Here is a 57,671-nt window from a genome sequence, read left to right on the forward strand (position 1 = left end):
CGTCGTTGTTCGGGTTCAGCGACTCCTCCAGGAGGCCCGTGGCCTTGGCCACCTCCCGGACCTTGTCGTGGCCGACGTCGAAGACGAGCTGGGCGAACGGGACGTTGATGGACTTCTCCATCGCCTCGTTGAGGGTCACGTACCCGAAGGCGGTGGGGCTCTCGTTCTTCTGCTTGAACGGGTTGCCGGAGGCGTCGCGCAGCGGCTTGCCCTCACGGTTGTTGATCACGGTGAGGTCGTTGGCCTGGTACTTGCTGTCGGCCGAGATGCCCCGGCCCTTGGAGTTCTGCGTGCCGTACTCCATGGCCGCCGCGAGCACGTACGGCTTCCAGGTCGAGCCGACCGGGACACCGCTGGTGTTGGCGTTGTTGCTGAAGTACTTCTGGTCCCAGCCCGGACCGCCGTACAGGGCCACGAGCGCCCCGGTCTTCACGTCCACGGAGGCCGCGCCGAACTGTACGAAGGTGTCGGTGTCGGGGCGCTTCTTCTCGTCGATGAACCCGTTGCGGGTGTCCTCGACCGCCTTGGCCAGGGCGTCCACCTTCGGCTTCTGGAAGGTGGTCTTGATCCGGTAGCCGCCTCGGGCCATCTGCTCCGCGGTGATGCCCTTGGTCTTCATCACGTACGCCTTGGCCGTGTCGACCAGGTAACCGATCTGGCCGGTCATGCCGCGGGCCTGCTCCGACTCCACGCGCGGGGGGAAGTCCGCGTCCTTGTACTTGGCCCGCTCGGCCTTGTCCATCCGGCCGACCTCGACCTCGCGGTCCAGCACCCAGGCCCAGCGCTTCCTCGCCCGGTCCTCGTTGAGGGCGGGGGTGGCCGCGGGGCCGATCCCGCCGTCCGGGTTGTACAGGTTGGGGCCCTTGAGCACGGAGGCCAGGAAGGCGCACTCGGCGGGGTTCAGCTCCTGGCTGTCCTTGCCGAAGTAGGCGCGGGCCGCGGCCTGGATCCCGTAGGCGTCCCGGCCGTAGTAGGCGGTGTTGAGGTAGCCCGCGAGGACCGTGTCCTTCTCCTCGGAGACACCCAGCTTGATCGCGATGAAGAGCTCGGTGACCTTGCGCTTGAGCGTCTGGTCGGAGTCCAGGTAGGTGTTCTTCACGTACTGCTGGGTGATGGTCGAGCCGCCCTGGGTGGAACCGCCCGAGGCCATGTTGTACACGGCGCGGGCGATGCCCATCGGGTCCACGCCCTTGTCCGTGTCGAAGGACTCGTTCTCCGCCGCGATCACGGCGTCCCTCATGGACCGGGGAATGCTGGAGATGGGCACGATCTGCCGGTTCATCGAGCCGCCGGTCGCCACCATCTGGCTGCCGTCCGCCCAGTAGAAGACGTTGTTCTGCGCCTGGGCCGCCTTGTTCGGGTCGGGGGTGTTGACCATGGCGATGCCGAGGCCGGTGCCGGCGACGATGACGGCGAAGAAGCCCAGGGCCGTTCCGCAGACGAACTTCCAGGAGGGCACGAAGCGCTTCCAGCCGTCCCGGTCGGACCGCGGGTAGTTGATCAGCCGCTTGTCCGGACGGCCACTGCCGCGAGCCGCGTTCCCGGTACCCCGGCCCGCGGTCCCTCTGCGGGCAGCACGCCGCGCCGCCGCACGGCTGGCCTGTGCGGGCGGTTCCGCATGCGGGCCGCTGGGCGACGCGGTGGGGACGTCGCGGCCGGCCGTGGCGCCCCGGCCGGGGCGCTGCTGGGCGGCCCGGCGGGCCGCGGCGCGCCCACCATTTTGGGGCTGCGACGGTTTGCGGCGGTGCTCGCTCATCGAACGACTACTCCTCGGGCAGGCGAGTGGCCTGGAAGCGGCAGGTGAATTCCGGTTCCCCCGGTGTCCTGGCGCACAGACTACGCACGCTCAAAACCCGACCAGTGCCGAAGTTCACCCCAAATCAGGCAACCTGCCTGGTACGAATTGGTGATGTGACACCGGTCACCCCCGCCCCCCTTGTCGATGTTGGTGGGTCGTTCTATCGTCTGGATGTATCGAGTCGATACATCAGCTCGGTATAAAGACTCAGAGTCGGAGGAGAGGCAGGCGGATGAGCAGACGCTCAGGCATCCTCGAATTCGCCGTCCTCGGCCTGCTTCGCGAGTCCCCCATGCACGGTTACGAGCTGCGCAAGCGGCTCAACACCTCACTGGGGGTGTTCAGAGCCTTCAGCTACGGGACGCTCTACCCCTGCCTCAAGACGCTGGTCGCCAACGGCTGGTTGATCGAAGAGCCGGGCAATGCCCCGGAAGACGCTCTCGCCGCTTCACTCGCAGGGCGCCGCGCCAAGATCGTCTACCGGTTGACGGCCGCGGGTAAGGGGCACTTCGAAGAGCTCCTGTCCCACACGGGTCCCGATACCTGGGAGGACGAGTCCTTCGCCGCCCGCTTCGCCTTCTTCGGTCAGACCGAACGAGAAGTGCGCATGCGGGTGCTGGAGGGCCGGCGCAGCCGGCTGGAGGAGCGTCTGGAGAAGATGCGCGCCTCCCTCGCCCGAACGCGGGAGCGCCTCGACGACTACACCCTTGAGCTGCAGCGTCACGGCATGGAGTCCGTAGAGCGTGAAGTGCGCTGGCTGAACGAGCTCATCGAGAGCGAGCGGGCGGGACGGGATCAGAGACGACCCGGTCCGTCCGACGAAACTGCAAAGTGAGGCCTGCATCTTGCAGACCTCGTCCGAGAACAAACAGGGAGCAACCGGAATGGGTTCGGTTCGCGTAGCCATCGTCGGCGTAGGCAACTGCGCCGCCTCGCTGGTGCAGGGCGTCGAGTATTACAAGGACGCCGACCCGGCGGCCAAGGTCCCCGGTCTGATGCACGTCCAGTTCGGCGACTACCACGTGCGTGACATCGAGTTCGTCGCCGCGTTCGACGTCGACGCGAAGAAGGTCGGCCTCGACCTTTCGGACGCCATCGGCGCCAGCGAGAACAACACGATCAAGATCTGCGACGTCCCGAACGCCGGGGTGACCGTTCAGCGCGGCCACACCCTGGACGGCCTGGGCAAGTACTACCGCATGACGATCGAGGAGTCCGCCGAGACTCCCGTCGACGTGGTCCAGATCCTCAAGGACCGTCAGGTCGACGTCCTGATCTGCTACCTGCCGGTCGGCTCCGAGGAAGCGGCGAAGTTCTACGCCCAGTGCGCCATCGACGCCAAGGTCGCCTTCGTCAACGCCCTCCCGGTCTTCATCGCCGGCACCAAGGAGTGGGCTGACAAGTTCACCGAGGCCGGTGTCCCGATCGTCGGCGACGACATCAAGTCGCAGGTCGGCGCCACCATCACGCACCGCGTGATGGCGAAGCTGTTCGAGGACCGCGGTGTCCGTCTTGAGCGCACCATGCAGCTCAACGTCGGCGGCAACATGGACTTCAAGAACATGCTCGAGCGGGACCGCCTCGAGTCGAAGAAGATCTCCAAGACGCAGGCCGTCACCTCGCAGATCCCCGACCGTGAGCTCGGCGAGAAGAACGTGCACATCGGCCCGTCCGACTACGTCGCGTGGCTCGACGACCGCAAGTGGGCCTACGTCCGCCTTGAGGGTCGTGCCTTCGGCGATGTCCCGCTGAACCTCGAGTACAAGCTCGAGGTGTGGGACTCCCCGAACTCCGCCGGTGTCATCATCGACGCCCTGCGCGCCGCGAAGATCGCCAAGGACCGCGGTATCGGCGGCCCGATCCTGTCGGCGTCCAGCTACTTCATGAAGTCCCCGCCGGTGCAGTACTTCGACGACGAGGCCTACGCCAACGTCGAGAAGTTCATCAAGGGCGAGGTCGAGCGCTAGTCGAACCGCACGGGTGCCGACGGCGCCCTGGCTTCGGCTGTTCTTCCGCCGAGGGTCCCCGGGCAATGCGCCCGGGGACCCTCGGCGTATGTGACCCTTGCCCTCATGCCTGTCGTACGTGATCTGCGCGTACTCCTGCGTCTGAGGGACTTCCGCAACCTCCTCGCCGTACGGCTGCTCTCCCAGGCGGCGGACGGTGTCTACCAGGTCGCGCTCGCCACCCATGTCGTCTTCTCCCCCGAGAAGCAGACCTCGCCGGCCGCCATCGCCTCGGCCATGGCCGTACTGCTGCTGCCGTACTCGGCGATCGGCCCCTTCGCCGGGGTCCTGCTCGACCGCTGGCGCCGCCGCCAGGTCTTCCTCTACGGCAACCTGCTGCGGGCCTTCCTCGCCTGCGTCACCGGGATGCTGATCGCCACGCCCGTCCCCGACTGGCTGTTCTACGCTTCGGCGCTGTCCGTGACCGCCGTCAACCGCTTCGTACTGGCCGGGCTCTCCGCCTCACTGCCCCACGTCGTCGGACCCGACCAGCTGGTCACCGCGAACGCGCTCTCCCCCACCGCCGGAACCCTCGCCGCGGTCGCCGGCGGAGGACTGGCCTTCCTCGTCCGCGTGCTCGCCTCCGACTCCGACGCCCTCGTCGTCCTGCTCGGGGCCGCGCTCTACCTGTGTGCGGCCCTGGTCTCGCTGCGCTTGGCCATCGGCCTCCTCGGGCCCGACCACCCCCCGGGCCGGATCCACCCCTCGATCGCCGAAGGGATCGCCCTGGCCACGCGCGGGATGATCGAAGGACTCAGGCACCTCGCCGCCCGCCGTCCGGCGGCGCGGGCGCTGGCCGCGATGACGATGATGCGGTTCTGTTACGGGGCCCTGTTCGTCATGCTGCTGATGCTCTGCCGCTACTCCTGGTCGGACAACGAGTCCGACGGGCTGGCCCTGCTGGGCGTCGCGGTCGGCGCCTCGGGGGCCGGCTTCTTCGCGGCCGCCGTGGTGACCCCCTGGCTGGTGGGCCGGCTGGGCACCCTCGGCTGGATCACCGCCTGCTCCGCGGGCGCCGCGGTCCTGGTGCCCGCCCTCGGCCTGTCCTTCACACCGGGCCCCATGCTGGCCGCCGCGTTCGTCCTCGGCCTCGCCACCCAGGGAGCCAAGATCTCCACGGACACGGAGGTGCAGTCCCGCGTCGACGACGACTACCGCGGCCGGGTCTTCTCCGTGTACGACGTGCTCTTCAACATCGCCTTCGTCGGCGCCGCCGCGGTGGCCTCCCTCATACTCCCGGCCAACGGACGGTCGGTGCTCCTGCTTCTGTGCGTGGCGGCCCTCTACGCCCTGACCGCGGCGCTGCTGACCCGGCAGCGGCGATGTTTCACGTGAAACATGGCCTCGGAAACGGCGTCGGTGAGGGTGTTTCACGTGAAACACCCTCACCGACGGTCCTGTCTCAGGCCTGAGCGGCCCACCACTCCTTGAGCGCGGCGATGGCCGCCTCACGGCCCATCGGGCCGTTCTCCAGCCGCAGCTCCAGCAGGAAGGCGTAGGCCTTGCCGATCACCGGACCAGGGCCGACGTCGAGCACCTGCATGATCTCGTTGCCGTCCAGGTCGGGCCGGATCGCGTCCAGCTCCTCCTGCTCCTGCAACTGGGCGATCCGCTCCTCCAGCCCGTCGTACGTGCGCGACAGGGCGTTGGCCTTGCGCTTGTTGCGCGTGGTGCAGTCGGAGCGGGTCAGCTTGTGCAGGCGCTCCAGCAGCGGACCGGCGTCGCGGACGTAGCGCCGCACCGCGGAGTCGGTCCACTCGCCGTCCCCGTAGCCGTGGAAGCGCAGGTGCAGCTCCACCAGCCGGGACACGTCCTTGACCATGTCGTTGGAGTACTTCAGAGCGGTCAGCCGCTTCTTGGTCATCTTCGCGCCCACCACCTCGTGGTGGTGGAAGGAGACCCGGCCGTCGCTCTCGAAGCGGCGGGTACGGGGCTTGCCGATGTCGTGCAGCAGGGCGGCGAGCCTCAGCACCAGGTCCGGACCGTCCTCCTCCAGGGCGATCGCCTGCTCCAAGACGATCAGCGAGTGGTCGTAGACGTCCTTGTGCCGGTGGTGCTCATCGCTCTCCAGCCGCAGGGCGGGCAGCTCGGGCAGCACCCGGTCGGCCAGACCCGAGTCCACGAGCAGGCCCAGGCCCTTGCGCGGGTGGGCGGACAGGATCAGCTTGTTCAGCTCGCCCTGGACCCGCTCCGCCGAGACGATCTCGATCCGGTCGGACATCGCCTTCATGGCCGCCACGACCTCCGGGGCGACCTCGAAGTCCAGCTGCGCGGCGAACCGCGCGGCCCGCAGCATGCGCAGCGGGTCGTCGGAGAAGGAGTCCTCCGGGGTTCCGGGCGTGCGCAGCACTCCGGCGGCAAGGTCCTCCAGGCCGCCGTGCGGGTCGATGAACTCCTGCTCCGGCAGGGCCAGGGCCATGGCGTTGACGGTGAAGTCGCGGCGGACCAGGTCCTCGTCGATCGCGTGCCCGTAGGAGACCTCGGGCTTGCGCGACGTGCGGTCGTAGGCCTCCGAGCGGTACGTCGTCACCTCGATCTGGAAATTCCGTACGGCGTCCCCGACGCGGGCGTTCTTCTGCGCCCCGACGGTGCCGAAGGCGATGCCGACGTCCCACACAGAGTCGGCCCACGGCCGGACGATCTTCAGCACGTCCTCGGGACGGGCGTCCGTGGTGAAGTCGAGATCGTTGCCGAGACGCCCGAGCAGCGCGTCGCGGACGGACCCACCGACCAGGGCGAGGCGGAAGCCCGCCTCCTGGAATCGGCGGCCGAGCTCGTCGGCGACAGGGGCGACCCGCAGCAGTTCACTGACCGCGCGGCGCTGCACCTGACTCAGGGCACTGGGGTTGTCTTCGTTGGCGTTCGGCACAACAGAAAAGGGTACGTGCCCGGCCCGCCCTGGGCTTCACCGTTTTGTGGCGACCCCGGTCCACGGCCGCTCCGGGGCTGAGCCGATCATGTGGAGCAAGGCGCGGCACTCACACACAGCGGGCCTCGTTACCATGCGTGGACGCACAAAAGACGACCACTGACACTTCGAGGGACGGGCTAGCGCGTGGCCGAGGCGGCAGACATCCAGGGGGCGTCCCCCGCTCCTGTCCGGCGCCGATGGCTGCGGCGCACGATCGTCCTGCTCGCCGGGACGCCCGTGCTGGCCGCCCTGGTCTACTCTCCCGCCCCGAAGGCAGAGGCGGCCCAGGCTTCCCCGGTCGACGTCCAGCTGACCTCCCTGGCCCCCGCGGCGCCGGTCAAGAGCGACACGCTGACCATCCAGGGCACCGTGGTCAACAACGGCTCCGAAACGATCAACGACGCCCACGTGGGCCTGCGGGTGGGGCCGCTCCTCGCGGACCGGTCCTCGATCGACGAGGCGGCCGACCGCACCGGTTTCCGGGCCGGCATCGACCCGGGCGAGATCGACCCGGCCCACGCGGTCAAGATCGCCTCACTGCCGTCGAAGGTGCGCCAGGAGTTCACCCTCACCGTCCCGGTGAACAAACTGGAGCTGGACAAGGACGGCGTCTACCAGCTCGGCGTCTCCCTGTCCGGGGTGACTGAGAGCCGCCCCTCCGAGCAGGTGCTGGGCATCAAGCGGACCTTCCTGCCCTGGCAGCCCGAGGCCGCCGCCAAGCGCTCCCAGATCGCCTACGCGTGGCCACTGATCTCCACCACCCGCGTGACGGCCGAGACCGGCTCCGACGAGCTCCAGACCCCCGTCTTCCTCGACGACTCCCTCGCCGACGAACTCAAGGCGGGCGGCCGCCTGGAACAGATGGTCACCCTCGGCAAGGAACTGCCGATCACCTGGGTCATCGACCCCGACCTGCTCTACACGGTCGACGCGATGACCAAGGGCTACCGGGTCCGCACGCCGGGCGGCAAGCCGGTCCAGGGCAAGAACAAGGCCGTCGCCGAGCAGTGGCTGAGCGCCCTGGAAGCCGCCGTGCAGGGCAAGAAGGTCGTCGCCCTGCCCTACGCCGACCCGGACCTCGCCTCCCTCGCCCACCACGGCAAGGACGTCTCCGGCAGCCTGGGCCAGCTGCGCCCGGCCACCGACAAGGCGAAGCAGGCCGTGGAGACCGTCCTGCACGTCACCGCCTCCACCGACTTCTCCTGGCCCGTCGACGGCGCCATCGACCCCTCGATCGTCAACGTCGCCACCTCGGCCGGCGCCCACAACGTCCTCACCCGCAGCGACAGCCTCGTGGAGAGCGGAGCCCTCGGCTACACGCCTTCCGCGGCCCGGCCCATCGGCGCCGGAACCACCGCCGTCGTCGCGGACGCCGAGCTGTCCACCGCCTTCGAGGGCGACATGCTGAACGCCGGGAACGCCACGCTCGCCGTGCAGCGGTTCCTCGCCCACAGCCTCGCCCTCAACCTGCAGAAGACCGACGAGCAGCGCAGCTTCGTCGTCGCCCCGCAGCGCACGCCCACCGTCAGCCAGGTGCAGACGATGGCCCAGGCCGTACGCGGCCTCCAGGCGGGCCGCTGGACCCACACCGGGGACCTCGAAGCGGTGGCTGCGGCCAAGCCTGATCCGCGGGCCACCACCCAGGTGCCGGGCGCCGGACAGTACCCCGAGGCCCTGCGCCAGCAGGAGCTGCCGGTATCGGCGTTCGAGAAGATCCGCACGACCCAGAGCACCCTCGACCACTTCAAGGTGATCCTCGCCGCACCGGACCGCGTCGAGATCCCCTTCGGCAACACCACCAACCGGGAGATGTCCACCTCCTGGCGCGGCCGGCCGGAGGAGGCCCAGGTCTACCGGGACCAGGTGCAGGCCTATCTGATCGGCCTCACCGAGAAGGTCAAGGTCATCCCCAAGTCCGACGCCACCCTGTCCGGACACAGCGCCACCATCCCGGTCAGCGTCCAGAACAGCCTCGTCCAGGACGTGCACGACCTCGTCCTGCGGGTGAAGTCCGCCAACCCGACCCGTCTGATGTTCGGCAACAGCGGCGAGGCCGAGCAGCAGGTCACCGTCCAGGGCGACCACACCCAGACCGTCAAGTTCACCGCCAACGCCACGGCGAGCGGCCCAGTCGAGGTCACCGCGCAGCTCTACACCAAGGACGGCGTCCCCTACGGCAAGGAACGCAGGTTCACCGTCGAGGCCACCGAGATCACCCCCACCGTCATGCTCGTGATCGCCGGCGGCGTGCTCCTCCTGGTCCTGGCAGGCATCAAGATGTACGCCAGCCGCAAGCGCGTCGCAGCACGCGCGGCCGCCGAGGAGAGCACGCAGGCGAGTGACGAGTCCCCGGACACCGGACCGCAAAGCACCGACGGGTCCGGCACGAGTGAGACAGTGGACCGTTGAGCGATGCCGTGGCCGGCCGGCCTGGGGACGATGAGGTGGGGTTTCGATGAACGCGCCGTACGACGGTGACCGCGCGCAGGGCACTGGTGGGCCCGCGCCCTCCCAGGGCACTGCTCCGGGCACTCCGGTGCCGGGGCAGGTTCCCGCGCCCACGCCCGCGCCTGACCACGACCCCTATGTCCAGGGCGCCTACGACTACGACCCGTACCGGTCCCAGGACCTGTCCGCCCAGGACCCCGTCGCCGAGGTCCTCTACGACCGGGCCTCCCACCCCCCGCCGCCGCCCGGCACCTACCAGGAGCCCGGCCCGCTCTACGCGGCGCCGGCCGCTCCCTCGTACTCCCCCGACCCGCGCGTCTGGGCCCAGACCCCGCCGCCCGAGCCGGACGGCCCCTCCCGCCACCTGCCGTACGGCGACCACGCCACGACCACGCAGTTCGTGGGCGTGGACTCCCTCGTCTCCAAGGCCTCGGACGAGCAGCCCGAACCCGACGCCTTCGCGCACCTCTACCGGGACCAGGAGGCGGCGCCCCCCACCCCCGCCGAGGACGCCCCCGTCGCCGCCCCGGCCCCCAGCAAGCCCGCCGGACGTGCCTCCAGCCTCCTCAAGTCCAGCGCGCTCATGGCCGCCGGGACGATCGTCTCCCGCATCACCGGCTTCCTGCGGACCCTGGTCATCGCCGGCGCCATCGGCGTGGGCACGTTCAACGACACCTACCAGATCGCCAACACCCTGCCCACGATGATCTACGTGCTGGTCGGCGGCGGCGCGCTGAACGCCGTCTTCATCCCGCAGCTGGTCCGGGCCATGAAGAACGACGACGACGGGGGAGAGGCGTACGCCAACCGTCTGCTGACCCTCGTCGTGGTCCTGCTGGCCGCCATCACCACCATCTGCGTCCTGGCCGCACCGGTGTTCATCACGATGATGTCGCCGAAGATCGCCTCCGACCCCCAGCAGATGGACGTAGCGGTCGCCTTCGCCCGGTACTGCCTGCCCACCATGTTCTTCATGGGCGTGCACGTGGTCCTCGGTCAGATCCTCAACGCCCGCGGCCGCTTCGGCGCGATGATGTGGACCCCCGTCCTCAACAACATCGTCGTCATCGCCACCTTCGGCGCCTTCATCTGGGCCTTCGGCGGCTTCACCACCTCCGGCGTCAGCGCCACCACCGTCACCTCCGACGGCGTGCGCCTGCTGGGCCTGGGCACCCTGCTCGGCCTCACCGTCCAGGCCCTGGCGATGCTGCCGTACCTGCGCGACGCGGGCTTCGCTCCGCGCCTGCGCTTCGACTGGAAGGGCCACGGCCTCGGCAAGGCCGCGCGCCTCGCCAAGTGGACGTTCTTCTTCGTCCTGGCCAACCAGATCGGCCTCGTCGTCGTCACCCAGCTCGCCACCTGGGCCGGCTCCGTCGCCGAGAAGCAGGGCCACTCCGGAACCGGCATCACCGCCTACAACTACGCGTTGCTGCTCTGGCAGATGCCGCAGGCCATCATCACCGTCTCCGTCATGACGGCCGTACTGCCCCGCATCTCCCGCTCCGCCCACGACGGGGACGCCGCCGCCGTCCGCGACGACATCTCCTACGGACTGCGCACCTCCGCCGTCGCGATCGTCCCCTGCGCCTTCGCGTTCCTGGCCCTCGGCGTCCCCATGGCCACCCTGCTCTACGCCGGTTCCGGCGCGGGCGCCCAGAACATCGGCTACGTCCTGATGGCCTTCGGCCTCGGGCTGATCCCCTACTCCGTCCAGTACGTCGTCCTGCGCGGCTTCTACGCCTACGAGGACACCCGGACGCCCTTCTACAACACCGTCATCGTCGCCGCCGTCAACGCAGCGGGCTCCGCCGCCTCCTTCTTCGTACTCCCCGCCCGGTGGGCGGTCGTCGGCATGGCCGCCGCATACGGCCTCGGCTACACCGTCGGCGTCGGCGTCGCCTGGCGCCGCCTGAAGACCCGCCTCGGCGGCGACCTCGACGGCGCACACGTGATGCGCACCTACGCCCGCCTCACGGGCGCCTGCGTCCCCGCCGCCGCCGCGGCGGGCGCCGCCGCCTACGGGGTCACCCGGGCGCTGGGCAGCGGAGTCGGCGGCTCCGCCGCGGCCCTCGTCGCCGGCGGCCTGGCCCTGGCTGCCGTGTTCCTCATCGCCGCCAAGCGCATGCGGATCGAAGAGCTCAACGCGATGGTCGGAATGGTCCGCGGGCGTTTGGGGCGCTGATGCGCACAACCGTCGCCCCCTTTCGTGTGTCGTGCATAGCGTCGGACTGTGGGCACAATTGGCATGGCTTCGCAGGCTGGCCTACAGCGCGCAACGGATGGGGAGGCAGGAACGACGGTGGCGGAACGTAGCACGGCTGCCGTCGACGTGGCCGACAACAGTGGCGATGAGCCGCTGGCCGCACAGGCGGCACAGGCCACGTCCGACGGGGTGGACACCCAGAACGGACGAGCCGCGGACGGACCCATGCCCGACAAGGACGGCGAACGCACCCACGCGGCCCCGGCGGCCGCACCCGAACTCCACAGCGGCCACAAGCTCGCCAGACGCTACCGGCTGGAAGAGTGCGTCACCCGTGTGGACGGATTCAGCAGCTGGCGCGCGATGGACGAGAAGCTGCGCCGCGCCGTGGGCGTCCACCTGATGCCCGCCGACCACCCGCGAGCACGCTCCGTCCTGGCCGCCGCCCGCTCCTCCGCCCTCCTCGGCGACCCCCGGTTCGTCCAAGTCCTGGACGCCGTGGAGGAGAACGACCTCGTCTACGTCGTCCACGAGTGGCTGCCCGATGCCACCGAACTCACCGCGCTCCTCGCTGCGGGCCCCCTGGAGGCCCACGAGGCCTACCAGCTCGTCAGCCAGGTCTCCCAGGCGATGGCCGCCGCGCACCGCGAGGGCCTCGCCCATCTGCGGCTGACGCCCAGCGCGATACTGCGCACCTCCACCGGCCAGTACCGCATCCGCGGCCTCGCCGTGAACGCCGCCCTGCGCGGCATCACCAGCGACACCCCGCAGCGCGCCGACACCGAGGCGATCGGCGCCCTTCTGTACGCCGCCCTCACCCAGCGCTGGCCCTACGAGAACGACGCGTACGGCCTCACCGGCCTGCCCAAGGGCGTGGGCCTGATCGCCCCCGACCAGGTCCGCGCCGGAGTCCACCGGGGCCTGGGCGAACTGGCCATGCGCGCCCTGGCCAACGACGGGGCCACCGCCTCCCGCCAGGAGCCCGCCTGCACCACCCCCGAGGAGCTGGCCAAGGCCGTAGCCGCGATGCCCCGCATCCGGCCCCCGGAGCCCGCCTTCACGGCCCCGCCGGAATACCAGCACACCACCTACCAGCAGGGCAGCTACGGCCGTCCCACGCCGCCCGGCGTGAGCACCGTCCAGAACGTGTCCGTCGCCCCGCCGCCGCCACCCCTGCAGAGCCGCACCGGCAGGGCCCTCAAGTGGGGCGTCGCCGCCCTCCTCATCGCCGCCCTCGGCCTGGGCAGCTGGCAACTGGCCGACACCCTCCTGGACCGCGGCAACCAGAAGGGCAACAACGGCAACAACCACACCACTCCGGGCGCCGACGACACTGGGGCGAAGCCCGAGCCGGGCAAGCCGCTGCGGATCGAGCACGCTTCCGAGTTCACGCCGTACGGGGAAGCGACGAAGCCGAAGGACATCCCCAAAGCCGTCGACGGCAAGCTCGCCACCGCCTGGGTCACTCCCCAGTACCTGGGTTACGCCAACTTCGGCAATCTGGACGAGCGCAAGGACGGCAGCGGCATCATCGTCGACCTGGGCAAGGCGCAGGACGTCACCGGAATCGACATAGAGCTGAACGTGGCCGGGCAGATGATCGAGGTCCGCGCCGCGGCCCCCGAAGCGTCCTCGCCCAGCTCCTTGTCCGACTTCACCCAGCCGATCACCAAGCTGGAGAGCACGCAGAAGAAGCTGGAGAGCACGCTCGAAGCCCCGGTCCGCACCCGGTACGTGCTGATCCACATCACCGAACTGCCGGCCGACGGCGCAGGCGGCTACCGGGGCGGGGTCAACGAGATCAAGGTGCTCGGCCCGCAGTCCTGAAACGGCTCCGACCCCACAGGGTCCGCTGCGCCACCGGCACGGCGGTCCCTCGTGTTTCCCGAGCCCAAGCCGTAATCTCCCTCCGGGAGGCGAGGTGTGATGCACGACGCGACGGCCGAGGACGCCAGTGACGCGGACCTGCTGGCCCAGCACGTAGCAGGAGACCCCGACGCCTTCGGGGAGCTCGTGCGGCGGCACCGGGACCGGCTGTGGGCCGTGGCCCTGCGGACGCTCGGTGACCGGGAGGAAGCCGCCGACGCCGTCCAGGACGCCCTCGTGTCGGCCTACCGCGCCGCCCACACCTTCCGCGGGGACTCCGCCGTCACCACCTGGCTGCACCGCATCACCGTCAACGCGTGCCTCGACCGCGCCCGCAAGGCCGTCTCCCGCAGGACCACTCCCCTCGACGACACCGACCGCCTGGAGCGCCTCCTGGAGCCCCACGAGTCTGCCGAGGCCCCCGCGGAGCGCCAGGACCTCCACCGCCAGCTCCTGGCCGCCCTCAGCACCCTGCCGGCCGAGCAACGGGCCGCGCTCGTCCTCGTCGACATGCAGGGATACCCCGTCGCCGAAGCCGCCCGCCTCCTCGACGTCCCCACCGGCACCGTGAAGAGCCGGTGCGCCCGCGGCCGGGCGAAACTCGTCCCACTCCTCACTCATCTGCGCACGAATGCCGGGGATAACACCGCCACCGGGCGGGGAAGGAACCGGACGCCGGGGACAGCCGTCCCATCAGCGGCAGAACCCAGGCATCCAGACCCAGACGCTGTGAAGGGCGGAGGTGGACGACCGTGACCCGCTCGACCAGCACGACCGGCACGCCGGACACGATCCGGCACCCGGACGTCTCGGAGATCTCCGACCTCACCGAAGGCCTGCTCTCCCCCTCCCGCACGGCCGAAGTCCGCCGGCACCTGGACGCGTGCGCCCTGTGCGCCGACGTCCGCGACTCCCTGGAAGAGATCCGCGGGCTCCTCGGCACCCTTCCGGGACCCGCCCGGATGCCCGCCGACATCGCAGGCCGCATCGACGCCGCTCTCGCCGCCGAGGCACTCCTCGACGCCACCCAGCCCCGGGACCAGGCCCCCGCCGCCCCGGGGCCCCGTACGAGCGGCCGCGATGTTTCACGTGAAACATCGCCCGCCGGCCACCCGACCGGCCCCACCGGTCCCGGACGGCGTCGCGCGCGCCGCCGGATCGCCGTCCTCACCGGCCTGGCCGGAGCCGCCGCCTGCGCCCTCGGCCTGTTCCTGTTCGGCGACTTCTCCGGCGACCCCGCCCGCGACACCGCCGCCAGTACCAAGGCCTCCGACTCCACCACCCGGTCCCCCGGCACCACCGCGACCAGCGGCGACTACACCGCACAAGGCCTCCGGGACAACGTCCGGCAGCTCCTCGCCCTGAACCCGGCCCCCAAGTCCGTCCCGGGAGAGCAGAACAACACCTACGGGATGGAGAACACCGCCCCCGGTGACAAGCGAGCGGTCCCGCCCGTCCCCCCGTGCGTGCAAGAGGCCACCGCACGCCCCGACGCCCCGCTCGCCTCCGAACGCGGCAGCTACCAGGGCACCGCCGTCTACCTCCTCGTCCTGCCGCACCCGGACGACTCCGCCCGCGTGGACGCCTACCTCGTCGACACCGACTGCGAGAACACCCCCTCCACCACGCCCGGGAAGGTCCTCCTGAAGAGCACCTATCCCCGCCGCTGACCCGTTCCGGTCAGCACGGGGCGGTTGGGGAATGCATGCGCCGTAGGATCCGTTGGGTGGGGTGAGAGTCCGCACCGGCCCCGGTAGGCAGCACGCAGTCCGCAGAAACGAGGAAGACACCCGTGAGCGACGTTCGAAACGTGATCATCATCGGCTCCGGGCCGGCCGGTTACACGGCCGCCCTGTACACGGCACGCGCTTCGCTCAAGCCTCTGGTCTTCGAAGGCGCCGTCACCGCGGGTGGCGCCCTGATGAACACCACCGAGGTGGAGAACTTCCCCGGATTCCAGGACGGCATCATGGGCCCGGACCTCATGGACAACATGCGCGGCCAGGCCGAGCGCTTCGGCGCCGAGCTGGTCCCGGACGACGTCGTGTCCGTGGACCTGAGCGGTGAGATCAAGACCGTCACCGACACCGCCGGCACCGTGCACCGCGCCAAGGCCGTCATCGTCACCACGGGCTCCCAGCACCGCAAGCTCGGCCTGCCCAACGAGGACGCCCTCTCCGGCCGCGGCGTCTCCTGGTGCGCCACCTGCGACGGGTTCTTCTTCAAGGACCACGACATCGCCGTCGTCGGCGGCGGCGACACCGCGATCGAGGAAGCCACCTTCCTCTCCCGGTTCGCCAAGTCCGTCACGATCGTCCACCGCCGCGACAGCCTGCGCGCCTCGAAGGCCATGCAGGACCGCGCCTTCGCCGACCCGAAGATCACGTTCGCCTGGGACAGCGAGGTCGCCGAGATCCACGGTGAGCAGAAGCTCTCCGGCCTCACCCTGCGCAACACCAAGACCGGTGAGACCTCCGAGCTGCCCGTGACCGGCCTGTTCATCGCCGTCGGCCACGACCCGCGCACCGAACTGTTCAAGGACCAGCTGGAACTCGACGACGAGGGTTACCTCAAGGTCGACGCCCCCTCCACCCGGACCAGCGTCACCGGCGTGTTCGGCGCCGGCGACGTCGTGGACCACACCTACCGTCAGGCCATCACGGCCGCGGGCACCGGCTGCTCGGCCGCCCTCGATGCCGAGCGCTTCCTCGCCGCCCTCGCGGACGCCGAGAAGGCCCACGCGACCGCCTGACCCTCGCACCGCCCCACCCACACCCCGCAGGAATGAAGAAGGAGGCCGCTGTGGCCGGCACCCTCAAGAATGTGACCGACGCTGACTTCGACGCCGAGGTCCTCAGGAGCGACAAGCCCGTCCTGGTGGACTTCTGGGCCGCCTGGTGCGGACCGTGCCGCCAGATCGCGCCGTCCCTGGAGGCCATCGCCGCCGAGTACGGCGACCAGATCGAGATCGTCAAGCTCAACATCGACGAGAACCCGGCCACGGCCGCCAAGTACGGCGTCATGTCCATCCCGACGTTGAACGTCTACCAGGGCGGCGAGGTCGCCAAGACGATCGTCGGCGCGAAGCCGAAGGCCGCCATCCTGCGCGACCTCTCCGACTTCGTCGAGGTCAAGACCGCCTGACGGCACCGACGTTTCACGTGAAACGGGGCCGCCCCTTGGAAGGGGCGGCCCCGTTTTTCGCGCGGTGGCTCACAGCGGACGCAACGCCGGCTCCTTGCGCGCCGCCCCCAGAAGCCGGTCCAACGCCAGCTCCACGTCCTCTTTCCAGGACAACGTCGACCTCAGCTCCAAACGCAGGCGCGGATGCGCCGGATGGGGCCGTACGGTCTTGAAGCCCACCGCCAGGAGATGATCCGCGGGCAGCAGACACGCCGGCCCGTCCCACCGCGCGTCCCCGAAGGCCTCGATCGCCCGGAACCCCCGCCGCAGCAGATCCTTCGCCACCGTCTGCACCATGACCCGCCCCAGACCCTGCCCCTGATACCCCGGCATGATCCACGCGGTGATCAGCTGCACCGCATCCGGCGAGACCGGACTGGTCGGAAACGCAGTGGCCCGCGGAACGTAAGCCGGCGGCGCGTACAGCACGAACCCCACCGGAACGTCGTCCACATAGACCACCCGGCCACAGGATCCCCACTCCAGCAGGACAGCGGAGATCCACGCCTCCTTCTCCAGCGCCGGCGTACCCGCCTTCACAGCGGCCTCGCCACTCACCGGATCCAGCTCCCAGAACACACAGGACCGGCAACGACGCGGCAAGTCCTGGAGGTTGTCCAGCGTGAGCGGTACCAGCCGACGACCCATGACCGCATCGTATCCACTGGCCCCTCGTTCTTCGACAGCAAAGCGAAGGGGCGGACCGCACCGGTTGACACCGGCACGATCCGCCCCTCGGCGGCCCGGGATCACTCCCCGGCGAGACCCTGCTCCAGCACCCGGCCCTCGCCCGGCGCCAGCGTCCCCAGAATCCGCTCCAGATCCTCCATCGACGCGAACTCGACGGTGATCTTGCCCTTCTTCTGGCCCAGATCCACCTTCACCCGCGTCTCGAACCGGTCCGACAGCCGCGTCGCCAGCTCACTGAGCGCCGGAGCCACCCGAGCGCCCGCCCGCGGACCCTTCGGCTTCACCGTGCTCGAAGGCTCCGACGCCATCAGCGTCACGATCTCCTCGACCGCACGCACCGACAATCCCTCGGCCACGATCCGGTGCGCCAGCCGGTCCTGCTCCTCGGAGTCCTCCACCGAAAGCAGGGCCCGCGCATGCCCCGCCGACAGCACACCCGCGGCCACCCGCCGCTGCACCGGCGGCGACAGCTTCAACAGCCGCAGCGTGTTCGACACCTGCGGACGCGAACGCCCGATCCGGTCCGCCAGCTGGTCATGCGTGCAACTGAAGTCCCGCAGCAGCTGGTCGTACGCCGCAGCCTCCTCCAGCGGATTCAGCTGAGCCCGGTGCAGATTCTCCAGCAGCGCGTCCAGCAGCAGCTTCTCGTCGTCCGTCGCCCGGATGATCGCCGGAATGGCCTCCAGCCCGGCCTCCCGGCACGCACGCCAACGCCGCTCACCCATGATCAGCTCATAGCGACCGGGAGCCGACTGCCGCACCACCACCGGCTGGAGCAGACCCACCTCCTGGATGGAGGTCACCAGCTCGGCCAGAGCGTCTTCGTCGAACACCTCGCGCGGCTGCCGCGGGTTCGGCGTGATCGCGTCCATCGGAAGCTCCGCGAACGTAGCCCCCGCCACCGTATTGGCCTCGGCCACCGGCTCCGGCTCACTCACCGGTACCACCACGAGCGATGTTTCACGTGAAACATCCGCCTGCGCCAACGCGGCGAGCTTGGCAGCCGCGATCCCGCGCTCCGACGTCATGACGGGCACCGCCGACGGAGACGCCGACCCGGCACCGATCACCGGCGGGGTCTTCTCCTGCGGAGCCGCGGGGATCAGCGCACCGAGCCCCCGTCCCAGACCTCTACGTCGCTCACTCACTGGATCCCCTCCGCCACACTCTGCGTGCTGTTCATGCCCGCGCCCAGATGGGCCTGCTGGGCGTCGTACTGCATTCCGACCCCGCGGAACGCGATCTCTCGCGCCGCCTCCAGATAGGAGAGGGAACCACTGGAACCCGGGTCGTAGGTCAGCACCGTCTGCCCGTAGCTCGGCGCCTCGGAAATACGCACCGACCGCGGGATGCTCGTGCGCAGCACCTCCTTGCCGAAGTGGGTGCGCACCTCCTCCGCCACCTGGGAGGCCAGCCGGGTCCTGCCGTCGTACATCGTCAGCAGGATGGTCGACACGTGGAGCGTCGGATTGAGGTGGGCCCGCACCAGATCGACATTGCGCAGCAGCTGACCCAGCCCCTCCAGCGCGTAGTACTCGCACTGGATCGGGATCAGCACCTCCGCGCCGGCCACCAGCGCGTTCACCGTCAGCAGTCCCAGCGAGGGCGGGCAGTCGATCAGAATGTAGTCCAGAGGCTGCTCGTACGCCTGGATCGCCCGCTGCAAGCGGCTTTCCCGCGCCACGAGCGACACCAGCTCGATCTCCGCACCCGCCAGATCGATCGTGGCCGGAGCACAGAAGAGCCCCTCCACGTCCACCACCGGCTGGACGACCTCCATCAGGGGCCGACTGTCGACGAGCACGTCATAGATCGACGGCACATCCGCGTGGTGGTCGATGCCCAACGCCGTGGACGCGTTGCCCTGCGGGTCGAGGTCGACCACCAGGACCCGCGCTCCGTGCAGGGCCAGGGAGGCCGCCAGATTCACGGTCGTCGTGGTCTTGCCCACGCCGCCCTTCTGGTTGGCCACCACGATGACCCGGGTCTGCTCCGGCCGGGGCAGGCCCTCACCGGCGCGCCCCAGCGCCTCAACGGCCAGCTGGGCGGCTCGGCCGATGGGGGTGTCGTTGTCTACAAGGGGCGGAGGCGATGTTTCACGTGAAACATCGCCACCCGCCGATTCAGAGCGGGGACCGGGGACCGGATCGGCCATCGGCCCCGCGAGGTTGGCGTCGGACCGCACGGTGTCACTCTCCTCGACATCAGGCTCGCGATGAGCAGAGCCTGCCATGCCACCCGGGTCGCGAACCAGCGGGGCCCGTACTCCTGTGGATGAATCCATCATTGTGGACAACTCCGTCCCCCTTCCGTCCTTGCGGGGGCGGGGGGACGCAGCCGCACGACCGCGGCTGATGATTCCGTGCAGCAGAGAGCGACGTTTCACGTGAAACACGATGCCCGGACGGAGTCTTCAGCCCGCTACGACACTCCGAAATCCATACCTATAGAGCCCAACACGGACGAAATCTCCGCCCGGCCCCTCAGATCAGGCACTCAGCGGCGCCGACGCGTACGCCCCACCCGGGCCGCCTTAGCCCGCTTGGCCGCGAACCTCACCCCCCCGGGGCTCTCCCCGACCTCGACCCGCACCACCGTCGACAGCGGATCCACCAGACCCTCGCCCACATGCAGCACCGAGGTCTTCACCACACCCAGCTTGGCCAGCGCCGTCTTCGCCGACACCAGCTCCTCGTCGGCCGTGTCACCCTTCAGCGCCAGCATCTCGCCGTACGGACGCAGCAGGGGAACACCCCAGCCGGCCAGCCGGTCCAGCGGAGCCACCGCACGCGCCGTCACCACATGCACCGGCTGCAGCTTGCCCAGGACCTCCTCGGCCCGCCCACGCATCACCGTCACGTGGTCCAGGCCCAGCAGCTCCACGGCCTCCTGAAGGAAGGTCGTCCGCCGCAGCAGCGGCTCAAGCAGCGTGATCTTGAGATCACGGCGCACCAACGCCAACGGGATTCCGGGCAGACCCGCACCCGAACCCACATCGCACACGGTGACGCCCTGGGGCACCACCTCCGACAGCACAGCGCAGTTCAGCAGGTGCCGCTCCCACAGTCGCGGGACCTCACGCGGCCCGATCAGGCCCCGCTTGACACCCGCGTCCGCCAGCAGCTCCGCATACCGCACAGCTTCCGGGAAAAACTCACCGAACACCGCGCGCGCCTCTTCAGGCGCCGGGGGAAGCTCAGCTGCCTCCGTCACGGGGACCGTCCTTCCGTACCGCATGGTTCTGAAAAACCACGTCTTCACGATGCCGCGTCATGCCGCGTCGTTCACATGCCAGGCTGACAAACATCGGCCCCGCCTGCGACACAGACGGGGCCGAACACTCTCGCTACCGATCAGGCCGGGAGCACAACGACGAAGCGCTGCGGCTCCTCGCCCTCCGACTCGCTGCGCAGACCGGCGGCCGCCACGGCGTCGTGGACGACCTTCCGCTCGAACGGCGTCATCGGAGCCAGCTTCAGCGGCTCCCCGGACGCCTTCACGTCCGCCGCCGCCTTGGCGCCCAGCGCCGCCAGCTCCTCGCGCTTCTTCGCGCGGAACCCGGCGATGTCCAGCATCAGGCGGCTGCGGTCCCCGGTCTCCCGGTGCACGGCGAGGCGCGTCAGCTCCTGCAGAGCCTCCAGGACCTCACCATCACGGCCCACGAGCTTGTTCAGGTCACGACTGGCGGAGTCACTGACGATCGACACCGCGGCCCGGTCGGCCTCGACGTCCATGTCGATGTCGCCGTCCAGGTCGGCGATGTCCAGCAGACCCTCGAGGTAGTCGGCCGCGATCTCACCCTCCTGCTCCAGGCGGGTCAGGGTGTCGCCACTCTCAGCGGCGGCGGTGGTGGTGCCTTCCGTCACGGGAGGGACTCCTTCTTACTTCTTGGGAGAGGGCTTGCTGGGCGTCTGACGCTGCGACTTCGACTGCCGCTTCGGCTGCTGCCGCTTCACGGCGCCACCGCCGCTCGCCGCATCCGAGTCTGCCGTGGCCTCGGAACTCTTCGTCACGGAACCGTCCGGCTGGGCGGCCAGGCCCTGCTTCGTCAGCGCCGTGATGAACTTGCGCTCGTTGTCGTTGCGGTCCGGGCCCTTGGCCACGATCGCCGCGACGGTCTTCTTCTTGCTCCGGCCCTTCACGTCGCCGTGCGAGCTGATGTGCTTCAGCAGGCGGGTGAGGTACTGGTCCTGAGCCTTGCTGCCCGGCGTCGGGTTCTGGTTGATCACGTACATCTGCTGGCCCATGGTCCACACGTTGGTGGTCAGCCAGTAGACGAGAACACCGACGGGGAAGTTGATGCCCATGCCCGCGAAGATCAGCGGGAAGACGTACATCAGCATCTTCTGCTGCTGCATGAACGGCGTCTTGACCGACAGGTCCACGTTCTTCTGCATCAGCTGACGCTGGGTGTAGAACTGCGACAGCGACATCAAGACGATCATGACGGCGGTGACGATCCGCACGTCGGTGATCGAAGCGCCCAGAGCGGCGACCTTGTCGGAGCCGTCCATGAACTTGGCGGCCAGCGGGGCACCGAAGATGTGGGCCTTACGGGCACTGTCCAGGAGCGGACCGTCGATGTAGCCGATCTTGTCGCCGTTGGCGATGCTCGCGAGCACGCGGTAGAGCGCGAAGAAGAACGGGGACTGCGCCAGGATGGGAAGGCACGAGGCGAGCGGGTTGGTACCCGTCTCCTTGTACAGCTTCATCATCTCTTCGGACTGACGCTGCTTGTCGTTCTTGTAGCGCTCCTGGATCGCCTTCATCTTCGGCTGGAGCGCCTGCATGCCCCGCGTCGCCTTGATCTGCTTCACGAAGAGCGGGATCAGACAGATACGGATCAAGATCACCAGGGACACGATGGACAGGCCCCAGGCCCACCCACTGTCCGCACCGAAGATCGCGCCGTACAGCTTGTGGAACTGGACGATGATCCACGAAACGGGTGTGGTGATAAAGCTGAAAATACTGGCGATCGTGTCCACTAATCAGGCTCCTTGAGCATTGCGAGATCTACGCAACGCACTGCGCAGCTGCTCGTGCCAACGCGGGCGTTTACGAGGTGGGACATGGTCCACACCACCCGGCGACCACGGATTGCACCGCAGGATCCGCCAGGCGGTCAGAGCCGTCCCCTTCACCGCACCATGCCGGTCGATGGCCGTGTACCCGTAGTGCGAACACGACGGGTAGTACCGGCACACCGGGCCGAGCAGCGGACTGATCGTCCACTGGTACAGCTTGATCAAAGCGAGCAGCGGGTACTTCATCGAGCCACGCCTCCCAGAAGCCGCGCCAGAGCGGCATCCAGGTCCCGGGCGAGTTCGTCAGGGCCGGCATCACCCGCTCCGGGCAACGCACGTACCACCACCAGGCTACCGGCGGGCAGCTGGGACAGCCGCTCCCGGACTAGATGGCGCAGACGGCGCTTCACCCGGTTACGTATGACGGCATTGCCGACAGCCTTGCTGACGACGAAACCCGCACGCGACGAGGGATCGATCTCCCCCGACTCGTGCGGGTCCGTTGCACCGCTTGTACGTAGGTGGACGACGAGGAGCGGGCGACCAGCCCGACGCCCTCGACGTACCGCGCTCGCGAAGTCCTCGCGCCGCCTCAGCCGATTCTCGGGAGACAGCACGACGTCACGACCTGCGTGTGGTTACGCGGAAAGGGCGGCGCGGCCCTTGCCACGACGGTTCGCGAGAATCGCGCGACCGGCACGGGTACGCATCCGCAGGCGGAAGCCGTGGGTCTTGGCACGACGGCGGTTGTTCGGCTGGAAGGTGCGCTTGCTCACTCGGGGGCTCCAGAGAATGAATCGTTGTGGCGGGACATCGCCTGGCTGTCACCGTGCGCCCACGAGGAAACTCGCGTGTTCGCCCGAGTGGCACCGCTAACGGATCACTAACAGTGACCTTCGCCCATCGGTAGGCAGGCGGCAGCAGCCATCGACAACTCGACCTCGTTACGGTACGCGCGGCTACGCCATCCGGTCAAACCGAGCCGACGAGGCCCCACACTGTGCACAGGCTGTGGACAACGACTTGAACCGTACCCGCTGGCCTGACTACCGTTGCCTGACCCCGGATTTTTTGTCCCGACCGTCCCAAAGAACCACACATTCGTGGGACCCCCTGTGAGAGAGCGTGCTCTGTGGCTGACGTACCTGCCGATCTTGCCGCAGTGTGGCCAAGGGTGCTCGAAAAGCTCCTCGGGGAAGGACAGCCGGGCATCGAGCCCAAGGACAAGCAGTGGGTCGAGCGGTGCCAGCCCCTGGCCCTCGTCGCCGACACCGCCTTGCTCGCCGTCCCCAATGAATGGGGAAAGCGCGTCCTCGAAGGCCGCCTCGCCCCCCTCATCAGCGACGCCCTCAGCCGGGAATGCGGCCGCCCCATCCGGATCGCCATCACCGTGGACGACTCCGCCGGCGAACCCGCGCCCTCCTCCCCGCAGGCCGGCCAGCCCGGCGGGTACGAGTCGTACGGCGGCCAGCGCTCCGGCGCCGGCTCCTCCGACGACCAGCTCCCCACCGCCCGCCCCGCCTACCCGGACTACCAGCAGCCGCGCCCCGAGCCCGGCGCCTGGCCCCGCGGCGGCCAGCAGGACGACTACGGGTGGCAGCAGCCCCGCCTCGGCGGCTTCCCCGAGCGCGACCCGTACGCCTCCCCGCAGCCGGGCTACCTCCAGCAGTCCGAGCCGTCGGGCTACGACCAGGGCTCCTACGAGCAGCAGAAGTACGAGCAGTCCCCGTACGAGTCCCAGCAGCAGCACCAGTCACATCAGTACGAGCAGCAGAAGTACGAGCAGCAAAAGTACGACCAGCAGCAGTACGAGCAGCCGGCCTCCCGCCAGGCCCCCGGCCGGCCCACGGCGGCGCCGGCCCCCTCCGGCGGCTCCTCCTCGGGCCCGCTGGAGCCCACCGCCCGGCTGAACCCCAAGTACCTCTTCGACACCTTCGTCATCGGCGCCTCCAACCGCTTCGCGCACGCCGCCGCGGTGGCCGTCGCCGAAGCGCCCGCGAAGGCCTACAACCCCCTCTTCATCTATGGGGAGTCGGGCCTCGGCAAGACGCACCTGCTGCACGCCATCGGGCACTACGCGCGGAGCCTCTACCCGGGCACCCGCGTGCGGTACGTGAGCTCGGAGGAGTTCACCAACGAGTTCATCAACTCGATCCGCGACGGCAAGGGCGACGCCTTCCGCAAGCGCTACCGCGAGATGGACATCCTGCTCGTCGACGACATCCAGTTCCTCGCGAGCAAGGAGTCGACGCAGGAGGAGTTCTTCCACACCTTCAACACGCTCCACAACGCCAACAAGCAGATCGTCCTGTCCTCCGACCGGCCGCCCAAGCAGCTCGTCACCCTGGAGGACCGGCTCCGCAACCGCTTCGAGTGGGGTCTGATCACCGACGTCCAGCCGCCCGAGCTGGAGACCCGTATCGCGATCCTGCGCAAGAAGGCCGTCCAGGAGCAGCTCAACGCCCCGCCGGAGGTACTGGAGTTCATCGCCTCCCGCATCTCGCGCAACATCCGCGAGCTGGAGGGGGCGCTGATCCGGGTCACGGCCTTCGCGAGCCTCAACCGGCAGCCGGTCGACCTGGGCCTCACCGAGGACGTCCTGAAGAACCTGATCCCCGGCGGCGAGGACAGCGCGCCCGAGATCACCGCCACCGACATCATGGCGGCCACCGCCGACTACTTCGGCCTGACCGTGGACGACCTGTGCGGCTCCTCGCGCAGCCGGGTCCTGGTCACCGCCCGGCAGATCGCCATGTACCTGTGCCGGGAGCTCACCGACCTGTCGCTGCCCAAGATCGGGGCGCAGTTCGGCGGCCGCGACCACACCACCGTGATGCACGCCGACCGCAAGATCCGGGCCCTCATGGCCGAACGGCGCTCCATCTACAACCAGGTCACGGAGCTCACCAACCGCATCAAGAACGGCTGAGGACACCTTCGGACAGACGGCTCTGAAGGGCCGTCCGACGCCTGCCCGACGGCTGGCCGACAGCTGCCCGGCGGCTGCTCGAAGGCCGTCCGACGGCTGCCCGCCGACTGCCCGCCGACTGTCAATCCGCCCCCTGACGGCCTCATTTGAGGCCGCGCCAGGGCACCTGCAAACGCATCGAGAGGGCGCTCCCGGGTCACTACGGGGGCGCCCTTCTTCGTGCGCGCGCCCCTGATCTGTTCGAATACGCCCCCTCAGGAGCAACTTCTCCACAGATTCCCGGACTTTCTTTCCTCCACAGCCTGGGGACGGGATCCGTTGCCCACAATCTGTCCACAGACCCGCCTGGTGAGGCACCATCAGGGCAGGTCAACCGCCTGTGGATTTGTGCGCAAGTGTTATCCACAGCCTGTGGACAGTTTTTTCATCCACAGCACTGTCCACGCCGTTGTCCACCGCTACCCCACAGGTTCCCGCATCCTGTGCACAGGATCCGATGACTTCTCCACACCGTTGTCCACTGTTCGGCAACGCGCCACCCCCTCTCACCGTCCGGAGTGAAAGCGGTCACACGGATGTAGACGTTTGGGTTGTGGAGTACTGGGGGAAAGCTGGGGACACACCTGTGGAGTAATCGGGCTCCCCTGGGGACAGCCTGTGCAGAACTTTTCGTTCTCCACAGGGACACCGTGTTGTCCACCGGTGTCACCCACAGGGTCGGTGGATAAAAAACCGGGGTTGACCTGCGAGAACGGGGTTATCCACCGTTTCCACAGGCCCTACTACTACCCCCATAGAGAGTGAGCCCGGTTTCGGTTTTCAAGCAGGGCCTGTGCACAACTCGTCGATCGGCCGCCCCGTCTCCTCGCTCCCGACTTGACCGCCAGCCGCACCGACTGTCGGCGCCGTACGTCAGACTGGTCCCCGGCATCGGTCGAGGCATCGACGAGCCGACGACGAAGGCCGGCAGACGAGCGAGCAACAGCAGGAGGCGGTTCCGGTGAAGATCCGGGTGGAGCGCGACGTACTCGCGGAGGCGGTGGCCTGGGCTGCCCGTAGCCTCCCGGCCCGGCCGCCGGTGCCCGTTCTCGCGGGCCTGCTGCTCAAGGCCGAGGACGGCACGCTGAGCCTCTCCGGCTTCGACTACGAGGTCTCGGCCCGCGTCTCCGTCGAGGCGGACGTCGAGGAGGACGGCATCGTCCTGGTCTCCGGCCGGCTGCTCGCCGACATCTGCCGCGCCCTGCCCAACCGCCCGGTGGAGATTTCCACAGACGGTGTACGGGCGACCGTGGTCTGCGGCTCCTCCCGCTTCACCCTCCACACCCTGCCTGTGGAGGAGTACCCGGCGCTGCCGCAGATGCCGACCGCCACCGGCACCGTGCCCGGCGAGGTCTTCGCCTCCGCCGCCAAGCAGGTGGCCACCGCCGCCGGCCGCGACGACACGCTGCCCGTGCTGACCGGTGTCCGCATCGAGATCGAGGGCGACCGCGTCACCCTGGCCTCCACCGACCGCTACCGCTTCGCCGTCCGCGAGTTCCTGTGGAAGCCGGAGAACCCGGACGCGTCGGCCGTGGCCCTGGTGCCCGCCAAGACGCTCCAGGAGATCGCCAACTCTCTGACCAGCGGTGACACCGTGACCCTGGCGCTGTCCGGCTCCGGAGCGGGCGAAGGCCTGATCGGTTTCGAGGGCGCCGGCCGCCGCACCACCACCCGGCTGCTGGAGGGCGACCTGCCCAAGTACCGGACGCTGTTCCCGACCGAGTTCAACTCCGTCGCCGTGATCGAGACCGCGCCGTTCGTCGAGGCCGTCAAGCGCGTGGCCCTGGTGGCCGAGCGCAACACCCCGGTCCGGCTGAGCTTCGAGCAGGGCGTGCTGATCCTCGAGGCCGGCTCGTCCGACGACGCACAGGCTGTGGAGAGGGTCGACGCCCAGCTCGACGGCGACGACATCTCGATCGCCTTCAACCCGACCTTCCTGCTGGACGGCCTGAGCGCGATCGCCTCCCCGGTGGCCCAGCTGAGCTTCACCACGTCCACCAAGCCCGCGCTGCTGAGCGGCCGCCCGGCCCTCGACGCGGAGGCGGACGAGAGCTACAAGTACCTGATCATGCCGGTGCGCCTCTCCGGCTGACGCGCGCGCTCCTCGACGTCGGGCCCGGTCTCGCACGCTGCGGGGCCGGGCCCGACGTCGTCCACAGTCCGTCCACAGCCGTCCACAGCCTCCACCGCCGTCCACAACGCCATGGAGCGCCCGTGAGGCTCGGCCCCACGGCCCGGCGTAGGCTCGGATCCGGTGGGCGACGCCCGGTGCGTCCTGGAGGACAGGGCCCGGGGAGCCCCGGCAAAGACGGCCACAACGCTTAAGGAACCATCTGATGGAGCTTGGTCTCGTCGGTCTCGGCAAGATGGGCGGCAACATGCGCGAGCGCATTCGCCGCGCAGGCCACACCGTCATCGGATACGACCGCAACCCGGACCTCGCGGACGTCCACAGCCTGCAGGAACTTGTGGACGGCCTGCAGGCCCCCCGCGTGGTGTGGGTCATGGTCCCGGCCGGTGCGGCCACCCAGTCCACCGTCGACGAGCTCGGTGAGCTGCTGTCGCCCGGTGACATCGTCGTCGACGGCGGGAACTCGCGCTGGACCGACGACGAGAAGCACGCCGAGGAGCTGGCGGCCAAGGGCATCGGCTTCGTCGACTGCGGTGTCTCCGGTGGCGTGTGGGGCCTGGAGAACGGTTACGCGCTCATGTACGGCGGCGCCGCGGAGGACGTGGCCCGTGTCCAGCCGGTCTTCGACGCGCTCAAGCCGGAGGGCGATTTCGGCGCCGTGCACGCCGGCAAGGTCGGCGCGGGCCACTTCGCGAAGATGGTCCACAACGGCATCGAGTACGCCATGATGCAGGCCTACGCCGAGGGCTGGGAGCTCCTGGAGAAGGTGGACTCGGTCACCGACGTCCGCGAGGTGTTCCGCTCCTGGCAGGAGGGGACGGTCATCCGTTCCTGGCTGCTGGACCTGGCGGTGAACGCCCTCGACGAGGACGAGCACCTGGAGCAGCTGCGCGGCTTCGCGCAGGACTCGGGCGAGGGCCGCTGGACGGTGGAGGCGGCGATCGACAACGCCGTGCCGCTGCCCGCGATCACCGCGTCGCTGTTCGCGCGGTTCGCCTCGCGCCAGGACGACTCCCCGCAGATGAAGATGATCGCCGCGCTGCGCAATCAGTTCGGCGGCCACGCGGTCGAGAAGAAGTAGTCGACGCAGTCGAGCAGTAACAGCACCACAGCGATCAGTTGGAAGCCGGGGGAGGTCGGCGCCGTATGCATGTTTCGCATCTCTCATTGGCCGACTTCCGCTCGTACGCCCGGGCCGAGGTTCCCCTCGACCCGGGCGTCACGGCTTTCGTGGGGCCCAACGGCCAGGGGAAGACCAACCTCGTCGAGGCGATCGGCTACCTGGCGACCCTGGGCAGCCACCGGGTCTCCTCGGACGCCCCGCTCGTGCGGATGGGTGCGGAGCGGGCGGTCATCCGCGCGGCCGTGACCCAGGGCGAGCGGCAGCAACTGGTGGAGCTGGAGCTGAATCCTGGGCGGGCGAACCGGGCCCGTATCAACCGGTCCTCGCAGGTCAGACCGCGGGACGTGCTGGGGATCGTACGGACGGTGCTGTTCGCGCCGGAGGATCTGGCCCTGGTGAAGGGGGATCCGGGCGAGCGGCGCCGCTTCCTGGACGAGCTGGTGACGGCGCGCTCCCCGCGGATGGCGGCGGTCCGCTCCGATTACGAGCGGGTGCTGAAGCAGCGCAACACCCTGCTGAAGTCGGCGGCGATGGCGCGCCGGCACGGCGGTCGCTCGATGGACCTGTCCACCCTCGACGTGTGGGACCAGCACCTCGCGCGCGCGGGTGCGGAGCTGCTGGCTCAGCGGCTGGACCTGATCGCGACGCTGCTGCCGCTGGCGGACAAGGCGTACGAGCAGCTCGCGCCGGGCGGTGGCCCGCTGGGGCTCGCGTACAAGTCCTCCGCGGGTGAGGCGGTGGACCGGGGTGCGGCGCGGACGCGTGAGGCGCTCTACGAGGTGCTGCTGGCGGCGCTGGCCGAGGTGCGCAAGCAGGAGATCGAGCGCGGGGTGACCCTGGTGGGGCCGCACCGCGACGACGTGGTGCTGCGGCTGGGGGAGCTGCCGGCGAAGGGGTACGCCAGTCACGGGGAGTCGTGGTCGTACGCGCTGGCGCTGCGGCTGGCGTCGTACGAGCTGCTGCGCTCGGAGGGCAGTGAGCCGGTGCTGATCCTGGACGACGTGTTCGCGGAGCTGGACGCGCGGCGCAGGGAGCGGCTGGCGGAGCTGGTGGCCCCGGGTGAGCAGGTGCTGGTGACGGCGGCGGTGGACGACGACGTCCCGGGGGTGCTGGTGGGTACGCGGTACGCGGTGTCCGGTGGTGAGGTGACGCGGTGGTGAGCGAGCAGGGCGAGGGCCCGCAGGAGGGTCGGAAGGTCCCGGAGGTCTCCGGGGTGGATCTCGCGCGTCAGGCGCTGGCCGCGGCGCGGGAGCAGGCGCGGGCGCGGGGCAACGCGGCGGGTGGCAAGAAGCGTCAGCAGGGTCCGGGGCTGCGGTCGGGGGCGCGGGCGGACGGGCGCGATCCGATGCCGTTGATGGCGGCGCTGGACCGGTTGCGCACCGAGCGCGGCTGGGAGATGCCGATGGCGGTGGCGGGTGTGATGGAGCGCTGGCCGCAGATCGTGGGGCCGGAGATCGCGGCGCACTGTGAACCGGAGCGGTACGAGGACCGTGAACTGGTCGTGCGGTGTGATTCCTCGGCGTGGGCGGCGCAGCTGAAGCTGCTGGCCCCGCAGCTGGTGGCCCGGCTGAACGCGGATCTGGGGCAGGGCACGGTGCGGATGATCCAGGTGCGGGGGCCGGGGGGCGGGCGGCCGAAGGGGTACGGGCCGTGGCGCGCGCCGGGCAGTACGGGCCCGGGGGACACGTACGGCTAGCCGTACGCAGGCGGGCCCGGGCCGAGGCCTCGGGGCGCCGGGCGGGCTCGCGGCCGGGAGCCGGGCGGGCGCCGGGCCCTTGGAGCGCGGGCTTCGCACGCCTGCCCGGCCCAGGGCGTCGCGGGGCCGCGGGACCGGGGCTCCGGTGCTGAGCCGTGCCTGCGAACGTCGCCGGGGGGACGGGTGTGGTGCCCGGTTCGGGTGGTGTCCCTCACGGTAGTGGGAGGTTGACAGGCCGAAGCGCTGGATGCCCGTGTGAGCCTCTTTGAGCCCCTTCCCGGATGTGGGGAGTCGGAGAGAGGAGGTTCAGGGCGGCACATGAGGACGCAGGTACCGGCAAACCCCCATTCATGTCCGTGGTACCGGTAGACTGAAGCAAATCCCGCCCGTTGCGGGATTACGCAGACAACGCAGATCGACGCGGCCGCTCCTCCGGCGCACTGGCTGGTCCGGAGTACGGGCTGCGCTGTGCCAGAGAGGGCGCTTCGTGGCCGATTCCGGCGACTCCAACGAGAAGAATTACGACGCCAGTGCGATCCAGGTCCTTGAGGGCCTGGACGCGGTCCGCAAGCGGCCAGGCATGTACATCGGCTCGACCGGCGAGCGCGGCCTGCACCACCTGGTCCAGGAAGTCGTCGACAACTCCGTCGACGAGGCGATGGCCGGTCACGCGGACAGGATCGACGTCACGATCCTGGCCGACGGTGGCGTGCGCGTCGTCGACAACGGCCGTGGCATCCCGGTCGGCATCGTGCCGTCCGAGGGCAAGCCGGCCGTCGAGGTCGTGCTGACCGTCCTGCACGCGGGCGGCAAGTTCGGCGGCGGCGGCTACGCGGTCTCCGGCGGTCTGCACGGCGTGGGCGTGTCCGTCGTGAACGCCCTGTCGACCAAGGTCGCGGTCGAGGTCAAGACGGACGGCTACCGCTGGACCCAGGACTACAAGCTGGGCGTGCCGACGGCCCCGCTGGCCAGGAACGAGGAGACCGACGAGCACGGCACCTCGGTGACGTTCTGGGCCGACCCGGACGTCTTCGAGACGACCGACTACTCCTTCGAGACGCTGTCGCGGCGCTTCCAGGAGATGGCCTTCCTCAACAAGGGCCTGACCCTGACGCTGACCGACGAGCGCGAGTCGGCGAAGGCCACCGTGGGTGCGGACGACCCGGAGGCGGACGCGGTCGAGCCCACGGCGCGCACGGTGGAGTACCACTACGAGGGCGGCATCGTCGACTTCGTGAAGTACCTCAACTCGCGCAAGGGCGAGATGATCCACCCGACCGTCATCGACGTCGAGGCCGAGGACAAGGAGCGGATGCTCTCGGTCGAGATCGCGATGCAGTGGAATTCGCAGTACACGGAGGGCGTCTACTCCTTCGCGAACACGATCCACACGCATGAGGGCGGTACGCACGAGGAGGGCTTCCGTGCGGCTCTGACGGGTCTGGTCAACCGGTACGCGCGCGAGAAGAAGCTGCTGCGCGAGAAGGACGACAACCTCGCCGGCGAGGACATCCGCGAGGGTCTGACGGCGATCATCTCGATCAAGCTGGGCGAGCCGCAGTTCGAGGGCCAGACGAAGACCAAGCTGGGCAACACGGAGGCGAAGACCTTCGTGCAGAAGGTCGTGCACGAGCACCTGAACGACTGGTTCGACCGCAACCCGGTCGAGGCCGCGGACATCATCCGCAAGTCGATCCAGGCGGCCACGGCGCGCGTCGCGGCCCGCAAGGCCCGTGACCTGACCCGTCGCAAGGGTCTGCTGGAGTCGGCCTCGCTGCCGGGCAAGCTGTCGGACTGCCAGTCGAACGACCCGACGAAGTGCGAGATCTTCATCGTCGAGGGTGACTCGGCCGGTGGGTCCGCGAAGTCCGGCCGCAACCCGATGTACCAGGCCATCCTGCCGATCCGCGGCAAGATCCTGAACGTCGAGAAGGCCCGTATCGACAAGATCCTCCAGAACACCGAGGTCCAGGCGCTGATCAGTGCCTTCGGTACCGGGGTGCACGAGGACTTCGACATCGAGAAGCTCCGCTATCACAAGATCATCTTGATGGCGGACGCCGACGTCGACGGCCAGCACATCAACACCCTGCTGCTGACGTTCCTCTTCCGCTTCATGCGCCCGCTGGTCGAGGCCGGTCACGTGTACCTGTCCCGCCCGCCGCTCTACAAGATCAAGTGGGGCCGGGACGACTTCGAGTACGCGTACTCGGACCGCGAGCGCGACGCGCTGGTGGAGCTGGGCAAGCAGAACGGCAAGCGGATCAGGGAAGACTCGATCCAGCGCTTCAAGGGTCTGGGCGAGATGAACGCCGAGGAGCTGCGCGTCACCACCATGGACGTGGACCACCGTGTCCTCGGCCAGGTCACGCTCGACGACGCGGCGCAGGCCGACGACCTGTTCTCGGTGCTGATGGGTGAGGACGTCGAGGCGCGGCGCTCCTTCATCCAGCGCAACGCCAAGGACGTCCGCTTCCTCGACATCTGAGTCGGCTCCGCTGACCGCCGCCTGAAAGGACTCTTGACCAGCAATGGCCGACGAAACCACCCCCACCGCTGAGAACGCCGAGAACGCCGCGGAGGAGCAGCCCGTGCTGCGCATCGAGCCCGTCGGGCTCGAGACGGAGATGCAGCGCTCCTACCTCGACTACGCGATGTCCGTCATCGTCTCGCGCGCCCTGCCGGACGTGCGCGACGGCCTCAAGCCGGTGCACCGCCGCGTGCTGTACGCGATGTACGACGGTGGCTACCGGCCCGAGAAGGGCTTCTACAAGTGCGCCCGCGTCGTCGGTGACGTCATGGGCACCTACCACCCGCACGGTGACAGCTCGATCTACGACGCCCTGGTCCGCCTGGCGCAGCCGTGGTCGATGCGCATGCCGCTGGTGGACAGCAACGGCAACTTCGGTTCTCCGGGCAACGACCCGGCGGCCGCGATGCGCTACACCGAGTGCAAGCTGATGCCGCAGGCCATGGAGATGCTCCGGGACATCGACGAGGAGACCGTCGACTTCCAGGACAACTACGACGGCCGCAACCAGGAGCCGACGGTCCTGCCGGCGCGCTTCCCGAACCTGCTGGTCAACGGCAGCGCCGGTATCGCGGTCGGTATGGCGACGAACATCCCGCCGCACAACCTGCGCGAGGTCGCGGCCGGTGCGCAGTGGGCGCTGGAGCACCCGGAGGCCTCGCACGAGGAGCTCCAGGACGCGCTCATCGAGCGGATCAAGGGTCCTGACTTCCCGTCGGGCGCCCTGGTCGTGGGCCGCAAGGGCATCGAGGAGGCGTACCGGACCGGTCGCGGCTCCATCACGATGCGCGCGGTGGTGGAGGTCGAGGAGATCCAGAACCGCCAGTGCCTGGTGGTCACGGAGCTTCCGTACCAGACCAACCCCGACAACCTGGCGCAGAAGATCGCCGACCTGGTGAAGGACGGCAAGGTCGGCGGCATCGCCGACGTCCGTGACGAGACCTCGTCGCGGACCGGCCAGCGCTTGGTGATCGTCCTGAAGCGGGACGCGGTCGCGAAGGTCGTGCTGAACAACCTCTACAAGCACACCGATCTGCAGACGAACTTCGGCGCGAACATGCTGGCGCTGGTGGACGGCGTGCCGCGCACCCTGTCGATCGACGCGTTCATCCGCCACTGGGTGACGCACCAGATCGAGGTCATCGTCCGGCGCACCCGATTCCGTCTGCGCAAGGCGGAGGAGCGCGCGCACATCCTGCGTGGTCTGCTCAAGGCGCTGGACGCGATCGACGAGGTCATCGCGCTGATCCGGCGCAGCAACACGGTCGAGATCGCGCGCGAGGGCCTGATGGGCCTGCTGGAGATCGACGAGATCCAGGCGAACGCCATCCTGGAGATGCAGCTGCGGCGCCTGGCGGCGCTGGAGCGGCAGAAGATCGTCGCCGAGCACGACGAGCTCCAGGCCAAGATCAACGAGTACAACGCGATCCTGGCCTCGCCGGAGCGTCAGCGTCAGATCGTCAGCGAGGAACTGGCGGCGATCGTCGAGAAGTTCGGCGACGACCGGCGTTCCAAGCTGGTGCCCTTCGACGGCGACATGTCCATGGAGGACCTGATCGCCGAAGAGGACATCGTCGTCACGATCACGCACGGCGGTTACGTCAAGCGGACCAAGACCGAGGACTACCGCTCGCAGAAGCGCGGCGGCAAGGGCGTGCGCGGTACGAAGCTGAAGCAGGACGACCTGGTCGACCACTTCTTCGTCTCCACCACGCACCACTGGCTGCTGTTCTTCACGAACAAGGGCCGGGTCTACCGGTCCAAGGCGTACGAGCTCCCGGACGCCGGACGGGACGCGCGCGGGCAGCACGTGGCGAACCTGCTGGCCTTCCAGCCGGACGAGAAGATCGCGCAGATCCTCGCCATCCGCGACTACGAGGCGGCGCCGTACCTGATCCTGGCCACCAAGGGCGGCCTGGTGAAGAAGACGGCGCTCAAGGACTACGACTCGCCCCGATCGGGTGGTGTCATCGCGATCAACCTCCGCGAGACGGAGGACGGCAGCGACGACGAGCTGATCGGCGCCGAGCTGGTGTCCGCCGAGGACGATCTGCTGTTGATCAGCAAGAAGGCGCAGTCGATCCGCTTCACGGCGACCGACGACGCGCTGCGTCCGATGGGGCGTGCGACCTCGGGTGTGAAGGGCATGAGTTTCCGCGAAGGAGACGAACTGCTCTCCATGAGCGTGGTCCGGCCCGGTACGTTCGTCTTCACCGCGACCGACGGCGGCTACGCCAAGCGGACGCCGGTCGACGAGTACCGCGTCCAGGGTCGTGGTGGTCTGGGTATCAAGGCCGCGAAGATCGTGGAGGACCGCGGGTCGCTCGTAGGGGCGCTCGTGGTGGACGAAACGGACGAGATTCTCGCCATCACGCTGGGCGGTGGTGTGATTCGTACGCGCGTCAATGAAGTCAGGGAGACCGGCCGTGACACCATGGGCGTCCAGCTGATCAACCTGGGCAAGCGTGATGCCGTGGTGGGTATCGCCCGTAACGCCGAGGCCGGTCAGGAAGCTGATGAGGTCGAGGTCGACGAGAACGAGACCGAGGCGGGCGAGGGACAGGCCGCCGAGGCAGCCGCCGGGGGCACTGAGCCTTCGGCCGGGGAGCACGAGGAGTAAGTCGTGAGTGGAGCCACGGGCGCCGGACCGGCCAAGACTGGAGAGGACGGTGCCCGTGGCCCTGCCGCGGACTCCCAAGGGGGCATCGTGACGGACACCCGAGGACCGCAGCCGCAGGCCGGTGCGGGACCCGCAGAGCAGCCGTACCAGCCGCCGCACGCCTACGCGGCGCCCGCGGGCCCGGGTGCGCCGCGGGGTGGCGGGGGCGGCGCCGGGCAGCGCGTGCCCCGTACGGGGGTCCGTACGGCCCCCAGGACGCGCAAGGCGCGGCTGCGGGTGGCCAAGGCCGACCCGTGGTCGGTGATGAAGGTCAGCTTCCTGCTGTCGATCGCGCTGGGCATCTGCACGATCGTGGCGGCGGTGGTGCTGTGGATGGTCATGGACGCGATGGGCGTCTTCTCGACCGTCGGCGGCACGATCAGCGAGGCGACCGGCTCGAACGAGAGCAACGGCTTCGACCTCCAGTCGTTCCTGTCGCTGCCGCGGGTCCTGATCTTCACGTCGGTGATCGCGGTGATCGACGTGGTGCTGGCCACCGCGCTGGCGACGCTGGGCGCGTTCATCTACAACCTCTCGGCGGGCTTCGTCGGCGGTGTGGAGCTGACGCTCGCCGAGGACGAATGACCGCTGACTGACCTGCGGGGACACCCGCGGGCAGCGGCCGTCGGGGCTCCGCCCCGGGGGATTTTGGCTGGACCCGCTCTGTGCGCTAATCTTCAGGAGTCAGCGCGCAGCGCGGATGGGGCTATAGCTCAGTTGGTTAGAGCGCATCCCTGATAAGGATGAGGCCACAGGTTCAAATCCTGTTAGCCCCACAGTGTCGAAGACCCCCAGGCCCCAGGCCTGGGGGTCTTTGTCGTGGGGCCAGTTGGCGGGCCGGCAGGTCACCGATCGGTATCGGTCCGTGTGTATTGTTGGGCTTCAGAAGTCCCCTACGTCAACGAAAGACGAGGTCGCGCGGTGAAGAAGCTGCTCCTGGTCGCACTGGCCGCCATCGGCGGACTCCTCGTGTACCGCCAGATCCAGGCGGACCGTGCCGAGCAGGACCTGTGGACGGAGGCAACTGACTCCGTGCCCTCTGGTTCCGGTGTGTGAGACCCAAGGCTGATCTCATGGAGCCCCGGCTGCCGCTGCGGCCGGGGCTTTGTGCTGTTCTGTGACGAAAACTTCCGTTATGTAAAGATTTGGCTTGCGCTAGCAAACTCGGGGTGGGCGTGATGGGTCGGATACGGAGAACTTCGCTCGCGGGGGCGGCGGCCCTGGGGCTGGCGGTCGCCGCGCTGCCCGCAGCGGCGAACGCCGGACCGTCGGCGCCGCCGGTGCCGACGTACGAGGTGGCGAAGGGCGCCAAGGCCGTCGAGGGCAAGCAGTCCACAGCGGACGCCCCGTTGCTGGAGGCGGGGAACATCTACGAGGACACGCTGGCGCCCGGGGAGCGCGTGTACCGGCTCAACCTGAAGAACGACCGGTCCAACGTGTACGTCTCCGCCGTGGCCCGGCCCGGTCCGGGCGCCAAGGTCTCGTACGGCGACGGCATCGCGGTCGAGATCATGGACACAGCCGGGAAGTCCTGCCGGGCCAGTGCCGGCCGCGCGAGCCTCGGCTACGACCCGGTGCCCGTCAGCGCCGCCGGCGTCCGGTGGGGCGGGGAGGACCAGGACTGCGCCGCGGCCGGGGTCTACTACGCCAAGGTGACCCGTACGTCGGCCAAGGGCTCAGACCAGAGCCGCTGGCCCCTGGAGCTGCGCGTACAGCGTGAGCCGGGCCGCGCCGCCGGCGGGCCGACCGCCGCGCCCAGCGTCTGGCCCTCGGGGTCCCCGGCCGCGCTGCCCGGCACGGAAGCGGTAGGCCGCAGCGGCGGGACCGGCTTCAACGACGCGCGGGCGCTGGGCCCGGGGGTGTGGCGCGACGAGCTGCGGCCCGGACAGACCCGGTACTACCGGGTGCCGCTGGACTGGGGGCAGCAGCTGGGTCTCAGCACGGAGCTGGCCAAGGCCAGGCTGACCAAGGACTTCGGCGTCGCCTCGGGCGGGCTCGCGGTCGCGCTCTACAGCCCCTACCGCGGTCTGGTCACGGCCAAGGACACCTCCTACGACGGGAAACAGGCCGGGATCACGCTGGAGAAGACCCCGCCGGTGGCCTACGAGAACCGCTACGCGAGCGACTCCGACGTCCGGCCCGTGGGGATCGCCGGCTGGTACTACATCGCCGTGACCATGGGCGGGAAGGTCGCCGAGTTCACCGAGGACGCGACTCCCGTGCCGCTGACCCTGCGCATGGAGGTCACCGGCACCCCGGCCAAGGCGCCCGCGTACACGGAGAGTCTGGCCGCGGGCGGCTTCGGGGTCGGGGGCGCGGACCTGGCCGCGGCCAAGGAGGGGCTCACCGCCCCGGAGGCCGCTGAGGCCGCCGGGAAGCACTCCGCGATGCGGGTGGTGGCGGGCGCCGGCTTCGGCACCGGGACGCTGCTGCTGCTCGTGCTGGGCGGGTGGATCCTGCTGGCCCGGCGGGGGCGCGGGGCCGCGGCCGGCTGAGGCCCGGCCCACCGGACACCCCCTACAGCTGGGTGAGCGCCCAGACGCCCACGGCGAAGCAGAGCAGTGCGGCGGCGAGGATGCCGGCCGTGACCTTCCGGGGCGGCGGGGCCAGACCGCCGCGGCGGGCCGTCGGGAGCGTGGAGGCCGCCGGGTCGGGCACGACGGGCGGCGGCAGGTGGAAGCTGCCCGTCTCCGAGGGACCGTACGAAGGCCCGTACGAGGGCACCTGGGCCGGGACCGTCGCGTAGGGGGAGGGCTGGCCCGCCGGGGCGGCCGGCGAGCCGTACCCGGTGGCCGGCCCCGTGCCGGCCCTGCCGCGGGGGTCGGTGCGGGTGGGCTCCGCCGACACCGCCACCGTGGGGGACGCGGAGGGGGAGGCGGCCGTGGAGCCGTTCGGCGGGATCGCGGGGGCCGTGGGCGCCGCGGTGCCGCCGGACGGGCCCGCAGCGGCCGTCAGCGGCCCCTGGGGGCCGAAGCCGGGGGGGAGCGGCCCGAGTTGGTCGAACACCTCCACCGGATCCTCGTCCGGCGCGGGCGGCAGCAGCTCCACGGCCTCGGCGAGGGCCTTGCGGGCCCCCGTGGCCGTCTTGAACCGGCTCTGGGGATCGGGCAGGAGCAGGCCGGCGATGACGTCCCACAGCGGCGCGGGAACGCCCTCGGGGGCGTCGGGGGTGCCGTGGGCGAGGAAGTGCTCGACGAGGGCCTGGGAGTCGGGCTTGCGCCCCTGGAGGAGGTACAGGGCGACCAGCCCGACGGCGAAGAGGTCAGCGGGGAAGTCGGGCTCGGCGCCCAGGAGTTGCTCCGGGGCGAAATAACCGGGCGTGCCGACGACGTAGTCGGTCTCGGTCAGCCGGGGCTCGCCCTTGCGCATGGAGATCCCGAAGTCGGACAGCCGCAGGTGCGGCCGCCCGGTTCCGGTGGCCTCCATCAGGATGTTGGCCGGTTTGATGTCGCGGTGGACGACACCCTCCGCGTGCACCGCCGCCAGCCCCGACAGGAGCTGGTCGAGCAGGCTGCAGACGAAGCGGGGCGGGAGGGGACCGTAGTCCCCGATGACGTGGGCGAGGGAGCCGCCGCTGACGAGGTCCATGGTGAACAGGACCTTGTCGTCGTCGGCCGCCCAGCTGGCGGGGGCCAGTACGTGCGGGTGGTCGATCCGCAGCGCCTGCTCCCGTACGAACCTCAGGAGCGTGTGGGCGTCGCTCTGGAGGAGGACCTTGGCCGCCACGTAACGGCGGCGCCGGTGGTCCCAGGCGCGCCAAACGGCGCCTGCGCCACCGCGTCCGATCGGGTCGATCAACTCGTACCGACCGGCGAAGACCTCACCCATCGCTGTGCCCGTCCCCCGTCACCCGTTGTCCGTCGTCGTGCGTGTCAGTTCTGGTGCGCCTCGTAGTGGGCGACCGCGTCGGCGGTGCGGCCCGCTCCGTACACCCGGAGGAACTCTGCCAGTTCCGGGTGGCTGGGGGCGAGGGTGTTCGCCGCGTCGATGATGTCGCCGGCCGCGGAGACCGAGCGCAGCAGCGACTGGATCTCGCGGACGACCCGCTTGACGGTGGGTGCTCCGGAACTGGTGGTGGTCTGGCCGCTGCTGCTGAGGACGGAACCTCCCTGGGTCTTCTTGATCTCGTCCATCCGGTCGGTGGCCTCCCCCGCGCTGACGCTTCCGTCGGCCACCTGGCCGGCGAGATCCTGGAGGGCCTGGACGCGCTGCACCACGGCCGGGTTCCCGATCTTGGCGCGCTGGCCGCTCATCAGCTGGGACAGCATGGGCGCCGACAGACCGAGCACGGCAGCGAGGCGGGCCTGGTTCAAGCCGAGGTCATCTATGAGCCGGCGGAAGAGAGCTCCCAGCGGCTCCCCGTACCAACTGCGCTGAAGCTCCCTGGCTCTGGCCGTGGCCTCTTGCTGTACTGCGTCCACTCTTACTACTCCCCTTCGCTGGTGCGAACCTCGCGAGCATCTTACGGAGCGTGGTCGCAGGGCGGGAGTCCCTATTATTTTGCGAGATGAGGGGGTACACCCGGTACTCTGTTCTGCGGAACGACCGCTTTCCCGCGCGGGAGGGGTGCGTCCGTTTTCACGGGGCCTTAGCTCAGTTGGTAGAGCGCTGCCTTTGCAAGGCAGATGTCAGGAGTTCGAATCTCCTAGGCTCCACATATCAGACCCTTCTGACCTGCGGAAACGCAGTCAGAAGGGTCTTTTTTCGCGTCTTCTCAGCGGTCGCGGAGCTCCAGCGTGCAGCACTTGACGCTGCCGCCGGCCTTGAGGAGTTCCGACAGGTCGACGCCGATCGGCTCGAAGCCGCGCGCCCGCAGCTTGGCGTGCAGGGCGGTGGCCGCGGCGGGCAGCAGGACGTGCCGGCCGTCGGAGAAGGCGTTCAGGCCGAAGACGGCGGCGTCCTCGGCGCCGGCGAGGACCGCGGTGGGGAACATGGCGCGCAGTACGGCCTGGCTGCCCTGGGAGAAGGCGGCGGGGTAGTACATGATCTCGTCGTCCGAGAGCACGCACAGCGCCGTGTCCAGGTGGTAGTAGTCCGGGTTCACCAGCGTCAGCGAGGTGACCGGCAGGCCGAAGAACTCCTGGGCCTCGGCGTGTGAGCGGGGGTCGGTGCGAAAGCCGGTACCGGCCAGGAGGCGGCGGCCCACGGTGAGGATGTCGCCCTCGCCCTCGTTGACGTACTCGGGCCACAGGGTGTCGGTGTAGCCGCGGCTCTCCAGCCACTTCAGGTACGCGGGGCCCTCCGCGGTGCGCTGCGCGTGCCGGAAGCGGGCGCCGTAGACCTTGCCGTCGACGACGGTGGCGCCGTTGGCCGCGAACACCATGTCGGGCAGGCCCTCGATGGGGTCGATCTCCTCGACGACGTGGCCCAGTTCGAGGTAGAGGTCGCGCAGCGCCTCCCACTGGCGCACGGCCAGGGCGTTGTCCGTGCTGTGCTGCGGGTTCATCCAGGGGTTGATCGAGTACGTGACGTCGTAGTGCTGGGGCCGGCACATCAGGATGCGGCGGCGGGTGGCGACCCGGGTGGGGGTGCCGGGGCGGTAGAGGGCGCCTGCGGGGGTGATGGGCTCGGTGAGCGGCACGGGGGGCTCCTTCTCATGGGGTTCCGATGGAAGCCCGGCCGCCCGAGGGATGGTTCCGGCAGCCGGATGCGTGTGACGCGACTGATCACGAGGGCCTATGGAAAGAGGGCTCCGCATTGACCGGAAGAGGTGCGCGGCACTGGTCAATCAACGCGCTGACCTGGTCCGCAGCGGAGTTGATTGTCCGTGGCCGAGATGGCTTCCGGGCAATCGGGCCCCGCCGTGGAATGGCGTCATCACCCGGTTCCGGCAGGCAGCTCATGGACGACTGCGACGGCCCGGACCGTCCTTCCTGACCGTACGAACCTGTCCACCTGTTCCATCTGGAGGTACTTCCATGGCGCATCGCAATGTCGAACTGCTCGCAGTCGGTGCGGGTCCGGCGAACCTCGCGCTGGCGGTCGCCGTCGAGGAGCTCGCTCCCGAGCTGGCCGGCGACACCCTGCTGATCGAGCGCGAGCAGGACATCGTCTGGCAGCGCGGCATGCTGCTGCCCGACGCGCTCAGCCAGGTGTCCTTCCTGAAGGACCTGGTCACCATGCGCAATCCGTGCAGCCGCTTCTCCTTCGTCAACTTCCTGCACGCCCAGGAGCGCCTCGACGCCTTCGTCAACCTGGCCAGCTGGGTGCCGTACCGCAGCGAGATATCGGACTACCTGCAGTGGGTCGCCGACGAACTCGCCCAGGTCCGGGTCGAGTACGGCCGCGAGTGCGCCGGTGTGGAAGCGGTCACCGGCGCGGACGGCGAGATCACCGGCTGGGTGGTCACCCTCGCCAACGGCGACACCATCGGCTGCCGCTACCTGGTGATCGGCGCCGGCCGCGACGCCCACGTGCCCGCGGTGTTCGAGGGCCTGCCGGCCGAGCGGGTCATCCACAGCACGCAGTACACCCAGCGCATCGCCGGGGTGCGGGCCGATCTGCCGCACCGGGTCGCGGTCGTCGGCGGTGCGCAGAGCGCGGCCGAGCTGTTCGGTGCGGCGCTGCGGGACCTGCCCGAGTGCAAGCCGACGATGATCATGCGTTCGATCGGCCTGAACGGCTACGAGAGCAGCAAGTTCACCAACGAGCTGTACTACTCGTCGTTCATCGACGAGTTCTACGAGGCTTCGCCGGACGCCCGCCAGCAGCTGCTCGACGAGATGTACCGCTCCAACTACGGCGGTCTGTCGCCCGCCACCCTCGACGCCCTCTACCGGCAGTTCTACCAGGACCGCCGCACCGGGCAGGACCGTCTGGCCATGCAGGCGATGACCGACGTGAGCGCCGCGCGCATGGACGGCGAGGAGATCGTCCTGACCCTCACCGACCGCAAGTCGGGCGCCGAGCGGGAGATGCGCACCGATCTGGTGCTCCTGGGCACGGGCTTCGTCCGGGCGATGCCGTGGGCGGTCAAGGCCCTCGCGGAGTCGATCGGCCTGGAGCGGGTCGACGTCAGCCGCAACTACCGGCTCGACCTGGGCCGTCCGGCGAGCGCCGCCTGCTACCTGCAAGGCGTCAACGAGGCCACCCACGGCATCGCGGACTCGCTGCTGAGCGTGCTCGCGGGCCGCTCGGCCGAGATCACCCAGGACATCCTCGCGCACCGCCTGGGCCTGCCGGTGACGGTCCCGGCGCAGGAGCGCGAGCTGGCGTTCGCCTGACGGCCCCGCCTTCGCGACGAGACGTAGCAGCCCGACGAGGAGAGATTCGACCCCCATGCTCACCAAGCAACTCGACCGCGACGCACTCACCCACGAGAACGGCCTGGACGCCCAGCGGCTGCTGCCCTGGCCCGAGCTCAACGCCCCGTTCGAGGGGTCCTGGTGCGTCATCCGGCCCGGCACCGCCTCGACGGCGCACGCCCATCACGAGTACGAGATCTTCATCGCCGTCGCCGGCTCGGCGGTCCTGGAGTCCGAGGGGATCCGCACGCCCTTCGTGACCGGGGACATCGTCCACTTCACCCCGGGCGCCCGGCACCGGGTGATCAACGAGTCCGACGCCGACTTCGAGATGTACAGCGTCTGGTGGGACCTCGACATGACACAGCGGTTCGCAGCTCGCCACGAAGGAGTTCAGGCATGACACGCCGTACGGTCATCATCGCGCCGCCGCCGACCCCCAACGGCGACCTGCACACCGGGCACTTGGCGGGCCCCTACCTGGCGGGCGACGTGTACGCCCGCTACCTGCGGGCGTCGGGCCGCCCGGTGATCTTCACCAGCGGTACCGACGACAGCCAGACCTACGTCGTGGCCAGCGCCGCGCGGGCCGGCCTGACGCCGGAGGAACTGGCCCTGCGCTCCGCGACGCAGATCCGGGCGACCCTGGAGGCCGCCGGGATCTCCGTGGACGGCTTCGCGCCCTTCGACAAGGGCTACCGCCAGACCGTCGTCGACTTCGTCACCGACCTGCACGCCGACGGCGCGTTCCGGCTGAAGACGGTGCTCCTGCCGTACGTCGAGGCCACCGGCGAGTACCTCATGGAGGGCCTGGTCGCCGGCGACTGCCCGGTGTGCCTGGTGGAGAGCCGCGGCGGGCTGTGCGAGTCCTGCGGACACCCCAACAACTTCGACGAGCTGCTGGGGCCGCGTTCCACCGTCGACCCGGACGCCGTGGTCACGCACCGCGAGGCGCAGATCCTGGTCCTGCCGATGGAGGAGTACCGCGACCGGCTCGCCGACTACTACGTGCGCCACCGGGACGTGCTGCGGCCGCACACCGCGCAGCTGATCCGGGAGGCGCTGGCCCGGCCGCTGCCGGACTTCCCGATCACCTACCCGACCGCCTGGGGCATCCCGGCGCCGTTCGCCGAGACCCCTGGCCAGGTCCTCAACGCCTGGGCCGAGGGCATGGCCGCCTCGATGTACTGCACCTGGTACGCGGCGGAGCGGCTCGGGGAGCACGCCGACCGCTACGACGAGCACTGGCTGTCCGAGCACGGCATCGAGCTCGTGTACTTCCTCGGATTCGACAACGTCTACTTCTGGGGAATGACGCACCTGGCCCTGCTGATGGCGCACGGCGACCGGTACGTCGAGCCGCACGCCATCGTGTCGAACGAGTTCTACGAGCTGGAGAACGAGAAGTTCTCCACGAGCAAGGGCCACGTGGTGTGGGCCGCCGACCTGGTGGCCGAGGTGCCGCGCGACCTGGTGCGCTTCTACCTGGCGCTCACCGCTCCGGAGCACTCCCGTACGAACTTCAGCCGCGAGGCGCTCGACGGCCTGGCCGGCTCCCGGCTGGTCGAGCCGTGGAACCGGCTCGCGGGCCGCCTGGAGGAGCTGCTCGCCGCGACGCCGGCGGACGCGCCCCTGCCGGTGTCCGCGACCGGGGCCGCCCACGCGGCCGTCGTCGTCGAGCGCTTCCGTTCCCACTACGAGCTGGAGAGCTTCAGCCTGCACCGTGCCGCGGACCTGATCGTGGTGCACCTGGACCGGCTGCTGAAGCAGGCGGACCGGGCCGCGGCCCAGGGGCCGAGCGACCTCGGGGACCTGGTCCTCGGCGTCCGGACGCTGACCGCGTGCGCCGCTCCGCTGCTCGTCGATCTCGCCGCCCGCGCCGAGGAGGCCGGGGCGGACCTGACCCTGTCGGCCGACGCCGTCGCGGTCACCTCGGTCGCTCCCCTGCGACTTCCCCTCCTGTCCACCGCGGTGGGGGCCTTCGAGCCCGTCGCCGAGCCGGTCGACATCCGCGTCTGACCCCCCGAGGAGCCCTTGTGTCCACGCTCGCCCCACCCCGGCCCAACCGCGCCGAGAAGCTGCTCATCCCGGCGACCTTCGTCACCAACCTGGGCAACGGCATCCAGCTCACGGCCGCTTCGTACCTGGTGTTCTCCGCGGAGAACACGATGCTCGCGGTCAGCTGGCTGATCATCGCCGTCACCATCCCGCAGGTGGCGCTCTCCCTGTACTTCGGCAAGCTCGCCGACCGCTTCGACCGCCGCACCCTGGCGATGGTCTCGGACCTGGCGAGCGCCGCCGCGGCGGTCGGTCTGCCGGTCTGGCTGGCCCTCGGCGGTGACCCGTCCACGATCAGCTACGTCGCCAGCTTCGTGCTCTCGATCTCGGCGGCGCTGTTCTTCCCCGCCTCCAACGCGCTGATCAAGGAGCGCGTGCCGGAGTCCCGGCTCGCCCAGTTCAACGGCAACGCGGAGATCGCCATCCAGGGCGGTACGCTCGCCTCGGCGGCCCTCGGCGGCTGGGTGATCGTCTGGATCGGCACGACCTCGCTGTTCTACTTCAACGCCATCACGTTCCTCGTGTCGGCCGCGATGCTGTTCCTCATCGGCCGCCGTCCCGCCGGCGTGGCGATCAGCGCTCCGGAGGCCGCGGCCAAGGCGGCCAAGGCCGCCGCCGCCCGGCTGACCGGCACCCGCCCGCCGCTGGCCCGCCTGGCCCTGCTCTACGCCATCGGCAACATCGTCATCATCGTCGGCAACACGATCATGCTGGTCCTGGTCATCGAGGGCTTCCACAGCAACGCGGGCTACCTCGGCATCGTCGACGCGCTGTTCGGCATCGGCGCGCTGTTCGCCGCGGCGGTCTTCAAGAAGGTCAGCGCCAAGGCCACCATGCTGAAGACGACCCTGATCGGGTACCTCGCCTTCTCGGTGATCCTGGTCCTGGAGTCCACCCACCTGTACATGATGATGGCGGTCATCCCGTTCGCCGCGATCGCCTTCTGCATGGCCCGCATCTCGGCCCGTACGGCTCTGATGAGCGCGGCGCCGGAGGACCGTACGGGCTTCGTGTTCGGCGCCACCAACGCCTTCGGCCTCGCGGCCGGCACCACCGCCGTCGTGCTGATCTCCCTGCTGGTCGACGCGACGAAGGTGCAGTACGGCTTCTACGCCCTGGCCGCCCTCGTCGCGGTCCTCGGCACCGTCACCGTGCTCTCGCTGGGCAAGCTCGACCGGGAGACCAAGGCCGCCGCTGAGGCCGCTGAGGCCGCTGAGGCCGCCGAGGCCGCGGTGGAGAGCACCGAGGCCGCCGCCCCGGCCGCCGCCCCCGCCGCAACCGAGTCCCGCGAGCCCGTCGCGGCGAAGGTCTGAGGGGGGAGTCCACCGTGAAGCTGCTCGCCATCGAAGCCAGTCAGAACGCCACCTACTACGTGTCGCGCTACCAGCAGATCGAGGAGCGCGGAGCCGAGGTCTACGTCCTCAACGGCATCGGCACCGAGGACTTCTGGGACGCGGACCGCTACCGGATCGCCGGATCCAAGCAGATCGAGGACATCGTCCTGGCCGCCAAGGCCTGGCACGCGGAAGAGGAGTTCGAGGGGGTCCTGACCTTCTCGGAGTCCGGGGTCGTCACGGTGGCGGTCGTCGCCGAGGCGCTCGGCCTGCCGAGCATCGGGTTCGAGGCCGCCCGCACCAGCCGCAACAAGCTGCTGATGCGCCAGGCGCACGAGCGCGGCAACGCGGCCCACCCCGGCTTCCGTTACGCCCCCGACGTCGAGGCCGCCCTGGCCGCCGGCACCGAGCTGGGCTACCCGCTGATCCTCAAGCCCACCCTGGGCGCCGCCAGCAACTTCGTCTTCAAGGTCGACGACCCCGAGGAGATGCGGGCCCGCTTCGCGGACGCCACCCGGGGCATCGAGACCATGACGTGGGCGCTGATGGAGGCCGACGGCCTGGACCTGGGGCCGCACGGGATCATCGTCGAGGGCTACCTCGACGGTCACGAGCACCTCATCGAGGCGCTGGCCTGGGACGACGAGGTGTACCTCGGCTCCATCGTGGACCGGATCACCGTCGAGAGCGGCACCTTCGACGACGACGTCCACCACGCGCCGAGCTCCCTGACCGAGGCGCAGATCGCCGCGGTCCACGAGGTGGTCCGGGACGCCGCGCACGCCCAGGGCCTGCGCCGGTCCGTGCTCCACGCGGAGGTGCGGTTCCACCAGGGCAAGCCCTTCATCCTGGAGATCGCGATCCGTCCCGGCGGCGGCGGTCTCGACCACATGGCGCGCATCAGCGCCGGCCACGACCCCATTCAGTGCGTGGTGGACGTGGCCCGCGGCGCCAAGCCCGAGGTCTCGCACTACGCGCCGACGTCCGTGCACACCGCCGCGATGTGCCTGATCAGCGGGGCGGGCACGGTCGAGTCGGTGCAGGTGCCGCAGGAGGTCCCGTCCTCCGTCTTCTTCCTGAAGATCACGGCCACGCCGGGGACGGTCATCAAGCGTCCGCCCGCGGGCAACAACATCCTCGGCTTCCTCGGCGCCACGGGCGCCTCCCTGGAGGAGGCGTTGAGCACCGCGCACATCGTGGCCAGCCGCATCCGTACCGAGATGAGGCCGGAACATGCGTGAGGCGACGAAGCGGCACTACCTGATGTGCCGGCCCACCCACTTCGAGGTCACCTACGCGATCAACGCGTGGATGAACCCGGACAAGCCGGTGGACGCCGATCTGGCGCTCGCGCAGTGGGAGCGGGTGCGGGACCTCTACCTCGGGTTCGGTCACGAGGTCTCGTACATCGAACCGGTCGAGGGCCTGGCGGACATGGTGTTCTCGGCCAACGGCGCCACCGTCGTCGACGACAAGGTGCTGATCGCCCGGTTCCGCCACCAGGAGCGGGCCCCGGAAGCCGACGCCTACCGCGCCTGGTTCGAGGACCACGGCCACACCGAGGTCCACGTGCCGGTGCACGTCAACGAGGGCGAGGGGGACTTCGCCCCGGCCGGCGGGCGGATCCTCGCCGGCGCGGGATTCCGCAGCGACCCCGGCGCGCACGAGGAGCTCCGCGAGTTCTTCGGCCTGCCGGTGGTCGGCCTGACCCTGGTGGACCCGCTCTACTACCACCTGGACACCGCCCTGTGCGTCCTCGACGACGACCTGGTGATGTACTACCCCGCCGCCTTCTGTGAGGAGAGCCGGGCCGTACTGCGGGAGCTGTACCCGGACGCGATCCTCGCCACCCGGGAGGACGCCGAGGCCTTCGGCCTGAACGCGGTCAGCGACGGACGGAACGTGGTCCTGACCGAGACCGCCACGCACCTGATCGATGAGCTGCGCGCACGCGGCTTCGTCCCGCACGGCGTGGACATGTCGGAACTGCTGAAGGCCGGCGGCGCGGTCAAGTGCATCACTCAGGAGATACGACACCGGTGATCGACTACGACGGCAGAAGCTTCCGCAACACCGGTTACGCGAAGGACGAGGACGCGCCCGTCGGCCGGTACCGCCAGGAAGGCGACCTGCTCTGGGCCGAGTTCGACGGCGGCCCCGTCCGCAGGGGCTCGCTGAACGGGCGGGTGGCAGCCGACGGACGGCTCGAATTCGCCTACACGATGGTCCTCACGGACGGCGAGGTCGTCGCCGGGCGGTGCTGGAGCACCCCCGAGCTCCTCGACGACGGACGGATCCGGCTGAACGAGCGCTGGGAGCGCTACGGAGCCCACGCGGACAGCGGCGCATCGGCATTGGAGGAGGTACCGAGATGACCCCGCCCACCACCACCCTCACCACCCCGCCCACCACCACCACCACCACCACCACCGCGGCCACGGCGACCACCGCGACCGCCGTCCCGCTCCGCGGTGGCAGCGTGACCTGGGCCTGCACCAGCGGTTTCAGCCCGGTCTTCATCTTCCCGTTCACCCCCGGCGAGTACTACGGGGTGGCCAACCTGCACGAGTTCCAGACCCTGATGTACCGCCCGCTGTACTGGTACGGCACCGGCGGCAAGCCGACCGTCGACTACGAGCGCAGCCTCGCCGAGCCCCCGGTGTGGAGCGAGGACGGCCGTACGGCGACGATCACGGTCAAGCCCTACAAGTGGTCGAACGGCGAGACGGTCAACGCCGACGACGTGATGCTGTGGATGCACCTCCTGGAGGCGGAGAAGGACAGCTTCGGCGGCTACACGCCGGGCTTCTTCCCCGACAACCTGACCGGCTACGAGAAGGTAGCCGAGGACAAGGTCAGCTTCACCTTCGACCGGGCCTACTCGCACAACTGGGTGCTGATGAACCAGTTCAGCACCATCACCCCGCTGCCCCGGGCGTGGGACCGCACCGGCGACGACCGGCCGGCCGACGCCACCCACGACCCGTCCCAGGCCTCCGCGGTCTACGCCTACCTGCGGGCCTGCAACGACGCCCGCGACACCTGGGACACCAGCCCGGTGTGGAGCGTGGTCAACGGCCCCTGGAAGCTGGACCGCTACACCATCGACGGGACCTCGGGCGAGGCCGTCCTGGTCCCCAACGAGAGCTACTCGGGCCCCAACAAGCCCCACCTCGACACGTTCCGGCTGGTGCCCACCGCCTCGGACACCGACCAGTACGAGATGCTCCGCCGCGGCCCCGACGCCGTCGACGGCGTGCAGATCGGCTTCCTGCCCTTCGACGAGGTCACCGAGCCGGCCGAGGACCCGCAGCTGGGCGGGCCCAACCCGCTCGGCGAGCACTACGACCTCGTGCCCCAGCTCACCTACAAGATCCATTACTTCCCGATCAACTTCAACAACCCCACCGTCTCCGGAAAGATCTTCAAGCAGCTCTACTTCCGCCAGGCACTGCAGTCCAGCCTCGACTCCCGGGGCGCCATCCGCGACGTCTACAAGGGCTACGGCTACCCGACCACCGGGCCCATCCCGGCCCTCCCGGACAGCCCGCTGCTCTCGCCCGCCGCGCACCAGGACCCGTACCCCTTCGACGTCGACCGGGCCCGGCGCCTGCTGAGCGAGAACGGCTGGGACACCAGCACCACCCCGGCCGTGTGCGTGCGCGAGGGGACCGGGCCCGGGGAGGCGGGCGAGGGCATTCCCGCCGGCACCCCGCTGACCTTCTCGATGCGGTACGCGGCGGGGCACGAGACCCTCACCGAGGTCATGCGCAAGTTCGCCGCCGACGCCGCCGAGGCGGGCATCGAGATCGTGCTGAGCGAGGTCGAGGCGAGCGTGCTCGTCCTGGAGGACACCACCTGCACCCCGGGGCCCGACAGCCCCTGCCTTTGGGAGTTCAGCGACTGGAACGGCGGATGGGGGTACGGCCCCGGCTTCTACCCGACCGGAGAGGCCCTCTACTCCACCGGATCCTCCGTCAACTTCGGCAGCTACAGCGACCCGAAGGCCGACGAGCTGATCGCACGCACCGTGGTCAGCGACGACCTGGAAGACCTCTACGCCTACCAGGACTACATCGCGCAGCAGGTCCCGGTCATCTGGATGCCCAACTTCCCGTTCCGCCTGCTGGAGGTCGCGGCCAACCTCCGGGGCGTGGCTCCGGTCAACCCCTTCGGGCTGATCAACCCCGAGGACTGGCACTACGTCGGCGAGGTGGCGTGATGTACCAGCGACTGATCGACCTCCTCGACGGACACCGGGCCCGCTACCGGCTGATCGACCATCCGGCGGAGGGCCGTACGGACCTGGCGAGCGTGCTGCGCGGTCATCCGCTGGACCAGGCCGCCAAGTGCATCATCGTGCGCGTCAGCATCACCAAGCGCGTCGGCAAGTACGTGCTCGCGGTGGTGCCCGGGGACCGGCAGGTCGACCTGGACGCGGTCGCCTCGCTGGTGGGCGGGGGCCGGACGGCCTTCGCCACGCCCGAGATCGCCGAACGCCTGGCCGGCAGCGTCTGCGGCACGGTGATGCCCTTCAGCTTCCACCCCGACCTGCACCTCGTCGTCGACGAGAACCTGCTCCTGACCGAAGAGATCTACTTCAACGCGGCCCGGCTGGACCGCTCCGTGGCCCTGTCCACCTCCGACTACCTCGCCATCGCCGCGCCCCAGGCGGCGGCGATCGCGACGGCCGGGGACCGGGTCCTTACCCACTCCGCGAGGTGACGGACATGACGGACGACGGCAACACGACGGACTACGCCCCCACGACGAACGACGCCTCCCCGCCCGACGACGGCGTCGTGATCCTGGTCGGCAGCGGCCAGCGCGCCTACCGCGAGTACCTCCTGGCGGGCGCGGCCCGCCGACGCCCGGTCTGGATCCTGGACGCGACCCCGGCGACCTGGCAGAACGAGTACGTCATCGGGTCCACCACGGTCCCCCTGCTCGACGCCCAACGCCTGGTGCCCGACCAGGAAGGGCTGATCGGGGCCGCCGAGGCGGTGGCCGCCGCGCACCGCGTCGTGGGCGTGTTCAGCTACGACGAGACGCTCGTGGTCACCACGGCCCTGATCGCCGAGCGGCTCGGCCTGCCCGGCCTGACCGCCCGGGGCGCGGACAACTGCCGCAACAAGCACAACACCCGCCGGCTGCTGACCGACGCCGGGCTGCCCCAGCCGCACTTCGCCTACGTGACCGACGCCGGACAGGCGCTCGCGGCGGCCGACTCCTTCGGGTACCCGGTCGTGCTCAAGCCCCGAGGCATGGGGGCGAGCATCGGTGTCATCCGGGTCGACGGCCCCGAGGGCGTCCGCTCGGCCTTCGAGGTCGCGGACAGCGCCAGCCACGGCGGCAACAGCGCCTACGAGGGCGGGGTGCTGGTCGAGGAATGCGTCATGGGGCCCGAGATCAGCATCGACGGGGCGGTCTTCGACGGCTCGTACACCCCGCTGTTCCTCGCGCACAAGGAAGTGGGCCTGGAACCCTACTTCGAGGAGACCGGGCACGTGGTCAGCGCCACCGATCCGCTGCTCGCCGACGAGGAGCTGCTGGGCGTCCTCAGGGACGCCCACCGCGCGCTGGGCGTCGGCTACGGGATCACCCACACGGAGGTGAAGCTGACCTCCCGCGGGCCGGTGATCATCGAGGTGAACGCCCGGCTGGGCGGGGACCTCATCCCGTACCTGGGTGCGCTCGCCACCGGCGTCGAGCCGGGCGAGGTGGCGGTGGAGCTGGCCACCGGCACCCGCCCCGCGTGGACCCCGTCCAAGGCCCGCACGGTCGGCATCCGCTTCCTGTACCCGCACCGCAACGGCACGGTCCGCTCGGTGGACGTACCAGCCGCCACGGACACCCCCGGGCTCCTGGAGGCCAACGCCATGGTCGCGCCCGGGACCACGCTGCTGCTGCCGCCGGAGGGATACCTCAGCAGGTACGCCAACGTGATCTGCGCCGCCGACGACCGGCCCGGCTGCGAGGAGTACCTCGCCAAGGCCGCCGCACTGACCACGATCGTCCTCGACAGCTGATCCGTCGGCTCCCGGAACACGGAAAGGAGGTGTGTGATGTCGGCGAGGGTGACGGTAGTGGGCGGCGGTGTGATCGCCCTGCTCACGGCAGTCGAGTGCGTGCTCGACGGACACAAGGTCACGGTCGTGGACCAGGGCCCCATCCCGCACAGCAGAGCCACCTCTTTCGACCAGCACCGGATCCTGCGGGCCCTGCACCCGGCGGACCCGCGGACCACGGCGGCCGCACTGCGTGCGCACCACCGCTGGGTCGAACTGGAAGAGCTCCTCATGACCCGCTTCTACGAGCAGGTCGGCGCCCTCACGGTGCTGCCGCCCGCGGCGGCGGCGGACGCGGCGGCGATGCTCGCCGACGCCGGAGGCAGCGTCAGGGAGCTGACCGCGGCCGGCCTGTCCGACCGCTATCCGCACCTGCACGTCGACGGCGCTCTCGGCGCGGTGCTGGAGGACGAGGCGGGCGTCCTGCTCGCCGAGCGGGTGCTGGCCGCCTGCGTCGGCTGGCTGAAGTGGCAGCCGGGCATCGAGCTCATCGAGCACCGGGCCGTGACCGCCGTGGACGGCGAGAGCGGCAGCGTACGGCTCGTGGACGGGCGGGTGCTGCGCGGCGACGCGGTCCTGGTGGCGGTGGGGCCCTGGTCCCGCGGGCTGATGCCCGACGGCATCGCCGAGCGGCTGACGCTCTTCCGCCAGTCCCTCCTGTACTGCAGGGTGCCCCGGCACCAGGCCCACGCCTGGGCGTCCACCCCGGCCATCCCCGCGCTCGGCACCAAGGGGGGCGCCTGGCTGATCCCGCCGGTGGCGGGCACGGCCCTCAAGCTCACCTCGGCCACCGTCTGCCGCGTGGTGGACGAGCTCACCGACCACGCCACCGATCCGTACTGGCAGCGCCGGCTGGAGAAGGAGTTCGGCGACCTGCTGCCCGGCTTCGGCCCAGCCTGGGTCACCGCCGCCAAGGACGCCTACTACTCCTCCTTCAGCGAGACCGGCGGCCCCCTGATGGTCGCGCTGGGCGGCGACGCCTACGCGTACGCGGCCTGCGGTGGCACATCCTTCAAGTTCGCACCGCTCATCGCGCGGTCGCTGGCGGACCGGCTGACCGGCCGGACACCCTCGCCGATCGGCCTCGGTGCGCTCGACGGGCCGCCGCTGGACGCCCACACCCCGCAGCTCGCGGGCCTGTGAGCGGGCGGCCGAGGGTGAAGGAGGACACGGTGGTCACGACGGAGGACGTACGGCGGCTCGCGCTCGGCCTGCCCAGGACCGAGGAGCACCTGATCCGGGACCGGGTGAAGTTCCGGATCGGCTCCCTCGTCTATCTCGCGCTGTCGCGGGACGAGACGGAACTGGGCTTCGCCTTCCCCAAGGAGGAGCGCGCGGCGCTGGTCGCCGCAGAGCCGGACAAGTTCTTCCTGCCCCGCGCGTCGGACCTGCGCTTCCACTGGGCCGAGGCGAGGCTCGCGGCCCTGGACCTCGACGAGCTGACGGAGCTGGTCACCGAGGCCTGGCGGCTGGTGGTGCCGGCCCGCGTGGCCCGCGAGCACCTGGAGCGAGCCGCGGTGCCGCCGCCTCCCCCGACCCCGTCCCTGGCCGAACTGCGTGCCTCGGCCGACGTGTTCAACGCCTTCCCGGGCGTGGACCGCAGCTGGCGGGCGCTGCGCGAGGAGACCGGATCGCGTCTCGACCTCTCCGACGCCGGGCACCGCACCGCCCTGCACCGCTGGCTGAACTCCTGGGGCTGCCGCATCCGCTACCCGCGCGAGGGCGAGCCCGACGTGTTCGGCGCCGGCCTCGCCGCGTGGGCGGCGCGCCACCCGCTGCCGGACGCGCCCCTGGCCGCGCTCACGCCCCGCGAGATCTCCCGGTTCGCCAAGGCCTACGAGGCGCTGGCGACCCTGCCCGTCGGGCGCCGCGGCCTCGGCCCGACCGCCGCGTCCAAGACGCTGTACGCGCTGCGTCCCGCCTCCGTCATGCCGTGGGACGCGGCCATCGCCGAGCGGCTCTACGGGGTCCGGGACGGCGCCGCCTTCGCCCGCCACCTCCAGATCGGCCGGACCTGGGCCCGTGCGGCGCTGGCCGAGGCCGGCGGCCCGCCCGAGGCGGCCCTGTGCGCCGATCTCGGCCGCCCCGGCGTCTCCCTGGCCAAGATCCTCGACGAACACCTCTACCTGACGATCACCTACCGAGCGAGGAAGTCCGCGACATGAGCAAGCTGACGTTTGAAGAGGCGGCCGTCCGTGGCGCGCTGCTGCGGGTGACCTCGTACGAGATCGACCTCGACCTCACCCGGGGCGCGGACACCTTCCGTTCCACGACCCTGATCCGGTTCACGGCCGACACCGGCGCCGACGCCGACCCGGCCCCGGCGACCTTCGCCGATCTGCTCGCCGAGCGGGTCCACGAGATCACCCTCAACGGGCGGCCGCTCGACCCCGACACCGTCTACCGCGGCGAACGCCTGGCCCTGGAGGGGCTGGGCGCCGAGAACGAGCTGCGGGTCGTGGCGGACTGCGCCTACACCAACACCGGCGCGGGCCTGCACCGCTCGGTGGACCCGGTCGACGGCAAGGTCTACCTCTTCACCCACTTCGAGGTGCAGGAGGCCCGGCGCGTCTTCACCACCTTCGAACAGCCCGACCTGAAGGCGCCCTTCACCTTCACCGTGACGGCGCCCGCGGGCTGGACGGTCTTCTCCGCGTCGCCGACGCCCGTTCCCGAGCCGTCGCCGGACGGCGCCCACGCCGTCTGGCGGTTCGCGCCGACGCCCCCGCTGCCCACCTACCTGACCTCGATCGCGGCCGGCGAGTACCACGTCGTCGGCGACACCTACACCTCCGCGTCCGGGCAGGAGGTCCCGCTGCGGGTGGCGGCCCGCGCCTCGGTCGCCGAACACCTCGACGCCGAGGAGATATTCGAGATCACCAAGCGCGGTCTCGACTACTACCTGGACGTCTTCGGGTCCGACTTCCCGTTCGCCAAGTACGACCAGATCTTCGTGCCCGAGTACAACCTCAGCGCCATGGAGAACGCGGCGACCGTGATCCTGCGCGAGACCTTCGTCTTCCGGTCCAAGGTCACCGACGCCGTCCGCCACCGGCGGGCCGCGACGATCCTGCACGAACTGGCCCACATGTGGTTCGGCGACCTCGTGACCATGCGCTGGTGGGACGACATCTGGCTCAAGGAGACCTTCGCCACCTACATGTCGGTGCGCGCACAGGTCGCCACCACGCGCTGGAGCGACTCCTGGACCGGCTTCGCCAACGCCGACAAGGCCAACGCCTACCGGCAGGACCAGCTGCCCTCCACCCACCCCGTCGCCAGCCCGGCCGGTGACATCGAGCAGGCCCTGGAGAACTTCGACCACATCACCTACTACAAGGGCGCCTCCGCCATCAAACAGCTGGTCACCTGGGTCGGGGACGAGCAGTTCTTCGAGGGCATGCGGAAGTACTTCGCCGCGCACGCCTGGGGCAACAGCACCCTCGCCGACCTGCTCGGCGCACTGGAGCAGGCCTCCGGCCGCGACCTGGGCGCCTGGTCGCGCGAGTGGCTCTCGCAGGCGGGCGTGAACACCCTGCGCCCGCAGTACACCGTGGACGGGGACGGCGCGTTCACCTCGTTCGCCGTGCTCCAGGAGGCGCCCGAGGAGCACCCCACCCTGCGCTCGCACCGGCTGGCCGTCGGCCTCTACTCCCGGGGGGAGCGCGGCCTGGAGCGGGTCGGCCGCGTCGAGGTGGACGTGACGGGCGCCCGCACCGAGGTGCCCGAGCTCATCGGCACGCAGCGGCCCGATGTGGTCCTGCTCAACGACGACGACCTCACCTACGCCCTCATCCGGCTCGACGAGCACTCGCTGGGCGCACTGCTCGCCGCGGCCGCCGGCATCGGGGACTTCACCGAGGGCCTGCCGCGGGCCCTGAGCTGGGCAGCCGCCTGGGACATGGTGCGCGCCGGCGAACTGGCCGCCCGCGACTACATCCGCCTGGTCCTGGCGGGCGTGGACAGCGAGAGCGACACCGAGGTCGTCCAGAGCCTGCACGCCTCCCTGCTGACCGCCCTCGACCAGTACGTGGCCCCCGCAGCGCGGACGCAGCTCACCGACACGGTGGCCGCGGCGGCCCGCCAGCGCCTGAGCACCTCACCGCCCGGCAGTGACGTCCAGCTCTCCTGGGCGCTGCTCTTCGCCCGGGTCGCGCACCGGCCCGAGGACCTGGCCCTGATCGCAGACCTGCGCGCGGGCGCGGCCACCGTCGAGGGCCTGGCGGTCGACGTCGAGCTGCGCTGGGCCCTGCTCGCCGCCCTCGTACGGGCGGGCCAGGCGGGTCCCGCGGAGATCGAGGCCGAGCGGGAGCTCGACGGCACCACGACGGGCGCCGAGAACGCCGCCGGGGCGCTGGCGGCCATGCCGGACGCGCGGGCCACGGCCGACGCCTGGGAGGCCGCCGTGCACGGCACGGTGAGCAACGGCACCCAACGCGCCCTGATCGGCGGCACCTTCAGCCCGATCGGCCTCGGCGTGGTGCAGAGCGGCCGGCGCGACCTGCTGCGCGAGCACACCGAGCGCTACTTCGCCGAGATCGGCGAGGTCTGGTCCGGGCGTTCCTCGGAGGTGGCGCGCACGGTGGTGATCGGGCTCTACCCCCGCCTGCTGGTCGAGCAGGAGACCGTCGACCGCACCGACGCCTACCTCGCGGACGCCGCGCCCGCACCGGCGTTGCGGCGCCTGCTGATCGAGGGACGGGACGAGGTGATCCGGTCGCTGCGCGCCCAGCGGGTGGACGCCGCCGCGGCCGCTGCGTAGGGGGCGACCTAGCGCAGGGCCCGCGCGGCCGGGTGCGCGGGCGCCTGGGTGCGGGCCTGCGGCGCCGGTTCCCCCTCCGTCGGGTCGGGCTGGTTCAGGGCGAAGGCCCGCGCCAGCGGCGGCATTCCGTACTGACCGGGCAGGTCGGAGTGTTCGAGCAGACCCGCGTCGTGGAGACGTTCGAGCAGGTCCTCCACCGGCTGCGCGGACCGCTCGACCAGGACGGCCAGGGCGTCCGTCGACTCGTACACGACGTTGTCCACGGAGGGCGGGCCGTCGCTGCCCGCGAACTGCCGCAGCATCAGGCGGGCCCAGGGGGTCAGGCCCTTGTAGGCCGCGTCCAGGCGCAGGGTCACGGCGTCGTCCCCGGCCCGCAGCCGGGTCAGGAAGCGGCCGGCCTCCTGCGCCCCCTCGCCGATCAGGTCCGCCACGGCGTCCTGGAGCATCCACTCGGGACGGGCGGCGATCCGCCGGCCCGCCAGGTTCAGGGCGAGCGGAAGATCGCCGCAGGCGTCGGCCAGCCGCAGGCAGGCGCGCGGTTCGGCGCCGACCCTGTCCCGGCCCAGGAGCTGGACGAGGAGCTCCATCGACTCGTCCCGGTCCAGTACGGGCATCCGGATCCGGCTCGTTCCGTCGAGGCCCAGCAGCCGGGACCGGCTGGTCAGGACGATGCGGCTCTCGGGGGCGGCGACGAGCAGGTCCCGTACCTGGCGCTCGTGCTGCACGCCGTCGAGGAATACGAGCAGCCGCCGCCGGTTCAGCAGCGAGCGGTACAGGCCGATCCGCTGCCCGGGGTCGTTCGGTATGCGTTCGGCGGGGATGCCGAGGGCCTCCAGGAAGCCGCCCGCGATCCCGGCGGCGTCCTTGCGGCCGTCGGCGGCCGGGTCCAGGTTCGCGTAGAGCTGACCGTCCGGCAGGCTCGCCGCCAGCTCATGGGCGAGCCGCAGGGCGAACGCCGACTTGCCC

48 protein-coding genes and 2 tRNA genes (2 of these 50 cut by a window edge) are annotated in these 57,671 nt (G+C 70.1%); 35 read left to right on the forward strand and 15 right to left on the reverse strand.

The genetic code is table 11. The annotated features are described in order from the left end of the window. Positions 1–1,756: the 5' portion of a transglycosylase domain-containing protein gene (locus tag AC07DU_RS20555; RefSeq protein WP_479029313.1), read on the reverse strand. 827 nt of this gene lie to the left of the window's left edge; the window shows 1,756 of its 2,583 coding nt (coding positions 1–1,756); the start codon lies at positions 1,754–1,756; the stop codon falls past the left edge of the window. 274 nt (positions 1,757–2,030) lie between these two features. Here AC07DU_RS20555 and AC07DU_RS20560 point away from each other — a divergent pair, with 274 nt between their 5' ends. From AC07DU_RS20560 to AC07DU_RS20570, 3 genes are all read left to right on the forward strand, one after another. After that, positions 2,031–2,633, forward strand: a complete 603-nt coding sequence (locus tag AC07DU_RS20560) for a PadR family transcriptional regulator (protein WP_360904659.1) — start codon at positions 2,031–2,033, stop codon at positions 2,631–2,633. Positions 2,634–2,682: 49 nt separating this feature from the next. Continuing rightward, positions 2,683–3,765, forward strand: coding sequence for an inositol-3-phosphate synthase (locus tag AC07DU_RS20565; protein WP_360904656.1), 1,083 nt, complete (start codon positions 2,683–2,685; stop codon positions 3,763–3,765). A gap of 105 nt (positions 3,766–3,870) precedes the next feature. Continuing rightward, positions 3,871–5,139 (forward strand): MFS transporter, encoded by a 1,269-nt coding sequence (locus tag AC07DU_RS20570; RefSeq protein WP_479112776.1) that lies wholly within the window; start codon positions 3,871–3,873, stop codon positions 5,137–5,139. A gap of 67 nt (positions 5,140–5,206) precedes the next feature. Here AC07DU_RS20570 and AC07DU_RS20575 read toward each other — a convergent pair whose 3' ends face one another. After that, the gene (locus AC07DU_RS20575; RefSeq protein ID WP_479112778.1) at positions 5,207–6,673 is read right to left on the reverse strand and encodes a CCA tRNA nucleotidyltransferase; all 1,467 of its coding nucleotides are present in this window, start codon (positions 6,671–6,673) and stop codon (positions 5,207–5,209) included. A gap of 186 nt (positions 6,674–6,859) precedes the next feature. Between AC07DU_RS20575 and AC07DU_RS20580 the strand changes: the two genes are divergently transcribed. The 7 genes from AC07DU_RS20580 (at position 6,860) to trxA (ending at position 16,376) form a co-directional block, all read left to right on the forward strand. Further along, positions 6,860–9,124, forward strand: coding sequence for a DUF6049 family protein (locus AC07DU_RS20580; protein WP_479112780.1), 2,265 nt, complete (start codon positions 6,860–6,862; stop codon positions 9,122–9,124). 46 nt (positions 9,125–9,170) lie between these two features. Next, positions 9,171–11,345 (forward strand): murein biosynthesis integral membrane protein MurJ, encoded by a 2,175-nt coding sequence (gene murJ, locus AC07DU_RS20585; RefSeq protein ID WP_360897077.1) that lies wholly within the window; start codon positions 9,171–9,173, stop codon positions 11,343–11,345. A gap of 117 nt (positions 11,346–11,462) precedes the next feature. After that, positions 11,463–13,193 (forward strand): protein kinase family protein, encoded by a 1,731-nt coding sequence (locus tag AC07DU_RS20590; RefSeq protein ID WP_479112782.1) that lies wholly within the window; start codon positions 11,463–11,465, stop codon positions 13,191–13,193. Between the two features lie 99 nt (positions 13,194–13,292). Next, the gene (gene sigM, locus AC07DU_RS20595) at positions 13,293–13,988 is read left to right on the forward strand and encodes an RNA polymerase sigma factor SigM (RefSeq protein ID WP_479112784.1); all 696 of its coding nucleotides are present in this window, start codon (positions 13,293–13,295) and stop codon (positions 13,986–13,988) included. Continuing rightward, the gene (locus AC07DU_RS20600) at positions 13,985–14,902 is read left to right on the forward strand and encodes an anti-sigma factor family protein (protein ID WP_479112786.1); all 918 of its coding nucleotides are present in this window, start codon (positions 13,985–13,987) and stop codon (positions 14,900–14,902) included. Before sigM ends, AC07DU_RS20600 begins: the two co-directional genes overlap by 4 nt. Positions 14,903–15,024: 122 nt before the next feature. Next, positions 15,025–15,984 (forward strand): thioredoxin-disulfide reductase, encoded by a 960-nt coding sequence (gene trxB, locus AC07DU_RS20605; RefSeq protein ID WP_360897089.1) that lies wholly within the window; start codon positions 15,025–15,027, stop codon positions 15,982–15,984. Positions 15,985–16,034: 50 nt separating this feature from the next. Continuing rightward, on the forward strand, positions 16,035–16,376 hold the full coding sequence (gene trxA / locus AC07DU_RS20610) for a thioredoxin (protein WP_030025741.1): 342 nt from the start codon (positions 16,035–16,037) through the stop codon (positions 16,374–16,376). A 69-nt stretch (positions 16,377–16,445) separates the two neighbouring features. Here the strand turns inward: trxA and AC07DU_RS20615 are convergent, their stop codons facing one another. The 9 genes from AC07DU_RS20615 to rpmH all read right to left on the reverse strand — a co-directional run bounded on the left by AC07DU_RS20615 (position 16,446) and on the right by rpmH (position 22,908). Further along, on the reverse strand, positions 16,446–17,063 hold the full coding sequence (locus tag AC07DU_RS20615) for a GNAT family N-acetyltransferase (RefSeq protein WP_360897092.1): 618 nt from the start codon (positions 17,061–17,063) through the stop codon (positions 16,446–16,448). Positions 17,064–17,164: 101 nt separating this feature from the next. Next, the gene (locus AC07DU_RS20620) at positions 17,165–18,253 is read right to left on the reverse strand and encodes a ParB/RepB/Spo0J family partition protein (protein ID WP_479029331.1); all 1,089 of its coding nucleotides are present in this window, start codon (positions 18,251–18,253) and stop codon (positions 17,165–17,167) included. Further along, on the reverse strand, positions 18,250–19,338 hold the full coding sequence (locus AC07DU_RS20625) for a ParA family protein (RefSeq protein WP_360897098.1): 1,089 nt from the start codon (positions 19,336–19,338) through the stop codon (positions 18,250–18,252). The genes AC07DU_RS20620 and AC07DU_RS20625 overlap by 4 nt, the downstream gene beginning before the upstream one ends. A 263-nt stretch (positions 19,339–19,601) precedes the next feature. Further along, positions 19,602–20,318: a 16S rRNA (guanine(527)-N(7))-methyltransferase RsmG gene (gene rsmG / locus AC07DU_RS20630; RefSeq protein ID WP_360897101.1), complete on the reverse strand. Its 717-nt coding sequence runs from the start codon at positions 20,316–20,318 to the stop codon at positions 19,602–19,604. Between the two features lie 140 nt (positions 20,319–20,458). Next, positions 20,459–20,971, reverse strand: coding sequence for a Jag family protein (locus AC07DU_RS20635; protein WP_361938813.1), 513 nt, complete (start codon positions 20,969–20,971; stop codon positions 20,459–20,461). A gap of 15 nt (positions 20,972–20,986) precedes the next feature. After that, the gene (gene yidC, locus AC07DU_RS20640) at positions 20,987–22,093 is read right to left on the reverse strand and encodes a membrane protein insertase YidC (protein WP_479112789.1); all 1,107 of its coding nucleotides are present in this window, start codon (positions 22,091–22,093) and stop codon (positions 20,987–20,989) included. Between the two features lie 3 nt (positions 22,094–22,096). Beyond that, entirely contained in the window at positions 22,097–22,378 is a 282-nt protein-coding gene (gene yidD / locus AC07DU_RS20645; RefSeq protein ID WP_076043740.1) for a membrane protein insertion efficiency factor YidD, read from the reverse strand. After that, complete coding sequence (rnpA, locus tag AC07DU_RS20650) at positions 22,375–22,749, reverse strand: ribonuclease P protein component (protein ID WP_078658317.1); 375 nt, start codon at positions 22,747–22,749, stop codon at positions 22,375–22,377. The genes yidD and rnpA overlap by 4 nt, the downstream gene beginning before the upstream one ends. Positions 22,750–22,770: 21 nt before the next feature. Beyond that, positions 22,771–22,908 carry a 50S ribosomal protein L34 gene (gene rpmH / locus AC07DU_RS20655; protein WP_008741645.1) on the reverse strand — a complete coding sequence of 46 codons (138 nt, stop codon included), beginning with the start codon at positions 22,906–22,908 and terminating at the stop codon, positions 22,771–22,773. 398 nt (positions 22,909–23,306) lie between these two features. Between rpmH and dnaA the strand changes: the two genes are divergently transcribed. The 11 genes from dnaA to AC07DU_RS20710 all read left to right on the forward strand — a co-directional run bounded on the left by dnaA (position 23,307) and on the right by AC07DU_RS20710 (position 37,734). Beyond that, positions 23,307–25,061, forward strand: coding sequence for a chromosomal replication initiator protein DnaA (gene dnaA, locus AC07DU_RS20660; RefSeq protein WP_479029337.1), 1,755 nt, complete (start codon positions 23,307–23,309; stop codon positions 25,059–25,061). Between the two features lie 1,000 nt (positions 25,062–26,061). Continuing rightward, the gene (gene dnaN, locus AC07DU_RS20665) at positions 26,062–27,192 is read left to right on the forward strand and encodes a DNA polymerase III subunit beta (RefSeq protein ID WP_479029339.1); all 1,131 of its coding nucleotides are present in this window, start codon (positions 26,062–26,064) and stop codon (positions 27,190–27,192) included. A 244-nt stretch (positions 27,193–27,436) separates the two neighbouring features. Next, on the forward strand, positions 27,437–28,312 hold the full coding sequence (gene gnd, locus AC07DU_RS20670; protein WP_479029341.1) for a phosphogluconate dehydrogenase (NAD(+)-dependent, decarboxylating): 876 nt from the start codon (positions 27,437–27,439) through the stop codon (positions 28,310–28,312). Between the two features lie 65 nt (positions 28,313–28,377). Next, complete coding sequence (gene recF / locus AC07DU_RS20675; protein WP_360897116.1) at positions 28,378–29,514, forward strand: DNA replication/repair protein RecF; 1,137 nt, start codon at positions 28,378–28,380, stop codon at positions 29,512–29,514. Then, on the forward strand, positions 29,511–30,050 hold the full coding sequence (locus AC07DU_RS20680) for a DciA family protein (RefSeq protein WP_453374596.1): 540 nt from the start codon (positions 29,511–29,513) through the stop codon (positions 30,048–30,050). The genes recF and AC07DU_RS20680 overlap by 4 nt, the downstream gene beginning before the upstream one ends. Positions 30,051–30,516: 466 nt before the next feature. Further along, on the forward strand, positions 30,517–32,538 hold the full coding sequence (gene gyrB / locus AC07DU_RS20685; protein ID WP_360897270.1) for a DNA topoisomerase (ATP-hydrolyzing) subunit B: 2,022 nt from the start codon (positions 30,517–30,519) through the stop codon (positions 32,536–32,538). Between the two features lie 43 nt (positions 32,539–32,581). After that, complete coding sequence (gene gyrA, locus AC07DU_RS20690; RefSeq protein ID WP_366866094.1) at positions 32,582–35,200, forward strand: DNA gyrase subunit A; 2,619 nt, start codon at positions 32,582–32,584, stop codon at positions 35,198–35,200. A gap of 87 nt (positions 35,201–35,287) precedes the next feature. Beyond that, complete coding sequence (locus AC07DU_RS20695) at positions 35,288–35,824, forward strand: DUF3566 domain-containing protein (RefSeq protein ID WP_453374594.1); 537 nt, start codon at positions 35,288–35,290, stop codon at positions 35,822–35,824. 117 nt (positions 35,825–35,941) lie between these two features. Continuing rightward, a tRNA-Ile gene (locus AC07DU_RS20700) sits at positions 35,942–36,015 on the forward strand. Between the two features lie 145 nt (positions 36,016–36,160). After that, the gene (locus AC07DU_RS20705; RefSeq protein WP_208809277.1) at positions 36,161–36,295 is read left to right on the forward strand and encodes a DLW-39 family protein; all 135 of its coding nucleotides are present in this window, start codon (positions 36,161–36,163) and stop codon (positions 36,293–36,295) included. 122 nt (positions 36,296–36,417) lie between these two features. Beyond that, complete coding sequence (locus AC07DU_RS20710) at positions 36,418–37,734, forward strand: hypothetical protein (RefSeq protein ID WP_479112792.1); 1,317 nt, start codon at positions 36,418–36,420, stop codon at positions 37,732–37,734. A 22-nt stretch (positions 37,735–37,756) separates the two neighbouring features. On the opposite strand, the gene AC07DU_RS20715 is transcribed toward AC07DU_RS20710, so the two are convergent. After that, positions 37,757–39,067 (reverse strand): serine/threonine-protein kinase, encoded by a 1,311-nt coding sequence (locus tag AC07DU_RS20715; protein WP_479112794.1) that lies wholly within the window; start codon positions 39,065–39,067, stop codon positions 37,757–37,759. Between the two features lie 44 nt (positions 39,068–39,111). Further along, the gene (locus AC07DU_RS20720) at positions 39,112–39,660 is read right to left on the reverse strand and encodes a DNA-binding protein (protein WP_360897128.1); all 549 of its coding nucleotides are present in this window, start codon (positions 39,658–39,660) and stop codon (positions 39,112–39,114) included. 161 nt (positions 39,661–39,821) lie between these two features. Here AC07DU_RS20720 and AC07DU_RS20725 point away from each other — a divergent pair. Further along, positions 39,822–39,894: transfer RNA gene (locus AC07DU_RS20725), tRNA-Ala, on the forward strand. A 59-nt stretch (positions 39,895–39,953) separates the two neighbouring features. Here AC07DU_RS20725 and ddaH (AC07DU_RS20730) read toward each other — a convergent pair. Next, a complete protein-coding gene (gene ddaH, locus AC07DU_RS20730) occupies positions 39,954–40,820 on the reverse strand; it encodes a dimethylargininase (RefSeq protein ID WP_453373316.1) in 867 nt (288 codons plus the stop codon). 337 nt (positions 40,821–41,157) lie between these two features. On the opposite strand from ddaH (AC07DU_RS20730), the gene AC07DU_RS20735 reads away from it, so the two are divergent. Genes AC07DU_RS20735 through pepN form a run of 13 tightly spaced genes read left to right on the forward strand, consistent with a single transcriptional unit; the run spans position 41,158 to position 56,705 of the window. Then, positions 41,158–42,462 (forward strand): SidA/IucD/PvdA family monooxygenase, encoded by a 1,305-nt coding sequence (locus AC07DU_RS20735; protein WP_360897132.1) that lies wholly within the window; start codon positions 41,158–41,160, stop codon positions 42,460–42,462. Positions 42,463–42,517: 55 nt separating this feature from the next. After that, positions 42,518–42,886, forward strand: a complete 369-nt coding sequence (locus tag AC07DU_RS20740) for a cupin domain-containing protein (RefSeq protein WP_360897134.1) — start codon at positions 42,518–42,520, stop codon at positions 42,884–42,886. Then, on the forward strand, positions 42,883–44,502 hold the full coding sequence (locus AC07DU_RS20745; protein ID WP_479112796.1) for a class I tRNA ligase family protein: 1,620 nt from the start codon (positions 42,883–42,885) through the stop codon (positions 44,500–44,502). Before AC07DU_RS20740 ends, AC07DU_RS20745 begins: the two co-directional genes overlap by 4 nt. A 17-nt stretch (positions 44,503–44,519) precedes the next feature. Next, positions 44,520–45,854, forward strand: a complete 1,335-nt coding sequence (locus AC07DU_RS20750; protein WP_479112798.1) for an MFS transporter — start codon at positions 44,520–44,522, stop codon at positions 45,852–45,854. 14 nt (positions 45,855–45,868) lie between these two features. Beyond that, positions 45,869–47,116, forward strand: a complete 1,248-nt coding sequence (locus AC07DU_RS20755) for an ATP-grasp domain-containing protein (protein WP_453373313.1) — start codon at positions 45,869–45,871, stop codon at positions 47,114–47,116. Further along, positions 47,109–47,918, forward strand: coding sequence for a dimethylargininase (gene ddaH, locus AC07DU_RS20760; protein WP_479029356.1), 810 nt, complete (start codon positions 47,109–47,111; stop codon positions 47,916–47,918). Before AC07DU_RS20755 ends, ddaH (AC07DU_RS20760) begins: the two co-directional genes overlap by 8 nt. Further along, the gene (locus AC07DU_RS20765; RefSeq protein ID WP_360897144.1) at positions 47,915–48,250 is read left to right on the forward strand and encodes an avidin-fold protein; all 336 of its coding nucleotides are present in this window, start codon (positions 47,915–47,917) and stop codon (positions 48,248–48,250) included. The genes ddaH (AC07DU_RS20760) and AC07DU_RS20765 overlap by 4 nt, the downstream gene beginning before the upstream one ends. Continuing rightward, positions 48,247–50,097 (forward strand): ABC transporter substrate-binding protein, encoded by a 1,851-nt coding sequence (locus AC07DU_RS20770; protein WP_479112801.1) that lies wholly within the window; start codon positions 48,247–48,249, stop codon positions 50,095–50,097. The genes AC07DU_RS20765 and AC07DU_RS20770 overlap by 4 nt, the downstream gene beginning before the upstream one ends. Further along, complete coding sequence (locus tag AC07DU_RS20775) at positions 50,097–50,600, forward strand: YbaK/EbsC family protein (protein WP_360897148.1); 504 nt, start codon at positions 50,097–50,099, stop codon at positions 50,598–50,600. The genes AC07DU_RS20770 and AC07DU_RS20775 overlap by 1 nt, the downstream gene beginning before the upstream one ends. A 5-nt stretch (positions 50,601–50,605) precedes the next feature. After that, positions 50,606–51,904 carry an ATP-grasp domain-containing protein gene (locus tag AC07DU_RS20780; RefSeq protein WP_479112803.1) on the forward strand — a complete coding sequence of 433 codons (1,299 nt, stop codon included), beginning with the start codon at positions 50,606–50,608 and terminating at the stop codon, positions 51,902–51,904. A 36-nt stretch (positions 51,905–51,940) separates the two neighbouring features. Beyond that, on the forward strand, positions 51,941–53,086 hold the full coding sequence (locus AC07DU_RS20785; RefSeq protein ID WP_453373309.1) for an NAD(P)/FAD-dependent oxidoreductase: 1,146 nt from the start codon (positions 51,941–51,943) through the stop codon (positions 53,084–53,086). Positions 53,087–53,115: 29 nt separating this feature from the next. Next, entirely contained in the window at positions 53,116–54,108 is a 993-nt protein-coding gene (locus AC07DU_RS20790) for an MmcQ/YjbR family DNA-binding protein (protein ID WP_360897154.1), read from the forward strand. Beyond that, complete coding sequence (pepN, locus tag AC07DU_RS20795) at positions 54,105–56,705, forward strand: aminopeptidase N (protein WP_479112805.1); 2,601 nt, start codon at positions 54,105–54,107, stop codon at positions 56,703–56,705. The genes AC07DU_RS20790 and pepN overlap by 4 nt, the downstream gene beginning before the upstream one ends. 8 nt (positions 56,706–56,713) lie before the next feature. Here the strand turns inward: pepN and AC07DU_RS20800 are convergent, their stop codons facing one another. Next, positions 56,714–57,671, reverse strand: partial view of an NB-ARC domain-containing protein gene (locus AC07DU_RS20800; protein ID WP_479112807.1) — the 3' portion only. Its footprint extends 497 nt past the window's final position; the window shows 958 of its 1,455 coding nt (coding positions 498–1,455); its start codon lies beyond the right edge, outside the window; the stop codon is at positions 56,714–56,716.

The sequence above is a fragment of the Streptomyces sp. NPDC045695 genome (genome assembly GCF_056432025.1).

Bases quoted from the DNA above. Each gene is read 5' to 3' on its own strand.
- AC07DU_RS20715 (WP_479112794.1), bottom strand. From the start codon at position 39,067: ATGGGTGAGGTCTTCGCCGGTCGGTACGAGTTGATCGACCCGATCGGA.
- murJ (WP_360897077.1), top strand. From the start codon at position 9,171: ATGAACGCGCCGTACGACGGTGACCGCGCGCAGGGCACTGGTGGGCCC.
- AC07DU_RS20625 (WP_360897098.1), bottom strand. From the start codon at position 19,338: ATGGCAGGCTCTGCTCATCGCGAGCCTGATGTCGAGGAGAGTGACACC.
- AC07DU_RS20560 (WP_360904659.1), top strand. From the start codon at position 2,031: ATGAGCAGACGCTCAGGCATCCTCGAATTCGCCGTCCTCGGCCTGCTT.
- AC07DU_RS20565 (WP_360904656.1), top strand. From the start codon at position 2,683: ATGGGTTCGGTTCGCGTAGCCATCGTCGGCGTAGGCAACTGCGCCGCC.
- yidD (WP_076043740.1), bottom strand. From the start codon at position 22,378: ATGAAGTACCCGCTGCTCGCTTTGATCAAGCTGTACCAGTGGACGATC.
- sigM (WP_479112784.1), top strand. From the start codon at position 13,293: ATGCACGACGCGACGGCCGAGGACGCCAGTGACGCGGACCTGCTGGCC.
- gyrA (WP_366866094.1), top strand. From the start codon at position 32,582: ATGGCCGACGAAACCACCCCCACCGCTGAGAACGCCGAGAACGCCGCG.
- AC07DU_RS20775 (WP_360897148.1), top strand. From the start codon at position 50,097: ATGTACCAGCGACTGATCGACCTCCTCGACGGACACCGGGCCCGCTAC.
- AC07DU_RS20570 (WP_479112776.1), top strand. From the start codon at position 3,871: ATGCCTGTCGTACGTGATCTGCGCGTACTCCTGCGTCTGAGGGACTTC.
- AC07DU_RS20745 (WP_479112796.1), top strand. From the start codon at position 42,883: ATGACACGCCGTACGGTCATCATCGCGCCGCCGCCGACCCCCAACGGC.
- AC07DU_RS20615 (WP_360897092.1), bottom strand. From the start codon at position 17,063: ATGGGTCGTCGGCTGGTACCGCTCACGCTGGACAACCTCCAGGACTTG.
- AC07DU_RS20710 (WP_479112792.1), top strand. From the start codon at position 36,418: ATGGGTCGGATACGGAGAACTTCGCTCGCGGGGGCGGCGGCCCTGGGG.
- AC07DU_RS20780 (WP_479112803.1), top strand. From the start codon at position 50,606: ATGACGGACGACGGCAACACGACGGACTACGCCCCCACGACGAACGAC.
- pepN (WP_479112805.1), top strand. From the start codon at position 54,105: ATGAGCAAGCTGACGTTTGAAGAGGCGGCCGTCCGTGGCGCGCTGCTG.
- recF (WP_360897116.1), top strand. From the start codon at position 28,378: ATGCATGTTTCGCATCTCTCATTGGCCGACTTCCGCTCGTACGCCCGG.
- AC07DU_RS20785 (WP_453373309.1), top strand. From the start codon at position 51,941: ATGTCGGCGAGGGTGACGGTAGTGGGCGGCGGTGTGATCGCCCTGCTC.
- gnd (WP_479029341.1), top strand. From the start codon at position 27,437: ATGGAGCTTGGTCTCGTCGGTCTCGGCAAGATGGGCGGCAACATGCGC.
- AC07DU_RS20740 (WP_360897134.1), top strand. From the start codon at position 42,518: ATGCTCACCAAGCAACTCGACCGCGACGCACTCACCCACGAGAACGGC.
- ddaH (WP_479029356.1), top strand. From the start codon at position 47,109: ATGCGTGAGGCGACGAAGCGGCACTACCTGATGTGCCGGCCCACCCAC.
- AC07DU_RS20770 (WP_479112801.1), top strand. From the start codon at position 48,247: ATGACCCCGCCCACCACCACCCTCACCACCCCGCCCACCACCACCACC.
- AC07DU_RS20735 (WP_360897132.1), top strand. From the start codon at position 41,158: ATGGCGCATCGCAATGTCGAACTGCTCGCAGTCGGTGCGGGTCCGGCG.